Source organism: Desulforhopalus glucosivorans (assembly GCF_054397165.1).
Map to the genome: position 1 here is coordinate 3,202,672 of NZ_AP044854.1, position 57,671 is coordinate 3,260,342.

Annotated in this window: 46 protein-coding genes, 1 pseudogene and 1 riboswitch (1 of these 48 running past the window's edge); of the genes and pseudogenes, 24 read left to right on the forward strand and 23 right to left on the reverse strand. The window is 45.0% G+C overall.

The genetic code is table 11. The features are described from left to right. From ACX6CI_RS13875 to ACX6CI_RS13890, 4 genes are all read right to left on the reverse strand, one after another. Window positions 1–1,383, reverse strand: partial view of a 4Fe-4S binding protein gene (locus tag ACX6CI_RS13875; protein WP_458774239.1) — the 5' portion only. It extends 483 nt beyond the left edge of the window; 1,383 of the gene's 1,866 nt are visible here — the first part of the coding sequence; its start codon is at window positions 1,381–1,383; its stop codon lies off the left edge, out of view. A gap of 245 nt (window positions 1,384–1,628) precedes the next feature. After that, window positions 1,629–2,294 (reverse strand): response regulator transcription factor, encoded by a 666-nt coding sequence (locus ACX6CI_RS13880; RefSeq protein WP_458774240.1) that lies wholly within the window; start codon window positions 2,292–2,294, stop codon window positions 1,629–1,631. Beyond that, window positions 2,291–4,720, reverse strand: coding sequence for a cache domain-containing protein (locus ACX6CI_RS13885; protein WP_458774241.1), 2,430 nt, complete (start codon window positions 4,718–4,720; stop codon window positions 2,291–2,293). The genes ACX6CI_RS13880 and ACX6CI_RS13885 overlap by 4 nt, the downstream gene beginning before the upstream one ends. Window positions 4,721–4,738: 18 nt before the next feature. Next, window positions 4,739–5,887, reverse strand: coding sequence for an ABC transporter substrate-binding protein (locus tag ACX6CI_RS13890; protein WP_458774242.1), 1,149 nt, complete (start codon window positions 5,885–5,887; stop codon window positions 4,739–4,741). Between the two features lie 467 nt (window positions 5,888–6,354). Here ACX6CI_RS13890 and fdhD point away from each other — a divergent pair, with 467 nt between their 5' ends. Continuing rightward, window positions 6,355–7,140, forward strand: coding sequence for a formate dehydrogenase accessory sulfurtransferase FdhD (fdhD, locus tag ACX6CI_RS13895; protein ID WP_458774243.1), 786 nt, complete (start codon window positions 6,355–6,357; stop codon window positions 7,138–7,140). Between the two features lie 71 nt (window positions 7,141–7,211). Here fdhD and ACX6CI_RS13900 read toward each other — a convergent pair whose 3' ends face one another. Continuing rightward, window positions 7,212–8,159, reverse strand: coding sequence for a D-alanine--D-alanine ligase family protein (locus tag ACX6CI_RS13900; RefSeq protein WP_458774244.1), 948 nt, complete (start codon window positions 8,157–8,159; stop codon window positions 7,212–7,214). A 402-nt stretch (window positions 8,160–8,561) separates the two neighbouring features. Between ACX6CI_RS13900 and rpsU the strand changes: the two genes are divergently transcribed. The 13 genes from rpsU (at window position 8,562) to ACX6CI_RS13965 (ending at window position 22,745) form a co-directional block, all read left to right on the forward strand. Then, on the forward strand, window positions 8,562–8,753 hold the full coding sequence (gene rpsU, locus ACX6CI_RS13905) for a 30S ribosomal protein S21 (protein WP_458778469.1): 192 nt from the start codon (window positions 8,562–8,564) through the stop codon (window positions 8,751–8,753). Between the two features lie 142 nt (window positions 8,754–8,895). Next, window positions 8,896–9,768: a site-specific tyrosine recombinase XerD gene (xerD, locus tag ACX6CI_RS13910; RefSeq protein ID WP_458774245.1), complete on the forward strand. Its 873-nt coding sequence runs from the start codon at window positions 8,896–8,898 to the stop codon at window positions 9,766–9,768. A 256-nt stretch (window positions 9,769–10,024) separates the two neighbouring features. After that, window positions 10,025–10,810, forward strand: coding sequence for a transporter substrate-binding domain-containing protein (locus ACX6CI_RS13915; protein ID WP_458774246.1), 786 nt, complete (start codon window positions 10,025–10,027; stop codon window positions 10,808–10,810). Window positions 10,811–11,012: 202 nt separating this feature from the next. Beyond that, window positions 11,013–12,020: a hypothetical protein gene (locus tag ACX6CI_RS13920; RefSeq protein WP_458774247.1), complete on the forward strand. Its 1,008-nt coding sequence runs from the start codon at window positions 11,013–11,015 to the stop codon at window positions 12,018–12,020. A 71-nt stretch (window positions 12,021–12,091) separates the two neighbouring features. Next, window positions 12,092–13,486, forward strand: a complete 1,395-nt coding sequence (locus ACX6CI_RS13925; protein WP_458774248.1) for a DUF6844 domain-containing protein — start codon at window positions 12,092–12,094, stop codon at window positions 13,484–13,486. Window positions 13,487–13,813: 327 nt separating this feature from the next. Next, complete coding sequence (locus tag ACX6CI_RS13930; protein ID WP_458774249.1) at window positions 13,814–15,091, forward strand: CsgG/HfaB family protein; 1,278 nt, start codon at window positions 13,814–13,816, stop codon at window positions 15,089–15,091. 69 nt (window positions 15,092–15,160) lie between these two features. Next, window positions 15,161–16,765, forward strand: a complete 1,605-nt coding sequence (locus tag ACX6CI_RS13935) for a hypothetical protein (RefSeq protein ID WP_458774250.1) — start codon at window positions 15,161–15,163, stop codon at window positions 16,763–16,765. 59 nt (window positions 16,766–16,824) lie between these two features. Next, a complete protein-coding gene (locus ACX6CI_RS13940; protein ID WP_458774251.1) occupies window positions 16,825–17,316 on the forward strand; it encodes a DUF1425 domain-containing protein in 492 nt (163 codons plus the stop codon). Window positions 17,317–17,357: 41 nt separating this feature from the next. After that, a complete protein-coding gene (locus tag ACX6CI_RS13945; protein WP_458774252.1) occupies window positions 17,358–17,909 on the forward strand; it encodes a hypothetical protein in 552 nt (183 codons plus the stop codon). Between the two features lie 33 nt (window positions 17,910–17,942). After that, a complete protein-coding gene (locus tag ACX6CI_RS13950; RefSeq protein WP_458774253.1) occupies window positions 17,943–18,419 on the forward strand; it encodes a glycine zipper family protein in 477 nt (158 codons plus the stop codon). 29 nt (window positions 18,420–18,448) lie between these two features. Then, window positions 18,449–19,078 (forward strand): metal-dependent hydrolase, encoded by a 630-nt coding sequence (locus tag ACX6CI_RS13955; protein ID WP_458774254.1) that lies wholly within the window; start codon window positions 18,449–18,451, stop codon window positions 19,076–19,078. 173 nt (window positions 19,079–19,251) lie between these two features. Then, window positions 19,252–21,921, forward strand: coding sequence for a CBS domain-containing protein (locus ACX6CI_RS13960; RefSeq protein WP_458774255.1), 2,670 nt, complete (start codon window positions 19,252–19,254; stop codon window positions 21,919–21,921). Between the two features lie 191 nt (window positions 21,922–22,112). Continuing rightward, window positions 22,113–22,745 (forward strand): site-2 protease family protein, encoded by a 633-nt coding sequence (locus tag ACX6CI_RS13965; protein ID WP_458774256.1) that lies wholly within the window; start codon window positions 22,113–22,115, stop codon window positions 22,743–22,745. A 205-nt stretch (window positions 22,746–22,950) separates the two neighbouring features. Here ACX6CI_RS13965 and ACX6CI_RS13970 read toward each other — a convergent pair whose 3' ends face one another. Continuing rightward, window positions 22,951–24,009 carry an alpha/beta hydrolase fold domain-containing protein gene (locus ACX6CI_RS13970; RefSeq protein ID WP_458774257.1) on the reverse strand — a complete coding sequence of 353 codons (1,059 nt, stop codon included), beginning with the start codon at window positions 24,007–24,009 and terminating at the stop codon, window positions 22,951–22,953. A 387-nt stretch (window positions 24,010–24,396) separates the two neighbouring features. Between ACX6CI_RS13970 and ACX6CI_RS13975 the strand changes: the two genes are divergently transcribed. Further along, entirely contained in the window at window positions 24,397–24,951 is a 555-nt protein-coding gene (locus ACX6CI_RS13975) for a tetratricopeptide repeat protein (protein ID WP_458774258.1), read from the forward strand. 148 nt (window positions 24,952–25,099) lie between these two features. On the opposite strand, the gene ACX6CI_RS13980 is transcribed toward ACX6CI_RS13975, so the two are convergent. The 4 genes from ACX6CI_RS13980 to ACX6CI_RS13995 form a co-directional block, all read right to left on the reverse strand. Further along, a complete protein-coding gene (locus tag ACX6CI_RS13980; protein ID WP_458774259.1) occupies window positions 25,100–25,303 on the reverse strand; it encodes a hypothetical protein in 204 nt (67 codons plus the stop codon). Between the two features lie 436 nt (window positions 25,304–25,739). Further along, complete coding sequence (locus tag ACX6CI_RS13985) at window positions 25,740–26,843, reverse strand: NADH:flavin oxidoreductase (RefSeq protein ID WP_458774260.1); 1,104 nt, start codon at window positions 26,841–26,843, stop codon at window positions 25,740–25,742. 67 nt (window positions 26,844–26,910) lie between these two features. Beyond that, a complete protein-coding gene (locus tag ACX6CI_RS13990) occupies window positions 26,911–27,807 on the reverse strand; it encodes a radical SAM protein (protein WP_458774261.1) in 897 nt (298 codons plus the stop codon). 23 nt (window positions 27,808–27,830) lie between these two features. Continuing rightward, window positions 27,831–28,943 (reverse strand): alkene reductase, encoded by a 1,113-nt coding sequence (locus ACX6CI_RS13995; RefSeq protein WP_458774262.1) that lies wholly within the window; start codon window positions 28,941–28,943, stop codon window positions 27,831–27,833. 138 nt (window positions 28,944–29,081) lie between these two features. Between ACX6CI_RS13995 and ACX6CI_RS14000 the strand changes: the two genes are divergently transcribed. Further along, window positions 29,082–29,990 carry a LysR family transcriptional regulator gene (locus ACX6CI_RS14000; RefSeq protein WP_458774263.1) on the forward strand — a complete coding sequence of 303 codons (909 nt, stop codon included), beginning with the start codon at window positions 29,082–29,084 and terminating at the stop codon, window positions 29,988–29,990. A gap of 372 nt (window positions 29,991–30,362) precedes the next feature. Here the strand turns inward: ACX6CI_RS14000 and ACX6CI_RS14005 are convergent, their stop codons facing one another. Further along, complete coding sequence (locus tag ACX6CI_RS14005; RefSeq protein ID WP_458774264.1) at window positions 30,363–31,520, reverse strand: N(5)-(carboxyethyl)ornithine synthase; 1,158 nt, start codon at window positions 31,518–31,520, stop codon at window positions 30,363–30,365. 691 nt (window positions 31,521–32,211) lie between these two features. Beyond that, window positions 32,212–33,393, reverse strand: a complete 1,182-nt coding sequence (locus ACX6CI_RS14010; protein ID WP_458774265.1) for an NAD(P)-binding domain-containing protein — start codon at window positions 33,391–33,393, stop codon at window positions 32,212–32,214. A gap of 424 nt (window positions 33,394–33,817) precedes the next feature. On the opposite strand from ACX6CI_RS14010, the gene ACX6CI_RS14015 reads away from it, so the two are divergent. The 4 genes and pseudogenes from ACX6CI_RS14015 (at window position 33,818) to thiC (ending at window position 38,930) form a co-directional block, all read left to right on the forward strand. Then, entirely contained in the window at window positions 33,818–34,765 is a 948-nt protein-coding gene (locus ACX6CI_RS14015) for a diguanylate cyclase (RefSeq protein WP_458774266.1), read from the forward strand. 209 nt (window positions 34,766–34,974) lie between these two features. Next, window positions 34,975–35,879, forward strand: a pseudogene (locus tag ACX6CI_RS14020) (tyrosine-type recombinase/integrase). 2 nt (window positions 35,880–35,881) lie between these two features. Then, window positions 35,882–36,931, forward strand: coding sequence for an IS91 family transposase (locus ACX6CI_RS14025; protein ID WP_458774267.1), 1,050 nt, complete (start codon window positions 35,882–35,884; stop codon window positions 36,929–36,931). A gap of 542 nt (window positions 36,932–37,473) precedes the next feature. Continuing rightward, window positions 37,474–37,575, forward strand: a riboswitch (TPP riboswitch). Window positions 37,576–37,628: 53 nt separating this feature from the next. Continuing rightward, entirely contained in the window at window positions 37,629–38,930 is a 1,302-nt protein-coding gene (thiC, locus tag ACX6CI_RS14030; protein ID WP_458774268.1) for a phosphomethylpyrimidine synthase ThiC, read from the forward strand. A gap of 56 nt (window positions 38,931–38,986) precedes the next feature. Here thiC and rarD read toward each other — a convergent pair whose 3' ends face one another. Both rarD and ACX6CI_RS14040 read right to left on the reverse strand, forming a co-directional pair. After that, complete coding sequence (gene rarD / locus ACX6CI_RS14035) at window positions 38,987–39,889, reverse strand: EamA family transporter RarD (RefSeq protein ID WP_458774269.1); 903 nt, start codon at window positions 39,887–39,889, stop codon at window positions 38,987–38,989. Window positions 39,890–39,930: 41 nt separating this feature from the next. Continuing rightward, window positions 39,931–41,958, reverse strand: a complete 2,028-nt coding sequence (locus tag ACX6CI_RS14040) for a molybdopterin-containing oxidoreductase family protein (RefSeq protein ID WP_458774270.1) — start codon at window positions 41,956–41,958, stop codon at window positions 39,931–39,933. Window positions 41,959–42,164: 206 nt separating this feature from the next. On the opposite strand from ACX6CI_RS14040, the gene ACX6CI_RS14045 reads away from it, so the two are divergent. From ACX6CI_RS14045 to ACX6CI_RS14060, 4 genes are read left to right on the forward strand one after another with little or no spacing between them, the layout of a single operon-like run. Next, entirely contained in the window at window positions 42,165–42,587 is a 423-nt protein-coding gene (locus ACX6CI_RS14045; RefSeq protein WP_458774271.1) for a DUF3302 domain-containing protein, read from the forward strand. Beyond that, a complete protein-coding gene (locus tag ACX6CI_RS14050; RefSeq protein ID WP_458774272.1) occupies window positions 42,588–43,535 on the forward strand; it encodes an HlyD family secretion protein in 948 nt (315 codons plus the stop codon). A 27-nt stretch (window positions 43,536–43,562) separates the two neighbouring features. Beyond that, window positions 43,563–44,927, forward strand: a complete 1,365-nt coding sequence (locus ACX6CI_RS14055; protein ID WP_458774273.1) for a TolC family protein — start codon at window positions 43,563–43,565, stop codon at window positions 44,925–44,927. 58 nt (window positions 44,928–44,985) lie between these two features. Further along, window positions 44,986–46,170, forward strand: coding sequence for a cation:proton antiporter (locus tag ACX6CI_RS14060; protein WP_458774274.1), 1,185 nt, complete (start codon window positions 44,986–44,988; stop codon window positions 46,168–46,170). Window positions 46,171–46,397: 227 nt separating this feature from the next. On the opposite strand, the gene ACX6CI_RS14065 is transcribed toward ACX6CI_RS14060, so the two are convergent. From ACX6CI_RS14065 to ACX6CI_RS14105, 9 genes are all read right to left on the reverse strand, one after another. Then, window positions 46,398–46,526, reverse strand: coding sequence for an oligogalacturonate-specific porin KdgM family protein (locus ACX6CI_RS14065; protein WP_458774275.1), 129 nt, complete (start codon window positions 46,524–46,526; stop codon window positions 46,398–46,400). Next, on the reverse strand, window positions 46,480–46,743 hold the full coding sequence (locus ACX6CI_RS14070) for a hypothetical protein (RefSeq protein ID WP_458778513.1): 264 nt from the start codon (window positions 46,741–46,743) through the stop codon (window positions 46,480–46,482). Before ACX6CI_RS14070 ends, ACX6CI_RS14065 begins: the two co-directional genes overlap by 47 nt. 415 nt (window positions 46,744–47,158) lie before the next feature. Then, on the reverse strand, window positions 47,159–48,856 hold the full coding sequence (locus tag ACX6CI_RS14075) for an AMP-binding protein (RefSeq protein ID WP_458774276.1): 1,698 nt from the start codon (window positions 48,854–48,856) through the stop codon (window positions 47,159–47,161). 230 nt (window positions 48,857–49,086) lie between these two features. Beyond that, a complete protein-coding gene (locus ACX6CI_RS14080; RefSeq protein ID WP_458774277.1) occupies window positions 49,087–49,476 on the reverse strand; it encodes a response regulator in 390 nt (129 codons plus the stop codon). 70 nt (window positions 49,477–49,546) lie between these two features. After that, window positions 49,547–52,573, reverse strand: coding sequence for a DNA polymerase III subunit alpha (locus ACX6CI_RS14085; protein WP_458774278.1), 3,027 nt, complete (start codon window positions 52,571–52,573; stop codon window positions 49,547–49,549). A 114-nt stretch (window positions 52,574–52,687) separates the two neighbouring features. Next, window positions 52,688–53,866, reverse strand: a complete 1,179-nt coding sequence (locus ACX6CI_RS14090) for a DNA polymerase Y family protein (protein WP_458774279.1) — start codon at window positions 53,864–53,866, stop codon at window positions 52,688–52,690. Window positions 53,867–53,876: 10 nt separating this feature from the next. Then, window positions 53,877–54,764, reverse strand: coding sequence for a DUF72 domain-containing protein (locus tag ACX6CI_RS14095; RefSeq protein ID WP_458774280.1), 888 nt, complete (start codon window positions 54,762–54,764; stop codon window positions 53,877–53,879). Beyond that, a complete protein-coding gene (gene lexA / locus ACX6CI_RS14100) occupies window positions 54,748–55,389 on the reverse strand; it encodes a transcriptional repressor LexA (protein ID WP_458774281.1) in 642 nt (213 codons plus the stop codon). Before lexA ends, ACX6CI_RS14095 begins: the two co-directional genes overlap by 17 nt. 232 nt (window positions 55,390–55,621) lie before the next feature. Continuing rightward, window positions 55,622–57,565: a lytic transglycosylase domain-containing protein gene (locus tag ACX6CI_RS14105; RefSeq protein WP_458774282.1), complete on the reverse strand. Its 1,944-nt coding sequence runs from the start codon at window positions 57,563–57,565 to the stop codon at window positions 55,622–55,624. Window positions 57,566–57,671 lie beyond the last annotated feature (106 nt).

Sequence of the window (57,671 nt, forward strand, 5' to 3'; positions counted from 1 at the left end):
AAATGATTTTTCACTTACAGTGTGGCTAAAAAATGGCTCAGATTGCTTCTGTGCTTCCCCGGAAAACTCAGCCACACTACAGCTTACGATCGCATCAGTCACACCGTAGAGTTTTTCAGTAAGGAGTGTTGCAAACTGAAGCTGCTTCTTATACTGTCCGGCTCCTGCAACAGGCTCGATCTTATCAAGGACTATTATCCTGCGAACACCCTGACTCAAGAGGCGCAGAAAATGAAAAAGGGAAAGACTGCCAACATTGTCAAATTCGAGAAACAGTAGGTTCTCATAGACAGAACCCTGCTGGTGCCACCATAACTTGTGCAGTGATTCTTCGTCACCAAGCACTAGGGTTCCACCTGTCGGAAGATCCACCCCCGCAGTATATTCCACAAAGGCAGCATCACTAAAACGCTCATTCTGCAGGGCACCAGTAGGACAGGCAGCCACACAGGCCCCGCACTCTTCGCACTGCAAAGCATCAATCACAACACCTTGAGGGCCCTGGGACACAGCCCCATGAACGCAGCTTGAAACACAGAGATCACAACCATGACCAAGCTTTGCGCTGTACTGACATATACTTTTATTATTGGTGATAACTTCATCAATCTGGCAAGGGAAAAGGCGCGAAAAGTAGGCTGTGAGATCTTTCTCAAAAAAGACTGACTGGGTCTTTGCAGGTAGCTCTGTCTCAATGTTCCCGAGGAGCAGAACAGCCGGAAAATCGGCAACCTCGTTGATCGCCCCATGGATATCAATTGCGTCAGCAGCACAAACCTTTTCGCACTCCTTGCAAAAGGTGCACTGATCATAATGTACAAATAAATTTTCAGTGATACAGGATTCCGGACAGCTCATCCCGCAGGCCCCACAGTAGGTACACTTTTCAAAATCGACGGCAGAACGTACCTGATACTCCAACTGACAACCATCACTACGGCTATCAAACTCCAGGCTGGTTACTGTTGGGAAATCAGGGTCATACCCTTTGGTAAGCAGAGGGGTAATTTCCAGTAGACCACTGTAGGTATCAAGAAAATTTCGAAGAAGAGTAACGTCATCGCTCACAACACACAGTCTTGTATCGACATCAACCGTATAGCTGCGATAATTTACGCTGTTTTGTCTATGGAGCTCAGCTTCTGCTATGGTTTTAAGTTCTTGTGCAGTAGTGGTCGTAAGAGCGTGATTGATAAAAAGTGTTGGTGACAGAGGAAAACCGCTTTCAGGCGATATGGATGAAAAGCCCCCGGCAAGCAGCGTGGATTTTCCCTGATCTGGAGAAAAACCATTACCGGGGCGGAGATTGACTTCAGATATCAGGAGTTCGGGCGCATCCGAACCTTCCTGTACCAGCATACACGTGGAAAAAAGCTTATCCATAAATTTTAAACCTTTGTTGCACTTCGTTGCAGGTTTTGCCCCTGCCACCAACATTTCAAATGTATATTTTCAGGCACTTACAGTACCCACAGGGCAGAAATAATCCAACAGCAAGACAGCAAACTACAGATCACAGCTGTTAGTGAAGGTCATTATAGGAAAGTCTTGAGCCAAATTAAATCAGCACAGCACCTTTTGTTTTGTAGGGTGTTTTTTACTGGACCTGTAGGGGTTTTCCCTACAAGCTAGGGGGTGTTCGATTTGAAAAATTCTTTTTCCGTCCAGAGAACTGCACGGCGGGATAATTCAGCTGCGTTTTTAATTCCGAGCTTCTGTTTTACACGGTCTCTATAGGTCCCAATTGTCTTGAGACCAAGCTTCATCCTCTCAGCAATCTCCCTTGTGGAAAGTCCTGAACCTATAAGACGAAACACCTCAAGTTCTCTATCTGTCAGGAGATCAACCGTGGGCGCGGCTGGTGTATCAGGCTGCATCTGCAGACGGTCCAGAAACCTCTCCATGATGGTATGACTTACATGAATTTTACCGTTTCTAATATTTCTAAGTGCTGAGATGACATTCTCACTGGCCTCTTTTTTCATTATATAGCCACGGGCACCAGCACGAATTGCACGCTCGGCCCACACCTGCTCATCGTGCATGGAAAGCACCAGGACAAGTAAAGAACTTCGTTTTCGGGTGAGTTCCTTTACCAGATCAAGACCATTATCTCCTGCAAGTGTGATATCCACAATAGCAAGATCTGGTGCATCCTCATCGATTATCTTACGGGCACTGGCGATGTCTTCAGCAAGACCACATACAAAAAAATCATCCTCTTGATTCAACAACTCGCCCATACCCATTCGAAAAATAGGATGATCGTCAACTATAATAACCCGTGATTTCATTCTGAACCTTCACCGGTCACTGTAATCAGTGTACCGCCTTTTTTATCTGAACTAATAACCAGAACAGCACCAATAGCCTTTGCTCTGTACTTCATTGTGTGAAACCCCAAACCTGTCGCAGCAGGGATGGCACCCAACCCCTTACCATCGTCTACAATCTTAACGGAAAAACTACCTTCCTGCACCTGAACATAAACCCCGATATTAGCCGGTTTGCCATGCCGTGCTGCATTAAAGACCGCCTCCCGAATTATGTAGTGTAAATGGGTGGAAGTGTTTTTCCCAAGGAGTTCCCCCTTCCCCTCCCAGGAAAAATCAAAATTCACCTTAAAAATCGTTTCGACTTCAACCACAAGTTCTTCAATTGCAGCCTCCAGGCCATACTCAATAACATGCACCGGATAGAGTCCCTGGGAGAGTCTTCTGGTCTTTTCAACAGCATCCTTAATGAGCCCACGAATGGTCCCGAGCTGCTCAGATCGTTCAGGTGATTCTGCCGAAAGTTGCTGTTCCAGGGCCTTACTGAGCAATTCTACGCCGGCGAGATGTGAGCCGAGATCATCATGGAGGTTTCTACCTATATTAGAGCGTTCTTCTTCACTGACGGCAATAATCTGTCTTTCCAGCCGGGCAAGCTCTTCTTCTGAACACTGCCGCAGTACATGGAGCCACATCCCCTCAAGCACCATGGTCATCTGCCTGATATCAGAGTTATCATAGTCCTCACTGTTATTAATGACACCTGCCACAACAACAATCTTACCATCGTTATAGATGGGCACGTCCAGGTGTCGTCCAACCCTGTTCGTATATGGATAATAACTGTTGGGATCATTTGCAGGACTATTTACAATAACCGCGGTCTTTCTCATCACCGCCTTCCCTGGCAGTCCCCCCTCTTCAATAGCCCGGGGCAGAGTTAACTCCCCATCTCTTTTTGCGACATCATCCTCATTATGTACAATAAATGAGCAGATGGTAATATGGCTCTGGGTCGTGTTCACAAGGGCCAGATACCCTTCTTCACTCCGAGTTATCTGAACAATTCGTCTCAGGATAAAATCATATTTTTCCTGGAGGGAGTATTTCTCCATCATTCCAAGGCGTAGCAGAGTATCAAGACGCAGTTCATCCCGATGCAGTAAAAGCTCATTTTTAATCCTGTTCTCCACCATCCTGTTGGCAAGTAGGCTCAGATCTTCAAACTCCCTGAAAACCAGATCTCCCGCTGGAATTTTCTCTTTAGAATCGGTTGCCGCCCTAAAAAAGTTGGTAAAAAGACTTATCCCCTGTTTGATTTTAAGGGAATAAAAAAAAGTGCTTAAGAGAAGAAAAATTACAGCAACAGCAAAGAGAACAATAAAGGTGAAGACATTTTTAAAGGAAATTCTTCTATAGGTTTCGGTCTCATTGGCAATACTCTTTTCCATGGCATCCATAAACATGGCGGCCCCGATTCCCCAGCCCCAGTCCTCATAGACCTCAACATAAGAAAGCTTTTGACGACGACTCTCCTTGTCGATTTTTTGGACACTATAGTTTACATAACCATGCTGGGGATACTCTGTTGCGGCGAGGATGAGCTCCTTTCCATACTCTTTACCTTCTGCATCAATGAGTGTGGTAATGGAACGACCAACCAGACGTTCATTCTGATTAGTGAGTATGGTGCCATCTAAACGAAAGCAAAACACCTCACCATCTGTTCCAAACTGAATATTCTGAATTCTTGCCAGAACCTCCTGTTGCAGGGTTTCTTCAAGATCATCACTGTAAATTCCTGCTCCAATAAACCAGTCAAGGGGTGGAAAATATTTAACAAATGCAATTTTAGGAAAGCTTTTGTCCGGGAAGGCCGGCTTTTTCAAAACATATCGATAAAGGCCTGCTTCTTTTTCGCTGATCATAGCAATGATCTCACCTACCACATCTCTGCCCACTATCTCATTAAATTCCCAGTCACTCTTTCCTTCAAAAAAAGGTTCATCGGCAAAGAGTTCAATTTCAGCCTCCTCCACCAGCCCAGAAAAATAGTACCCCCTGCCATTATTCCAGCGCATGGGACGGAGCAGCTCAACCACCATGGAACGGATTTCATCTATACTGGCTTCATCTTTATAGAGTCTGTAACTATGGGAAGCTATGGTATATGCAGCCTGCACCCTTTCTCTTATGTCGAGTTCAACCCTCAAGTCACTCTGGTGTCTGCGATAATCGATGAGTTCAACAACCTTGCCAAGCTCCTCTTTCACCCGTACTTCATACTGGCTCTTATAGGTATTACGTATGTTTACAATACTCTCCTGATAGGCCTGGTACTCGTTTATGGCCCAAAAGATACCTATAAAAAACGCAAGTGAGGTGATGACCACAAGGGAGGCATAAAATGGTGCTGAAGACAGCGATATTTTTCTAAAGAACCGCATATTGATAGTTTACCGGGGTTAGTTCTCGTCTTTAATTTCTTCAACTTCCGGATAGATCCGAGTCAGATGTATGGTGTCCAGCCCTTGATGATCATCTTTGCCAAAATTTAAAACCAATCCGTTAAGGTTAAACTGCCCAACCTCCTCCATCACAGAAATAAATCTATCCCGCGTGAGTCCGTTTTTGACTGAAAGAGCAATCTGACTAAAAAGCTTTCCAACGATAAAGCCTTCATAGCTTGTAAAGCTAATGGGAGCATCATGTTGATATTTAGCCATTGCCCTGGAGTACTCACGGGTCAAACCAATTTCAGTATCTCTAGGGGATGGAATAACCTGGGAAACGATAACTCCCTCGCCATAGCTCCCAAGGACCTCCCGCAAACTCTCGGTTCCAACAAAAGAGATGTTGCAAAAGGTAACATCATCTTTAACCTTATTCTTGCTCAGTTTTATAAACTCAGCACACGCAGAATAAGCACCAACCAAAATAACAGCCTCGGGTTTTTCCTTATAAATATCTCGCATGGCCCCCATGACGGCCACGGTATTTCGTTCATAACTTCCCGTTGAGACAAGCTCCATGGCCCGTTTTTTCAGAGCCCTCTCTATACCTTCAAGCCCCGCAGTGCCATAACTGTCATTTTGATAAAAGCAGGCAATGCGAGTGAGTTTTTTTTCCTCAACCAGATAGGATGCAAGCTTTTCCATCTCCTGGAAATAACTTGCCCGCACATTGATCACATACTTACTAAATGGCTTACGCAGAAATTCCGCCCCGGTAAATGGGCCAAAAAACGGAATACGGGACTCATTGACAATGGGTTCAACGGCTTTGGCTGTCGGCGTACCAACGGCTCCAATCAAGGCAAAAACCTGATCATCATAAATAAATGATTTGGTATTTCTTGCAGCCTTATCCGGTTCGTAACCATCATCTCGACTGAGCAGGATTACTTCTCTTCCATGAATCCCTCCACGATCGTTTACATCGGCAAAGGCTGCAAGCAACCCTGCACGCATTTCAAGTCCAAGGTTTTGTGCAGGTCCGCTGAGTGCGCAGGATTGCCCAAGAATAAGTGGCCCCATAACATCACCTGAAACCGCAGACGCCTTAGATGCACATACAATAATAAAAACAACTATGGACCAGCAGTGTATTTTCATGAATATTCCTAACTTTATTCATCTGACCTCGATAAACGGGATAAGCACCATGGAAATGGTGCGATATCAGCAAGTTTTCCAACACTCAATTTCTCGGAGTCTACGCTACCTGTTTTTTATGGCAGCTTTTCCTGAGTAAGGTATTAAAAAGGTTGCTATCTCTGGATAGGTTCTACTACCAGACGGATACAACAGCAGCTCAGGATAGAAAATAATTGTTTCAAACGCAAGTATTGCCTTAGCTTGACAACAACCGACTGATACCCTATCTCTTTGCACTATACTACGACACAGTATCCCAATAGGGATAATAAATCTCTAATCCTTAAGGTATCTGCTACAGGTAGTCAAATGAGAGGAAAACTAAAAGTGATCAAAAAAGAGCCTTGAAATTGTAATACAGTCCATTTACGCTAGCCTTCTTCATTTATTTAAAAATCCACCCAAGTGATAAGAGATTGACTGACATGAGCAAAGCTAACCTTGTAAGCACCAGCCTTACCATGAGTTCAACAACAACTGTAATCACCCCCACCGGGGCCCGAGAACAGATAGAACAAGTTGCAATCGAAGCCCCCTACTCCATCGCTCTCAACGATGAGACCATTGGTTCATCTATGGTGCTTCCGGTTGCGCTTGAGGAGTTTGGTGCAGGCTTTCTTTTTGGTCAGGGCTACATTAAAGAACCAAAAGAGATACGTGAAGTTGTTGTTTGCCCCGAGGGTAGAATTGCTGTATTTGCAGACGTTGAAGTCACAGAACCAAAGGAAGTGATTATCACCTCCGGTTGCGGCGGCACAGGGAAAATTTCCAAAGAAATGCTGGAAGGTGCCTTCGACCCTCTTGCGGAATGTACTATCAGCTTTCCTGAAATCAGCAAGTTTATCAGACAAGCTCTGCAGTCATCCCCCTTAGGACCACAAACTCACTGTATACATGGTTGCGGCTTCTGGCAGGATGGGGAATTAAAGGCCTACTACGAAGATGTGGGAAGACATAATGCAGTGGACAAGATCCTAGGAGCAATCCTTCTTGGTAAATTCACTCCAAAGGGGGCCATTTATACCACAGGTAGACTCACCTCAGACATGGTCCTGAAATGTGCACGAATCGGGATTCCCATAATTATGTCCCGCACCTCACCATCATCACTAGGTCTTGCCATAGCACGACGAGCTGGTGCCACTCTGGCAGCATACGCCCGGCCTGATCGGGTGAACATTTTCAATGCACCGGAGAGGATTGTACATTAAATTAGCCCATATGATACACACCCCGGTTACTCCCTGTATACCGGGGTATGTGTTGTTGTGAAATGAGAAAGTTAAGACTGACGCCCTTCAAGGCCCAGCTCTATCAGCCTTTCTAAGAAGGCAGGGAAGTCAAGACCAAATTCAGCTGCCGCCTGAGGCATCAGACTTGTGGGGGTCATCCCTGGAATCGTATTAGTTTCAAGAAGATATAACTCATCACCCTCAGTTAAAATCATATCAGTACGACTATATCCCCGTAACCTCAGGACCTGATGGGCTAGAACCCCAAATTTTTGTACAAGGTCACGCTGTTTATCACTAATACGAGCGGGACAAATTTCTTCAGTTGCACCCGCCTTATACTTAGCGTCATAGTCAAAAAACGAAAACCCTTCCCCAGGTACTATTTCTATAACAGGCAGCGGGTCAATTTGGCTATTGCCGATCACGCCAACCGTCAGCTCTTTTCCACTGATGTACTTCTCAACCATTATCTGTGAATCGTGTTCAAGAGCCTTATGGATACCACCAACCAACTCTCCTACAGTTTTTGCAAGGGTCAGTCCAAGGCTTGACCCCTCCCTAACCGGCTTTATCACAACTGGCAGGCCAAACCGTTTAACAAGATCTGCACCATTGAGTTCGTCATCACTGGTGAGAACAAGCCAATCGGCAACAGGCAGGTCATTCATTCGATACAACTCTTTTGCCAGATGTTTATCCATGGCGATGGCACTTCCAAGAACACCTGATCCCTGATAGGGAACGCCAAGCAGATCAAGAAAACCCTGCATGGTGCCATCCTCACCATGTAAACCATGTAATAGAATAAAGGCAAAATCAATCTCTGGAGCGTCGGCTGCAATTTTCGCGAGATCGGTAGCCGGATCATATCGGCTGACTATAAATTTTTCAGAATCCAGATTACTCTCAACACCCAAGGCACCATTAAGAGACACCTGTCGCTCGCCGGAAACCCCACCTGCGATCAAAGCAATACGTAGCCTGTTATCTTCCATAGAGTCCACCCTTTTTCATCTCTGATTATAGTAGATTAGCAGTTGCATGTTAAACAAAAGAAACACCATTTAGTGGTAAGCGTTACCAATAATTATTGGAGTTTACCTTACCACAGCAGCTTCAATGCTGCACTGAAACCTTATGAATACGGTGACAGATTATTCTTGCGTATTACTCAGCCTAAAAAAAACCATAACACCAAACGGTTTCACAGCGTGCAAGATCCAAAATGATAAATAATGACCTCAAAAGGCTGTAAAATTTTATTGACAAAGCTACACTCTATTTATTATATAAGTCAGATTGTTGTTAAGAAACCACAGACACTTACTGAAAAGTCACGTAACACAGTGATCTTTTTACAAAATAATTGATTAATTCGTGAAACGGAGCCAGAAATGATAGAAGTTGAAGTTCGAGGAGATCTTGAGTACGCGATCCGCCAGCTAAAGAAAAAGCTGCAGATAGACGGCATTAAAAGAGAATTAAAGCGTCGTGAGTACTATGAGAAGCCGAGTGTGAAAAAGCGCCGGAAGCAGGCTGAAGCTCGCAGAAAACTCCGCAAGTTCAACAGAATGAGAAAATCGATGTAAAAATCGGTTTCGGCTGCCTTTTAGACAATAGCCTGATGATTTTCACCAGGCTATTGTCGCTTTCTGTTATACAACAGCAGTTGTTAACAATACATAGGTAGAAGCCATCGCACTTCCCCCAAGCTTTGCAGCACTCCATGAGTTGTACCTGCATCATCTCATCTCCGAAAGGAGACTTGCTGAGAACACCATAGAAGCATACTCTGCTGATATTATTCTCTTTCTTGAATATATCCTTTCCCAAAGCAAAAGAAGTCTCAATGCAGTTGATGTAGAATTAATTCATCAATTTCTTGAATATTGCAGATCCAGCAAAAAAGTTTCACACCGTACAAACGCCAGACGTATCTCTGTTTTGAAATCGTTTTTTGGCTTTCTCCTGCGAGAAGAGCAGATAAAACAGAACCCTTTCGCAGCCATTGACCTCCCCCGAAGTGGACGCAGTCTTCCAAAAGCACTCAGTCAGGCTGAAGTAGAAACTCTTCTTAATCAAGTACATAGTCCCTCTCCCATTGCAACAAGAGACAACACCATGCTCTTTTTGCTCTACTCCACAGGACTTCGAGTATCTGAACTGGTGAATTTACCTCTCTCCAGCTGCAATATGACGTCGGGGTTTATTCGTGTTCTTGGCAAGGGTAACAAAGAAAGACTCATCCCTTTTGGAGACCAGGCAAAAGACAAACTCGACAACTACTTTAAAACAGCACGACCACTCATCCTCAAAAAAAGACAGAGTAACTTTCTATTCGTCACCAATCGCGGCACCTGCATGACACGGCTTCGTTTTTGGCAGATCGTCCAGAAAACCACCCTAAGCGCCGGCATAGACAAAAAAGTCTCTCCCCACATGCTACGACACTCCTTTGCAACCCACCTCTTAAGCCATGGGGCTGATCTTCGGGCAGTACAAATGATGCTTGGTCATGCGGACATTGCCACCACTCAGATTTACACCCACATTGATCAGGACCGACTTAAAAACATTCATAAAAAGTTTCACCCACGGGGGTAAATAGAGCATATCAACGCTGCCCCGAAGTTGTCCTTTAAACATTTCTGCCACTCACCAGTTTCAATACTACCCTCTTCTCTAAAAGTCCAATTTTCAACTCCGAATCTCTCCCCCTTGCCTGCAGACCACACCTAACACTAAAACACAATAGACATAACAATCAAATTGACCCGTCGCCTCAATAGTGTTACAAATTACAGCTACTCAATCAACGCTCGTATTTACAATACTATAGACCATACCCAGGAGAGTAAATGTGACTATTTCTTATCTCTACCAAACATTAAAACCTCTCTCGACACACCTTGCAGTAATACTCCTACTCACCTTCTTTTCCTCACTCACATATGCCGCAGGCCCTGAAATCACGATAGCAATCGACACAACAAAACCTCCCATGCAATTCATAAATAAACAGGGTGAAATAGACGGTTTTGAAATTGATCTCATAAAATCTATGGCCGCTGAGTCTGGTTTTACTCCAGTATTTAAACAGATCGATTGGCAGCATATTTTCACAGGCCTCAACTCGGGGAAATATGACGTTATATGTGCCTCTGTCTCAATTACTGATGAAAGAAGAAATATGTTCACTTTCACTGCCCCCTATATCAACCTTGCTCAAGCTGTCGTTATCCGCAAAAAATCGTCAATTAATCGATTAGAAGACCTTGCTGGTCTAACAGTAGGTGTAAAACCAGGGACGACGAGTCTAACTTCCGCCAAACAGATTCCAGGCGTTCTTATACAGGAGTATTCAGTTATTAAAGAAGCGATGAATGCACTCAGCCATGGTGATATCGACGCGGTAGTCTGCGACGGTCCCGTTGCTGCACATTATATTTCGACCAGACAAACATTCCCCCACAAACTCCTGTCACTGCTACCCAATAATAACCAGGAACAATATGCCATGGTAGTCCGCAAGAATGACAAAAGTACTCTTTCCATTCTTAATAAGGGGATATCTAGCATCAGACGCCAGCTCATTGATATCGACCTTCAAAACAAATGGTTTGGTGCCCTGTTAGGGGCTCAGTAATCAAACCCCGATGAAAGGGATAAGTGCCTCGAAGGTCTCACTCCAGTCACTATCTGGCCATAAGACTAAAACTACGATTTCAGATTCAACCTCTGAGTTTCTCGGAGTCTACACTATCTTTTTTTTTGAGACAGGCGTTCAGGAGTAAGGCTCTAATTTATATTTATTGTTGTTTTTCAGCTGATTCAATCTCGGTGATATTATGTCCAAAATGTCAGTAATTTTTCGTCTAGTAGTTTCCCCACAAAAAACTGTAATGAATAACAAGATGGCTGACCGCCACTATGAAAATGATCAGTTAAAACCGCCAGTAAAATGCATATCCAGCTGTCCGGGATTGATCACTCTCGCCTCTTTACTATCACTTTTTCTGGTAATGGCCCCTATGGTCAATGCCCAGCCACTTGAAAAGCCCAGGGTAGCAATTCTAACACCTTCTATTTCAGAAAAAGTTACAAAGACCAACAAAACCAGACTCAACATCGAAAAACTTCAGTCTGAAATGGAGGCATCCTTTTTAGCTACCAGAAAATTTGATGTTGTTACCCGTAACAGTGACTCTCTTAAAGTTATCCGTGACGAACAGAAATTTGCCGACTCTGATTTTGCGGCAGGTAATGCTGCACAAACTGGGGCGCTTGATAACGCCAACTACCTTATTCGGTCACAGGTCAATGTTTTCAGCTTCTATTCAATAATCAAAAAAGTACCAAACCTCCAAAGTAAGTATTTCAGAACTGACCATGGACTTATGGAAATTAATGCCCAGGTCCTCGATACTACCACGGGACAAGTCACCGCAACATTTGATCTCAAAAGTTCTTTTGCCTCAGATAAATGGATGGTCAACTCTAAATACGGTTCACCTTCTCCTGAAAAATTCACTAAACTTGCAAAGGCTGTATCAGGACAGATGGCAGATCAATTTCTTGATCTGGTTTTCCCGGTAATGATCATAAAGGTAAGCGGAGATACGGTGTATCTCAACAGAGGAAAAGATGGAGGGTTTAAAAAGGGAATGGTACTGAACGTTTACCAGCCGGGGGAATCACTGATAGATCCATACACAGGGGATGACCTTGGAAGCGCTGAAGAATATATCGGCAAGATCAAAGTTGACAGAATTAACCCAAAACTCACCACAGCTAAAATTGTCACAGACAGCATTGAAGGCGAGATCAGTACCGGCTGTATTATACGAAAGCCATAACCCGCAACAAACGAGAACAGCAGCAACCATCAAAAGAAACGACCAACGCTACCTCGTAAGGAGAGACCGATATGACATACGTACTTCATACCTTAGCAATATTTACACTCTTAATGATAAGTAGTCCCGTACTAGCACAGGATAATTCAAGTGCCACCGCAGCACCTCCAGCAACAGATGAGCAAGAAGTCACACTTGTTGCAAAAGATGCAGAAGAACTCAATACAATATCCGATCCAAAATCAGTTCCACTGGCCTCGGATAGTATGGATGACTGGTTTGACACAGTCTTTCAGCGATTCAACATCCAGGAAGGTGAAAATAACGGGAAATTTATTCTTACTGCCTCCCAGAGCGTAATGCTGAAGCCAACTGATCCGCAATATGGCAATGCATACATGAACGCCTTCGACAAGGCCATGATAACGCTGCAAAACGAATATGTTAAAATACGTTTTGGTAGTACCGTGGTTGATAAAGTGCAGTCATTCTATGCTGACAATTCAACACTTAGAAAAGAGATAGAATTACCCTCTGTCAGCGATCCTAGTTATATCGAAAAGGTTCTCTTGATAATGCAAAAAGGGTTGGAAGTAACCGACAAACAGCTGGACAAACAGTTAATTGAGCTTGGTGTCTCCCCCAGTACACTATCCCAACTCACCCCAGTCAGAAAGAAAGACCTCTTTCGGGATAAATTTATCCAGAACACTATTACTAAGGCTTCTGGCTCCATTGCCGGACTCTTCCCCATCCAGACAAACGTTATAACGGACAGTAACGGTGATACAGTAGTTGGGGTCGTTGCTATTGCATCAGATAAAACCATACAAATAGCAAAAGACATCTCCCTGCAGCGAGAATCAATCATAACGGGAGCTGGCCGCGATATCCAATCACTATTACCCGAAACAGACGAAGAGTTTCTCGCCACACTTGGAGTCAGACTTGCCTACGATAAAGATGGAACTCCTGCTATTATCTCCTATGGAATTTCATCCTATATGCCCAACTCATCTGACAGTTATATTAACAACACACTGAAGGCCGAAGCAAAAAACGGTGCTGTAGCAAAAGGCAATGCCCAGATTGCTGAAATTGTAAATGGCCGAATGAACACGAATGAATCGATAAAAACAGGAGAGGAAATCCGGACCTACGTTGAAAGAGAAATGAAACCGGACTCGGACACCATTGAAAAAACCATTAAAAACGTCATTAACATCACCAACAGAAATATAAGAAGCTCAGCCAAGGTTAAATTACAGGGTATTTCAACTGTAAAAACCTGGAGACATACCTCAGAGGATGGACACCGATATTACGGCGCCGTGCGTGTCTGGAAATATAGCACTCTTGAGGCCGTTAACGCCTTTAACAACCCACGAAAGGCCGCAGCAAAATCCCAAAAATATGACCAGTCCCAACAGGAAAGTAAACCGGTCAATACAATGGATGATTTTTAGTACCATAGAAATTCATTTGCTGTTCAGTGAATTTCGTGATGGTACTTATCCCGCTCATCGGGGTTAGTACCATAGAAATTCATTTGCTGTTCAATGAATTTCGTGATGGGACTTATCCCGCTCATCGGGGTTAGTACCATAGAAATTCATTTGCTGTTCAATGAATTTTGTGATGGGACTTATCCCGCTCATCGGGGTTAGTACCATAGAAATTCATTTGCTGTTCAATGAATTTTGTGATGGTACTTATCCCGGCGATCTTTTCTCTTACCGGGGTTAGATCTGGTTATAACGACTTTCAACTGTTTATCAAACAACAGGTTCACGATGAAACGACTCTTACTTCTTGGTATATGTTTAATTCTTTTGCCAACGCTGCTCTTGGCTGAAAATGAAGTTCAGATCTTTGAAATCAACGGTACAGGTATAACCCGCAGTGAGGCAATACAAAATGGATTAATTGACGCCTTGCAACAGGCCAAAGGTGTGACCATTGATGCCCGAAAAACCTTTGCTAAAAGTATTCAACAGATAAACAGATCAGGCACAGAGACAAACGCGCAGCAGGTCATGGTAAGCTCAATGAGCAGTGGTCTCGTTAAAGAGGCAACAAGGGGCGTTATTCAAGAATACCGGGTACTGGAGGCCAGCCAGGATGACACTGGAGAATGGCTTGCTCTACTTGAAGTGACACTGCACAGATATAAAACTCCAGGTATCTCTCCCCACAGCAGAAGAAAAATTGCTGTTATACCATTTTATACAAGCCAGCAATCATATGCGTTTAATAAGCGCTGGATTCCTTCCTGGAAAATATCAAACCAGCTCAGCCAAAAGATTGTTACTGAGCTTACCCAAAGCAGAAAATTTAGCGTCCTGGACCGGGAATACACAACGGCATTTCTACAAGAGCGCAACTTTGTCCTGTCACCGAACAGTCCAACTGCTGAACATGCCAAGGCCGGTGAGGCCTTAGGTGTTGATTACCTTTTACTCGGTTCCGTGACAGATGCAAAACTTGTCAAGACCATAGAGAAAGTACCAGTCATTAATGAAATTGTATACGACTTTGAGGGAACGGTCATTGCTGACTATCGCATAATGGTCATGGCAACACGCCAGGTGAAATGGGCTGACACGGTGAGTGTGGTTCTTGATGGTAAAAAACTTGCCGCTCTTAGTAAGAGCGATTCCCCCGAAGTACTGCAACAGACCTTACTCAACTATGCCGCTGAAATGATTGTTCAGCGTGCAATGGAAAACATCTACCCCATACGAATTGCCAAGATCACCCCGGCAGGAGAGACCATCCTTAACCAGGGTGGGTCCTCGGTGAGTCCAGGTGAAATCCTTGATGTCTTCGTCTCTGGCGACACTGTCATCGATCAGTATACAGGGGAATCTCTTGGTCAGACGGAGTCATGGGTTGGTAAGCTGCAAATCGTCAGAGTCATCCCAAAGATGTCCTACGCAAATATTATTGAGGGCTCCCTTGAGAATATTAAGCAAGGCTTCATTTGCAGAAGAGCCGCACTTGCGCAGACATATACTCCTGACCAGACAACTCAAGGTCCTCCAAAGAAAAAACTGCAACCCAAATGGTAGGTTAACCAGTCTACAGGCGACTCAATGGTTTAGACATTACATTCACAGCTCAAACTTCTGGATAGTGCAATGCCAAATTTTTCTTTCTTTTATCAACTGCGTAACCTCAGCTTCCTCACCCTTCTGTTTGCAACTACTACAGCCTGTGTTCCACCCTCCAATATAGGAGAACTGGTCTCAGCCAAGCAGTTAAAAGCCATAGGTAACAGCTTCTCCACGACAGCTCCAGTCCCTTCTACGAGTTCCAAGCCTACTTGTGCTGCAACGACATACTACACAGGGTATTCTAAAAGTTTCCAACCCTATAAAGTCTGCCTTCTTTCAGGCAACCTTGACGATGTCTTACAACAAATGAGTATGGAGGAAGCTCCCTTAGTTAAACAAACAGACTCTGATGAAGAGTTTGCACAAAAGCTTGGTTTACTAGGATTACTGGAAAGAACATCCCTTGCACTGCAGGCGGGAGATATTGAACAATCGTTACGATACAGTAAACTCGCTGAGCTTATTTTTGAAGACCGGGAAAACGAGTCCTACTTCAGCGAAGGACTTGCAAGCGTCGGATCTATGTTTGCAAATGTTGCAGGAGCAGGTGAATACGGCAGATATAGTGCAGTTGGTTATGAGAAGGTCCTCCTCCTTAACTTAAAAGCCCTCGACTACCTGCTCATGGGTGATGTTCGTGCCTTTAACGTTGCACGACTTGGTATACAGTGGCAGGCAGAAGAAAAAGAAATTTTCTATAAGGAGCTTGAAAAAGTAACACAGGAAAATGTGACCCAAACAGATGAAACAGCGAAGGCTGAAAAGAACAAGACCTCTTCAAAATTAGACAAAACATCTGTGTTTTCTGCAATACAAAGCGAATACGCCAAATATGACAGTGAGGCTCTGAAGGTTTCCAGCGCCTTTGTTAATCCTTTTGGTGATTTTCTGGCCGGAACAGTCAATGAGTTTAAGAGTGTGAAAGACAAATCTCTTCTCAGTAATGCCCATATTTCTTATAAGCAGGCACTTGAACTCAGTCCAAACAGCAGGGTCCTTAAACTCGCTGTTAAAGATACAAAAAATAAACGATCAGCCGAAAACCTTATCCAGATAGTGGCCTTTGACGGCCTGGCCCCTGAAAAGCAGGTCCTTAAATTCGGTGTTATGGTCCCAAGTCTTTCGGCACCGCTCAACATAGAGCTCCCCGTATACACAGCCGTCCCCAGTAGAGTGAGGAAAATCCAAGTAACAACCACAGGAGGCAAGGTCCTATCCACCCTGTCACCCATTGCAAACATCACCGCTCTCGCTTTTCGCCACCAAAAAGATATGCTTCCTGCAACACAATCCCTTGTTGTTTCCTCAACCCTCAGGGACGCCCTTATCAAAGAGACAGGTAATCGTTTTTTGAGTGGCTTTGGAACACTGGTCGGCTCTGTCATAGACTCAACCATGGAGCCGAACACATCATCCTGGATGAGCCTACCCTCTCAGGTACTCGGAGGACGGTTTCACTCAAAAAAAGGAATGAAACATCTTAAGGTCATAAGCTACGGCGAGGGTGGAAAACAACTGGCCCAACAACAGATAACACTATCAGAGGGAGACAGGCATCTCCTGTTTATCAGAACGATTGATACAACCTTAGCGACCTACTCCAGTAAACCAATCTGGTCACAATTATAATATCATGTACAGATTTTTTATATTTAAAACAATGAGTTAAAATTAAAAGGAGTAACATAATGTCATACAAGAAGATAGCCTTGCACATCCTATCCATCTACCTGATTGGCCTGCTTGCCAGCTGCACCACAGTCAGTCAGCCAGAGCCAAATCTGTACACCGAATCTAATCAGGAAATAATACAGACAAGGGCCGTTGATACCAGCCATCCTCTACTCACAAGGGTGATTGCCTCGGATCACCTGATCGGCTATATCAGTGTAGTCAACCCCCGTATTGGTAAAACAGGTAATTTTACCAAGGCCCAGATAACCATACAAAACCTCACTCAAAACCGATACAGCGTGGAATATCAATACCAGTGGCAAGATGACCAGGGCTTTGCCGTTGGTTCACCGCGCCCATGGAAGCGATTTGTCCTTGCACCTAAGGAGGCAGAAAATATTCAGGAGATGGCTCTACGACCTGAAGCAGTCAAAGCAATCTTTACAGTGCGCCTCCCCGACGACGCCTTTATCGAACTGAACAAACAATTACAAAGCCGACAATAAAACTAACTCCTATAAACGGGAAAGCTACCACAGGTGTAACTATGAACAAAATACATATCATTGGATACTTACTATTAATTACTGCGGCCATGATTTTAACTGGTTGTGCACAACCGACCTCCATTGGTGGCCAGAGCAATGTCGGCATGGTGGAGGATGGTTCCAGGGTCCACCTTGATGACAGGTTGACAGGAGAAGACTTTGTAGATCTTTCAAGAAAGGTAACAGAGAAAATGATCGCCTCCCGTCCTGTACAAAAATGGGCTACAACAAATAAAAGACCACTCTTAGTTGTCGCTGTCCCCGACAACACAACCCATGACGCCAATATTCTTGCAGTGGATCTTCAGGATGAAATTATTTCTACCATCCTTGACGCAGATATCGCACGGGTCATTGATGAGAGTAGTCTTTCATCGAGTTATGATTATATTTTAAAAACCACAATAACAGACACTTCACAAAGAGGCGCTGGTGGCAGTAAACTGACCTACTATACAGTAAAGTTGCAGCTTTTTTCATTGATGGGTGAACGCATTGGCCAATGGCATGATAAGATTGGTCTTGCAAAGGCTGCTAAAAGTTTCTTTTAGTGTCGTTCTTTACCTCGTCACCTGGAGGTCTCCATGATTATTACACACCGTTCAAAGATTCTACTGATTACAATAGCAGCCACAACCATCTTAACTGGTTGTGCAACACAAAACGGAAGGTATGGGGCAAGCGTAGGCGCTCTTACCGGAGGAACAGCAGGAATTCTTCTCGATCCTCACAACCCCTGGCGTGGTGCTGCAATTGGTGGTTCTCTTGGTGGGCTTTTGGGTGGCGCATTAACCGACAGACCCTACTATTACGACAACTATCCGCCCCGGGGGTATTACCAGCAACCATATTATCCCAGATATTCATATCATCAATATAGACGCGAGGCTGCCTATAGAGGTGCTGCCTACGGAGGTGTAGCCGGAGCTGCCGCCGGAGCAATGCTGGACCATGGAAATAGGTGGCGCGGAAGCCTCATTGGAGGTACCTTAGGCTCAATTTTCGGCGGCGGTATTAACTTCATCAACTCATCGACCATGATTCCTGTACTGCAACCATAATTTATAACTACAGTACATAGGATTTTGGAATGGCCGGTTTTAACACCCATGTTGCAGGAGGCCTTGTTGTCGGGGCCATCAGCGCCGCAGTTGCTCTAGAAGTCTATCACTTTGATATAATACCAACCATCGCCGTGGGCATAATGGGTACCATAGGCGGACTCTTGCCCGATTTAGACAGCGACTCTGGTAAACCGCTCGCCCTCATTTTTGGCGCCATGTCAATACTTATACCCGCCTTACTCCTTGAAAAACTGCCCATTGCAAAACATTTTTCCCCTGAGTTTCTTGTGAGTTATTTTGTCATAAGTTTTTTATTTATCAACATCTTCATCTGCAATATCATCAAAAAATTGACCCGCCACAGGGGTATATTTCATAGCCTGCCTTTTGCCGTTCTTTCAGGTGAACTGGGATACCTGCTCTTCTTACCCTCAGGGCACAACCTTGCCATGCTCGTTGCTGTATCTCTTTTCTGCGGCTCTCTTATGCACCTCGTTCTGGACGAACTCAATTCTCTTTCATTTCGCTATTTCATCATTCCAAGCTTTAAAAGTTCTTTTGGAACCGCTATCAAACTTAAATCAGATAGTTTACTTGCAACCGCAACAATCTATGGACTGGTTGCCCTTACGGGTTATATGATACTGAATTCTTAACACTATTATTAAAAGAAACCAGAGCACTTCCACCACCCCTTTCTGCAAAGTGTGACTTTCACACTTTACAAAAGAGGGTCAAGAATCTATCCTGTTAATATCACATATATTTCGCTTACATCCTATGGTGTAACAAACCCACATCACTCTTGTTAAGGATTTTCCATCCCCCCATGCGCCTTATCACCACACACCTGAATGCTGACTTCGATGGATTGGCATCGATGATTGCAGCACAAAAACTCTACCCGGACGCAGAACTTGCTTTTCCGGGGTCACAAGAAAAAAATGTACGCGATTTTATCTCCCAAAACCTGGTCTATTCCTATAACTTTTTAAAATTAAAAGATATTAATCCAGCAGAAATCGACACCTTGGTTCTGGTGGACACCAGGGATTCGAAACGGATTGGAGCCTTTAGAAACTGCTTGCAAAACCCAGACCTCCAACTGCACATCTACGACCATCACCCTAAAAACGGTGGAGATATTGATGGTGATTTTGAAGTCATAGAAGACTACGGTTCCACCACCACACTTCTAGTGCAAGAACTTAAAAAGAGAAACATCGCCATTTCAGTCGAGGAAGCCACCCTCTTTGCCCTTGGGATATATGAAGATACAGGCTCTCTTACCCACCTTACGACTACCCCGGCAGACCTTGTTGCCGCAGCATGGCTGCTTGAACAGGGAGCACAGCTTGACCAGGTGGCGCAGTTCATCAGCCACGAACTCACCTCAAAGCAGATAACTATCCTGCACGAGCTGATGAAAAACGCAAAACAGTACACCATCCAGGATATTCCGGTGGTGGTGATCACCCACTCACTCAATGAATATGTGGACGAGTTCGCCCTCATTGTGCGCCGTTTTATGGCCATGGAAAACCTCAACGTTCTCTTCGCCCTTATCTCAATGGGAGGGCGGGTCTATCTTATCGCCAGGAGCAGAATAGCCGATGTCAATGTCGGCATTGTTGCCCGGGATTTTGGTGGAGGTGGTCATGCTACGGCAGCCTCTGCCACCCTAAAAGATATGACGTTGATTGAATCCCAGGAGAAATTAATTCGTACCCTGCACCGGCACATACATCCACAGGCCATCGCCTCAGAGATGCTGTCCACTCCTGTGATCACGATAACCCCTGACACCTCTATTGCTGAGACCAAAGAAATTCTCACACGGTACAATATTACAGCGGCCCCCATACAGGAGTTACCCACAAAGGAAGAACCGACACCTGCCATTGCGGGGATTATCACACTTCGAATTGTTGAAAAGGCAAGCCATCATAACCTCGGGCACAGACCGGTCAGTGACTATATGAGCAGTGACGTACGCACCCTGCCAATAGAGGCAACCTTAGCCGACATTCAAGAGCTCATCATTGAAAACAGGCAGCGTATCATCCCTATTCTCGATGAAGCAAGGCTGGCTGGAGTAATCACCCGAACAGATCTCCTTAATCGCCTGGTCAATGATCCTGCGCACTTGCCTAAAAATCTACTCTACGAGTCGGACAACCCATCCCTTGAACGTACAAGAAATCTCAACTCCCTCATAGTTGACACCCTTGACAGGGATATGATCCAGCTCCTGCAAACCATTGGTGAAGTTGCAAGTGTGAATAGATTCAATGCATACGCTGTTGGTGGCTTTGTACGGGATCTGCTGCTGAAAAAACCAAATTTTGATCTGGATATCGTCATCGAAGGCGATGGGATTGTCTTTGCCAAGGCTCTTTCAGACCATCTTGGAGGCCGCTACACAACCCACGAACGGTTTAAAACCGCCATGGTCGTAATGCCAACCGGTTTTAAAATTGATGTAGCCACTGCCCGGCTGGAATACTACGAATACCCGGCAGCAATGCCCACGGTTGAGTTGTCATCTATAAAGCTTGATCTCAGCCGGCGTGATTTTACCATCAACGCCATGGCAATCCAGCTCAATCCCAATCAGTTTGGCACCCTGATGGATTTTTTCAACAGCCAGAATGACCTTAAGCAGAAGGTGATAAAGGTACTCCACAACCTCAGCTTTGTTGAAGACCCCAGCCGAATCTTCAGGGCCATCAGGTTTGAGGCCCGAATGGGTTTTCAGATTTCCCCCCATACAAAGCGCCTTGTGACCAACGCGGTATCCATGGAGCTGTTTGGCAAGACAAACGACATACGTTTTCTCTCGGAACTAAAATACATCATGTCCGAGGATAACCCACTCCCAGCACTTCAGCGACTTGCGGACTTTGACCTGTTTCAATTCCTCTGGCCAGACCTGCGACCACACTACAAGATGGATAGGCGTCTAGCACACATCCTCAATCAGGCCCAGCTTGCACTATCCTGGTATGAACTTCTCTACCTTGATGAAGAGTGTCGTAACTGGATGGTCTACCTGCTGACAATCATGTCCAGATCCGGCCCTGCCCAACTCTCCGAATTCTGTAATCGATTTGAAGAGGCCCCCAAAGACACCGCATTTATGCTGGAACAGAAGGAACTCGTGGATGCAAAGATACATATTCTTGCGCGGAACGCTTCCATGCGAAATAGCCATATAGTGAATCACTTCAAAGACATGCAGATCGAGGGCTTACTCTATATGATGGCCATTGCCAGAAAGAACCACGTAAAAAAGGCGATATCACTCTACGTTACCACCCTTCGCCATATAGAACCAATATTAACAGGAAAAGAGCTCATCGAGATGGGGTACAAGCCAGGACCAAAGTTTAGAGAAATTCTCACCTTTTTAAAATATGCAAAGGTTGATGAGCGAACCAAAACATTAAAAGATGAGCAACAACTCCTGCAACAGCGTTATCCATTAAAACATAATTAACCCCGATAAACGGGATAAGTGCCTCGAATGTTTCACTACGTTCACTATCTGGTGATACGACTAAACGTACGATTTCAAATTCAATTCCTGAGTTTCTCGAAGTCTACGCTACCTGTTTTTATGACAGGCTTTCAGGAGTAAGGCACTAACAAACACCAATAAACCTTTTCGCTTCATAACGATACTAAACCATGGACAAATTTATATCCGAACTCATCATACTCGCGCCGCCACTTCTACTGGCCTTAACCCTACACGAAGTTGCCCATGGCTACATAGCCTACCGGCTTGGGGACCCCACCGCCAAGGCCCTTGGCAGATTGAGCCTTAATCCGCTCAAACACCTTGATCCCATAGGCACCATTGCCTTTTTCTTTATTAAATTTGGCTGGGCCAAACCTGTTCCGGTGAATCCCACCTATTTTCGTGATCCAAAGCGGGATATGCTTTGGGTAGCCCTGGCAGGCCCTGCAACAAATCTCATTCTTGCCATTGTCAGCGCCATCCTTGCCAAAAGCTTGTGGTTTATCGCATCCTCGCTCCCCTACTCCACCATGGCAGAAGCAATACTCGTCCCACTCAACGGTATGCTCATTGCCAGTGTCTGGATCAACCTTGTTCTTTGCATTTTCAATTTCTTACCCATCCCCCCCTTAGATGGCAGCAAGATACTCATGGGCCTCTTGCCAAACCATATGGCTGCCTCCTTTGGCAAGTTAGAACGCTACGGTTTTATTATTGTACTGATACTCGCGTTTAGTGGGGTACTTGGCAAGGTGATCATTCCTGTGATAAGTTTTGCAAACGGTTTGCTGCTCTCATAATCTGTAATTATGAAGATGTGATCAAACTCTCTCACTGACAGGGGCTGATTACATCTTGATTGACTCAGATTTGTTCAGGCAAATGAATTTCCGACAATAAAAAAGCCAGCAACTTTGACAGCTGCTGACTTTTATCTTTGCCATATTCGGAAATTTTGAATTTTCCATTACTGCAGGGTAACGCTACTAAATCAGAAGCAATTTCCTACAAATTCTCTTTGAGAAATTTAAGAAGTTTCGGAGCAACAAAATCATTGGGGGTTGCACCGGTACAGATGAGTTCCAACTTTTTATAATCAAAATGACAGTCAGAAGGCCAGTCACTCCGGCCGGTAATTTCACCAAGGTTGAACCAGTAGTGACCAACACCAGCAACAGGAACCGCCGTAACATCTGCGCCCGCTTCTTTTAAAGCCTCTACAAAAGGAACGCTCTGGCCTTCAGCCGGGACATCGGGATCTTCCATTCCCCAGGTAATGAACCACGGGACCGTTAGACCATCATTTGACAGCGATACTTCTCCCAACGATTTCGCACTCGACCGTACATAGTGTATAGGTGATGCTTCAAAATAGGCAGCAGGTACATCCATAGGGGTGCCGCCAAAGAAGTCCTCTGCAAATGTTGTCATTCCAAAAGGTGCCCAATCAAATTTGGGATTCTTAGTCCACAACCACCAGCTGGGCATATTAAACACTCCATAAGCAGACACCACAGCCTGGACCTTGGTGCTTTCATTTGCAAATGGATTGTTTGGGTAATATTTCGTGTAGGCAGGCCAGTCTTGGGTGAGAGCGAGCAGCGCCGCCAGTTGTCCTCCCGCGGAATCCCCGCCAACCGCAATTCTGTTCGGATCAACTTTGAATTCTGTTGCTTTGCCCCGCAGGAATTGGAGTGCCGCCTTGCAGTCCAGCAGACATCCAGGCCAAGTAGGATAAGTACCACCAGCTTTAGAGAGACGGTATTGGATCGAAAACACAACATAACCACGCTCAGCCAGGTACGGTGCCCAGTCGTCTGCGTAAAAGTTCTCATCACCAAGTTGCCAAGATCCCCCGTGCATGAGCATGATCGCAGGATGAGGTCCCTTGGTTGAGGGAACATACACATCTCCTTTAAGGAAAAGGTTTGAATCGGGGACATCAGTATGATTGGCGTAAATCACATCTTCAAACACGGAGTATTCAGCAAAACTATCGACCGGATACACAAGAAATGAAAACGAAATGATTGAAATGAAAAATACCGTTAATCTTTGAGTCACCTTACTTTCTCCTTTACTCAACATGTTTATTAATAACTGCAAGATGATGCCCATTAGCATGGGAGTTAGGATATAGGGTTAGAACTTGCTTTTTGTCAAGGTAAGTATGAAGAGCCACCACACTACCGATAAAAAGCGGTCTCATTGAAGTATTCAAATCAAACAAACAGCGGACATTTCAGATGGCTTTAACAGTCTTCATCAGAAAGCCGCGAGATAAGGAAAAGTTCTAATCACAGTTGCTACATTCTGGGATTTGGAAATTCGTAGGATCCAATACGGAACTACGGTGGCATTAACCGTCTCTCCTTGAGGCTCTTGAGATGATGGTTACCTTAATTTACAGGGAGAAAACGTCTCCCTGTTTTTCAACTCAAGAGGTATACCATGAATATTTCATCACATGAACTACGAGGGAAAAAATATTTTTTAGAAGGCAATCTTTCTGTTAGCATCATGGCCTTCAATGAAGCACTTAGCCAAGACCCTGGATCATTGAGAGCGAGGCTCGTTCGAGGAGCAGCCCATCTAAAGCTTGGTCAAATTGATGAAGCACTGGACGACTTGACCACTGTTTTAGAGGGAGGAGGAGATAGTGAAAAGGCCTTCTTCCTAAGAGGTATTGCCTATCTGAATAAAAGTGAATTTGCCAAAGCCCTGATAGATCTAAACAAGACACTCGAATACAATGAAAAACGCGGCGCTGCCATACTTGCTAGAGGGATGGTGCTAACCAATCTGGGGCGGCTCGAAGATGCACGAAAAGATATAGAGAACCCCCTTGTGAAGGCGAATGTTGTCATTGATGAGTTTATAGAAGAATATGCCATTTCAGAGACCTCCTTTAATCAGGTATTGGCTCTCCTACATGACGAAACCAGCTTGTGGAACCTCGTCCTTACCAAAGATGAAATGACCAGGCTTGAAACACCAACAGTATAGGTGGCAAAAAGTACGCTAAGTAGTCCACTCATGAGATGGGTGGAAGCATAAACCAGTGGGGAAGGCTCTCTTTCTTGCCGGTTGATATGATCAACCTGAATTTTTTTATAAAAAAGTTCAGGTTGAGCGTTTCAGGAATGTGGTTAATTTACGATTCTGTACCGTTTTGGACACTAGTCTGTTTCTTCGTTACGCTAGCATCGTGACCTTCGCCACAATCATTGCAATTAACGTTTACTTTATCCTTGCTTTCGCCATGTTTATCCCGGAATTCATCAGGCGTCATATTGTCTATAAGGCCACATCCGCATTCAGGGCATTCCGATTTGATCTGGTATCTTTCCTTTGCCATATTTTAGCTCCTTTGCGTTGTTTTATATTCTTCCCACCAATAAACAATTTTTGAGGCTTTGAAGCGTATTCTAATGTGATACGGCATAACAAACATCAAATAGCCTCATCTCGTATTTATCCGGCATATATGATCTCCATTCCTGAAGCTGAGAACGATATTCCAGGCATCTGGTTTTATCCGGTGAGATGATGAATCAATACTTTTTTAGAAAGCCCCAAATAAACGGCGTCCTGATCGAAAATGCTTGTTTAGGTGCAAGATTATCCTCAATAGGAAGATCTGGCAAGTTTTTCCTCATTCTCCAGCCTCCCTCACCATCACGAGGAATGCTTCATGTAAATTGAACTATTCACTGACAGATAATCAGAGGTGAACAGGAAGTATACGTAACTAAATATTTCAACTGTAGCTCCATTGAATTGGACAACGCTCGCTATGCCAAGGCCTTTTGGGATAGAATGCAACTGTTCGGTTCACTGAGCCAACATTTATTACAAGACACACACCTGGGCTTGTAATCAGATGTCTCTTTCCATTTACTAATCAGATCAGGTTCGCTGAGTAATGGGCGGGCAATTGAAAAATATTTGATATTAGTTGTGTCCAGTATGTCCTGCATAATTTCTGTGCTTCTGTTTCCTCCCATAAGTACCACGGGAGCGTCTACTTCTGCAGCGATCGCCGCTGTCGCCTCGCGAAAATACGACTCTTTATCTTTAGATGTAAGTTTTGTCCTAGCGGGTGCTAGCCCTTTCCCAGACGATTCGTTGGTTGCACTTACCTCCATGAGATCAATTCCCAACTCACTTAGCTTTATAAATATTTCTAGGGCATCTTCATAAACAAGCCCTTCCCCTTCATCCATGAAATCATCAAAGTTCAGCTTAATCATGACAGGATAGTCAGCCCCAACACGGCTACGTATCTCCTCATACACTTCATAAATAATACGAGCACGATTATGGATGTCGCCATTGTACTCATCAGTGCGCCTGTTGTAATATGGGGTCAGGAACATTGAGAGGAAATAACCATGGGCTGCATGTATCTGCACTCCGTCAAACCCAGCTTTTTGTGTCCTTTCTGCCGCGTCGCCAAACAAGGTGACAATACGCTTAATATCCTTTTTCGTTACCTCTTTCGGCATCAATCCTGTCACCCTGTTTTCAATCGCAGATGGTGCAAGAATGTTCATGGAACCTGCCTTTGGATGGTGCGACTGTGACCCTCCGAAAACTATCTGCATTGCAATTTTGGAACCGTGGGCGTGAACTCTGTTTGTCAGTTGACGGTATCCATCAACGAAAGAATCATCATAAATTCCTTTCATCAGAGCATTCGGCTGCTCTTCAGATGAAATATAGGTGTATCCTGTCAGGATCAGGCCAACTCCGCCTTTTGCAAGATTCTCATAGGAATCGAGGATAAAATTATTTATATGACCGTCACTCTCAGAACCTTTCAACCACATGGAGGAACGGATAAAACGGTTTTTTACGGTTATGCTGCCTATTTTTGTTTCTTCAAAAAGTTGCATGGGCTTGTTTCTCTTTTGTTTAAAGGTTTTTACTCGCATGTTATGGCCGCTTCAGTAACAATTATGCTCATTGAATCAGGTTCCCTTCACGCCCCTTTTTCAGGTTACGGGAATCGAGTAAGGGTATGGCCATTGTTTCAAGTCCGTTTTCCAGACGTTTCAGCATGGCCCCTTTGGCACGAGGTAGCATTCCCTGTATCGACACAATGTTTGATGTGTGCATTCCATAAAAAAAACATTTATCAAGCGTCAGATTTTTCAAAAATTCGATCTCTTCTTCAAGGGTTTGTCGCAGGGTATTTTCAGTAAATATGCCTCGTTGCATCTCTTCATACAATTCACTGCCTGGATCGACATGAAGATTGGCAATGAAAATAAGATTTGGCTTCGTTTCGTTGACCAGGGCGGCATTGGCTCTGGCATTTTCAATATTACGTTCCGTTCCAGCTCCACCAATAATGATATTTAGGCTAAAGTCGATCCCTGCTTTTGTTAACCTGCCCAACTGATTCTTAGCAGTAGCAAGATCATATCCTTTGTTAAAGCGTTCCATCATTCCGGGGAGACCTGATTCCACACCGATATTAAGATCATTGAACTTTAAAGCCCGCAACTCCAATAACTCCTCATCTGTTTTGTTCATCACATTGAGGATGGATGCGTACAAGGCGATAGTCTTTACTTCCGGTATAATCTCATTGATTTTCCTGCCGATTGCTTTCAACCTATCCGCGCTGAGGGCAAAGGGGTCGGCATTAACAAGAAATATGCGTTCAACATTTGGAATCGTCTCCCTTGCTTCAAGAAGGTCTTTCTCGATCTGTTCAAGACTTTCTATACTGAAGCCGACCTTGTGATACATTGTGCAGAAACTACATTTGTTGTGACTGCATCCTACTGTCACTTGTAATAGAAGAGAGTCTGCCTCAAAAGGTGGGCGGAAAACGGGTTCTGTATATTTCATTGTGTTTCCTTGGAATCTGATTTCTACGGTGCAAAAGGATAATCGGTATATCCCTTTTCGGTACCGCCAAAGAAAGTCGTAGAGTCTGCTTCATTTAATTGAAGCCCTTCTTTCAACCTCCTGGGAAGATCGGGGTTAGCAATTGTAGCGCGGCCAAAACCAATTAAATCTGCTTCACCGGAGACAATAGCCGCCTCAGCTTTTTCTCTATCGTAATATCCTGCATAGATAATGGCACCGCCGAAGGTGTCTCTTAGTTTATCTTTCCAGCCATCTGGTACACCGGGGGCATCTTCCCAATCGGCTTCCGCGATATGTATATACGCAACACCTATATGGTTTAGCAGTTTTGCTGCTTCAAGATAGGTGCTCTCAGGGGTGTCATCAACGGTTCCGTTCAATGAAGTAAATGGTGCAAGACGAACACCAATTTTTTCTGCGCCTATTTGTTTAGCGATTTCGGTAATTACCTCTTTTAAAAACCGCAGACGATTTTCAAGGGGCCCCCCGTACTCATCGGTACGTGTGTTGGCCTGCGAGTCTATAAATTGGTTAATCAGGTAGCCATTGGCGGCATGGACTTCTACACCGTCAAAACCAGCGTCCATTGCATTTTGCGCTGCAACACCATATTGTTCTACAATGCTTTTAATTTCCGGGATACTGAGTACACGTGGTTTGCTGTGTTGAATCATCTCACCAGCACCGCTTTCATGTCCCTTACCTTCGGGGTCAATAAAAACTTTTACCCCTTCCGCAACCAGTTCTGAAGAAGAGACCGGTGACTCTCCATTTGGTTGCAACTCTACATGAGAAATTCTGCCCACATGCCAAAGTTGTGCGAAGATTACACCATCTTTACCATGAACAGCTTTAGTCACTTTTTGCCATCCGATTACCTGTTCAGGGCTGTAAATCCCCGGTGTCCATGCATATCCTTGCCCCTGTGGCGAAATTTGTGTCCCTTCAGTGACAATCAACCCAGCACTAGCACGTTGTGCATAATACGTTGCCATTAATTCTGTGGGCACATCTCCTTTACCTGCACGAGATCGTGTCATGGGGGGCATGACGATACGGTTTTTAAGTTCTAGTTTTCCTAAGTTGTGTTTGCTGAATAGCTCTTCTGTGCTCATATATAGACCTCATGTTTTGTGTTTCGTTTACTTACCTTCACGGTTTGCCTGCTTGGTGTTGACATAATGCACCAGGCTGTGTAATTATTCAAATAAGACAAATTATACTTTCACATTATAATTCTAATAGATATAGCTATGCTCAATCTCGAATGGCTCAGAACTTTCAAAACAATTTATGAAAAAGGCAGTCTCACGGGGGCTGCAGAGGCGTTGTTCATTTCGCAACCCGGGGCAAGCCTCCACTTGAGTTCTTTGGAAAGTTATATTGGATTCAAGCTGTTTGAACGTCAGCCACGGAAACTCATCCCAACGGAAAGAGGGAAGCACTTGTACAATTCTGTTGTTGATCCTCTCAGGCAGTTGCATGAGGTGGAAACACATTTTCAGAAGTCGACACGTGAAGATATTCCAACTATTACAGCCGGAATGTGTTTTGAAACGTTTCAGATGAGCTTAGAAAAGCATCTACCAGAATTGAATTTCAATCTTATCGCAGAATTTGGTGAATATAGAGAACTTCTGGAAAAGCTCAGACAGGGGGTTATAGATATTGTTGTTACTCCCCATAAAGTTGAAAAGAATGGGTTGGTTTTCCATCCTTTTTCCCAGGAGCATATAATACTTATCGCTGGTCAAGGCACAGATTTCAGTGGCTTCAACCCTGCTCTGGAAACAGGTAATAAGCAAAAGGTTCTCGACTGGATGGCAACACAGACGTGGTATGGAATTGCTGGTGATAATGAGCATCTTCACCGTTTTTGGCAGACAAATTTCGTTGCCCACCCTGACTTTAGACCTAACTTTATCGTTCCCAATATTCATTCAATAGTTAGAAGTCTCTCTTCTTCTCCCGGGTTGGCAGTTATTCCCGACTTTCTTTGTGCAAAGGAGATTAAGGCAGGAAACATCACTTTGTTATGGAAGGGGTATAAACCGATCAGTAATATTTTGTATTTTGCGAGCCAAAAGCAGTCTATACATCCCGAGCAGATACAATCTATCAAGAAACTACTCAAAAAAGAAATGCCTGACCTCGATACATAACCTGATCGTCAAATATGCAAGTTATATTTATTCTTGGGCAATTGAATCATCGATAGAATAATAGAGATGTCGTAAAGGTTTTAGATTTAAGATTCGCATTGGCAATACCAAAAGGCAGTCCATTCATACTCAATGAAGGTGTTTCCTATCTAAAGAATCAGCTCACATCAATTCCTAACAACAAACATGAAATTTGAGATCTGATATTGTCCATGACTCCACGTAACAAAAGTTACCGATAGCACATTTACAATGTTAAGAGGAAAATGAGGCGATGGTTGCCTCATTTTTTGGACTTAGAACTTATTTTTTCCTCTCAGGAAGGTAACGTTGTTACCTTGCTCATTGGCAGTGTATCCAGTGCGCCATAATTTAGTTTTCCTCAATATTTCTAAGGGCGTGGGGGTAGGCGGCTTCCCGATTCTGAAATGAGATAATATCTGGTTTTTGAATTATACCTGCATCAATATTCACTGCTTGTCGAATGGTCTCACTTTTTTGCCAGCTCTCATACCCAGCTAATACGGTAGGCAAATGGACAATGAGGGCTGCAGATATTGACCGTGAAGCACTTTCCCAAAGATAACTCGGTGTATGATCGACGGCGTAATAATCTACCTTTCTAATTGTAAACATTGGATTTTTGAATGAAGTTGGTTTGGCAAAAAAGAATCCCATGCCCTCGTCGCAGCTGACGTCAATAATCAGGCTGCCAGGTTTTAGATACGATTTTTCCTCTTCTGTCACGAAAAGGATGGGATGATCCGGTTCTTGTAGGAGTCCATTCACAATAATCTCTGATTGGCTAATCAGCTCAGTCAACGGTTGTTCAGTTCCATCATGCTCTACCACCAGCATGCGCGCTTCACCTTCATTACCCTCCCGTATCCGGACATAATGACAATCAAGTACTTCTTCGCGCACTTCGTGGTCCGGACGTTGAATGCAAATTGTGATATCTCTAAATCCGTGTGCTTTTAAGGCGTATATTGCGCCACGACTGACCGCACCAAAACTAAAAATTACGACTTTACGCTGGTTACCGTAGTGCCCGTCGATTCCTTTTAGTTGCAGGGCATGTATTACCGCGCAATAGCCTGCCATTTCGTTGTTTTTGTAAAATGTATGGCGGCCAACCTGTCCTTTAGGTCCCCAAACAAACATATCCTCAAAGGCGATAAGAGTCTGCTTGCGATCTATCGCGGCCTGGGTGTGTGCCTTCTGCTGTACACAATGTGGATAGCCCCACAGAATTCCACCCTCGCGTAGTTCTTCTATATCTTCTAATAGGGGTTTGGCAAGGATGACATTCCCAATATCACTTAGCAGTTGGTGGCGGGTTGCAACGCCACCTGACTGCTCAGACAATTTTGAATCGCTAATACCAAAGGGATCTCCATAACCTTCCTCAAATATTAATTGACGACGAATGTGTTCGGGTAGGCGTATCAGGTGTTCCGGATGAATTGGAATACGTCGCTCATCCTCTTTTCTCGAAGTCCCAATGACTCCAAATTGTAATTGATGCATATTGTTTCCATTTCCTGCAAAAGATTGCCTTTGAATTTTCAAGGCTTTTTCAATTCAGCATATAACGATATGTAGCCACAGAATGTGGCTAACAAATGAGCGTGAAATTAGTATCGGATAATTCCTCATTGCAGCTTTTTGGAACACCCAAATGATTTCGGAGAAACACTCGTTCCTTGTGGATGTCAGCCGGTGATATGCCGGCGCGGGAAACATCGCTGAAAGTTCCTGATAAGAACTCTACTGTATCTGAAAGATTGGCAACTACATTTTGCACACTCATTCAATCGTGGCCAATTAAGTTCAGAAGATGCTTCAAGAAAAGCTAGGGGATGGGGAATCTGCGGCAAGTAAGTGGTTCGAAAAATGGCTATCAATTCCTCGTACGCTGCCTGGAACTGCTACAATGTGCAAGCAGTACAGATAAGTAACAGGAATTGAATACCCACTTCACTATTCTTGAGTAGACAGAGTACTGCAGTGCTGTTTCTAAGTCAAAGTATTTCCGTTGTTATTTTTTTCGTAGTGTCGAGTAAGTGCTAAGTCGTCCAGTATGTCCCTAGGAAAGTGCTTGTAAGTGGAGAGAGCATGTACGAATCATCTCATCAGAAGATGCCCTACGCTGTCATGGGCCGGTTAGATTGTATAGGTCAGAATACTAGATTTATGAATATGGGGGGATAATTATACTTCAAGTTACCAACTTCTTTTTGAAAGCCGCTGTGATTTTACTGCTCGAATGTCTTGCCCCCACGATATTTCTTGCCACTGGCCCAATTTGCAGTTCAGAGAGTGGCCCAGTAACAAAAATCCTATCATGCCACTGCAGAGATGGCGTTATTACCGGAAATCCACAGGCAGCTGTTTTCAGGTTGAATTCGTTAATTGCCTGGTTAACGAAGCCGCCATTGGGGCATTTTTCCATAAATCCCGTGGCAAGAATAACTCTTTGACATTGATAACGACCTCGCCGTCCAATGAGCAAGGTGTCTCCGTTTTGACATTGCGTTTCGGTTATATCGTCAGATATGATGGTGAGTTTATTCAGTGATACTGCTTTGTCCAACTCAAGTTTCATGTCTTTTGGAACACTGCCTTTGGCTCTAGCCTCAACTATTTGTTGACGTCTTTGTTCAATCGGTGAGCGGTAGAACCCTTCTGTATACCTTGGACCTATCCAGCCTGGAGCAAAATCGAAATTACTGATGGAAATCTTCTTTCGGGAAATCAATAATACATCAGCGTTCAATTGTTCAGTCATTCTAAGAGCAATATGCCCCCCACTGATACCGCCACCGATAACCACAACCGGACCGTCATTTTGATAACCATCGAGGCAAAAATTGGGATCAAATACATGGCTTACCGACACGCCCTTTTCTCTGAGACGGACTGCCCAATCCGGCCACTGGGGTTGTTCACTCATTCCGATCGCTAGCAGTACATATCGAGCGTTGATCGTCTCATCTGCGGTCACAATGCTTACATATTGAGCTTTATGTTGAAGTTCTAAAACGCGGCCTTGTATATGCAAAGAATCCAGTTGATGATCATCAATCACCATCCGGCAATGTGCATCGAATAATTCCACTGACGGCCTGTTTTTAGGGGAGATAAAATTGGTGATTTTTCTGTTTTCTGGTAGTGCGGCGTACCTACGTAGTGAGAATGGATGGGTATCGATATGGTGAACTGAGGAGGAACGCAAATACTTCATCCCGCAATTTCGTGTGCAGCGTCGCCATTCATGGAGCAGTTCATCGTGAGGATCCAAAATTCGAATATCATCGTGCGTCATTTGGGTCTGTTGCAGTAAACAATGTGCCAGATGAACGCCGTGTATACCGCCGCCAATGATGAGCATTTCAAGCATTAGATGATCTCCTCCGTTTCACTGCATAAGCTTTCCCGTGACTAGTCCAGATAGATGATGTCTAATGCCTCATATATTGGCCCACTGAGTCAACAAAGGTTTCCTGCTAACATTATTGATCCAGACGTCAGAATGTCAATCAGGCTTGAAAATTGCCACCTCACTGCGTCTAATCTATTGAAGACCCATTCTCTAAACACTCGTGAAGAAATAAAAAATAGGAAGTGGTCGTGACCGGTCTTGTCCTAATTCTTTTGCCTCCAAATCGTAGAGTTTTAGAAACGTACAGTGCTGTTTTGGCATTCAATTAGTTTATTTTTGCTGGAAAAGAGACGGCAACTCACATAAGCTGGAAACAATCAATAAATTAAATTCGTTTTTTATATCACTCTGTAATCTGTTCAAATAGGATTAGGAACACTATATGGAAATTGGTAAAGAGCAAAATGAATCGACCATTTTGATAGTTGATGACAACCCGGTTATCGTCAGGCTTTTAGAGGCTCTTTTGACGGGGGCGTCCTATGTGGTTGAGACTGTTTTCAGTGGTGAGGAAGCTTTAAAAGTAATGAATAGAGTGAATCCCGACCTTGTGCTTCTTGATGTTGAGATGCCGGGGGGATCTGGACTTACTACCTGTCAGGCAATTAAGGCTAATTCACTTACCAGAGATATTCCGGTAATTTTTGTTACATCCCGTGGTGAGCGTAGGAATATAATTGAAGGTTTTGAGGCAGGTGGACAGGATTACATAGTCAAGCCGTTTACGCCGGCAGAACTGTTGATACGTGTCAAGACACATTTGACCCTTCGTCAAGTACAAGAAAAATTGCAGGAAAGCGTTGTTCGTTACCGCAATTTATCCATACTCGATGACCTCACAGGCTTTTACAATACACGTTATTTATATCAGTCTTTACACGAACAGTTAGAAAAACACCCAGACACACCACTCTCAGCAATCTTTATTGATATTGATAGTTTCAAAAAAGTGGTTGACACACACGGTCATCTTAACGGAAGTAATACTATAGCAGAACTGGCCGAGATCATCATGCCATTATTACCAGAGGACTGTTATGGTGTCAGTTATGGTGGTGATGAATTTGTTTTGATTTTGCCTGATCATGATCGGACTGATGGAAGGCAGTTAATGGAACGAATACGCAGGGTAATAGAAGAAACACGTTTTCTCTCGTTTTGTGACCTGAATATTAATATTACAGTCAGTAGTGGTATTGCTACTTTCCCATATGATGGAAAAACCCTCGAGGAGCTGCTTGGTAATGCTGATCATGCATTGTTTGAAGCAAAGCGTCTCGGGAAAAATATGGTGGTGAGCTTTTTGGAGTTGTCCAAGGAACCCACTTGAGAAAATGGTGTGAAGCGCTCCTCGTTTAGTAGATACTTCTGACTCTGTCTTCAGAAAGAGATTTTTCCTGAATCTCTTCGTCTGGTAAATCGTGGAGTTTGGTTGTTTGGATGTTGGACGAAGCCGCTCCGCGGCGGAACAACATTACCATGTAGTATACTTCTATAAGTACTTAATTCTGAGTACTTATAACCTTATAGGAGTATGCCATGAAAGCAAAAGAAAAGAAACGGTTTAACGAACTTTACGAGCGTCATTTAAATCTCCTGAAACTGCAAGGCATGGCTGAGAAAACAATCGAGGCCTATGCCCGTGGTGTTCGCCGGGCAATGATGTATTTTGATTGTGTTCCTGACAAAATTACAACTGAACAGCTTGAAGATTACTTTGTTGAACTCGTCAACAAGTACTCATGGAGCACTGTCCGGTGCGATCGGCTTGGCTTGATGTTTTTCTGGAAATACGTGCTTAAGCGCGACTGGCAATGGTTTACCATTATCAAACCACCGAAGGTGAAAACAATACCGGATGTTCTTACCACAGCTGAAGTTGAACAACTCGTCATCAATGCCCGAGAGCTGCGTTATCGTGTTTTTATCTTGACTACCTATTCAATGGGTCTTCGTCTTACCGAAGCGCTATCACTGCAAGTTGGTGATATTGATTCTGGGTACAAACGAGTCCATGTTCGTCGTGGTAAGGGCCATAAAGACCGCCTGGTTCCCTTACCTGACCGAACGTTGCATGCATTGCGTCTACTCTGGAAAGAACATCGTCACCCCAAGTGGATTTTTCCAAATTACCCGGATTCATTGGGGGTACTGCACCAATCCGATCTCCATCTGGGTAAAGTTGGAGCACAAAGTGCCATGAAGGCAATTGTAAAGAGTTGCAAGATTAAAAAAAAGTCTCCATCCATACTCTTCGCCATAGTTACGCTACCCACCTTCTTGAACGCGGCTTAAGCCTGCGCCATATCCAAGCACTTCTGGGACATTCCAGTCCGGCAACAACTGCACGATATACGAAATTAACAAAGGCTGTCGAAAGAGACAGTGCTGCAACCGTAAACGAGTTGATAAACAGCCTCCAATTCAAATCGGGAGGAAGTTGATTATGGAACTCGCAGCTATTGCAACACAATACTATGAGGCCTTTATTGCCAAGTACGGTGATTCCCTTTTACTTAGCCAACGTAAGGCATTGCATGCTATTTGCCGTTGCCGAACACCAGCATCAGGTGAGGTGTATGTCCAATGCTCTGAATGTAATCATACAGAATGGCGACCGTTATCATGTGGTAACAGGAACTGTCCAAAATGTCAGAATCATCAAGCAAGCCAGTGGATCGACAAACAACAGGAAAAGCTCTTACCGGTACCGTATTTTATGGCAACATTCACGTTGCCTTGCGAGCTTAGAAAGTTGGCATGGAGGAATCAAAAAACAGTCTATTCACTGTTCTTCAAGTGTGTTGCATCCACCCTGAAAGACTTCGGGCTTAATCAGAAAAATCTGGGGGCTGAAATTGGCATGACGATGGTCATGCACACAAACAACAGGAAACTCGACTACCATCCGCATATTCATGCGGTGATCCCAGGAGGAGGAATAGACAAACGCCATCGCTTCTGGAAAAAGGCCAAGGGAGAATACCTGTTCAATTCATTCTCTCTGGCCAAGGTCTTTCGTGCCCGCTGCATCGCAGAACTGGAAGAGACCGGCTTTTCTCTCCCTCCTATCAAACCAAAAAAATGGTTTGTGGACTGCCGACATGTCGGTAAGGGAGCGACTATATTGAAATACTTATCCCGGTATCTATATCGTGGTGTTCTCGGTGAAAAGAACATTGTTGCCAATAAAAACGGGAACGTCACTTTTAAGTACGTTGAAAGTAAATCTGGAGATACCTGCTTCAGAACCTTGCGAGGTGAGGACTTCCTCAAACTCTTGTTACAACATGTACTCCCAAAAGGGTTCAGGCGAGTGCGGGATTATGGATTTCTTCATGGCAATGCGAAGAAGTGGCGCGGATTAATCCAGCTTATCTTGTATGTCAAAATCGCATTCCCTAAACCACGAGTAAGGCCGACTTTCAAATGTTCAAGTTGTCGGTCCCCAATGTTCGTTGTTGGGTTTAGGTCACATTTTGAGGGCCCGGGATAAACAACCCTTGAGGCACCGGCCACCATCCTTTTACAGGGAGGTTGAAGTCTTTATGAGATAAACGCTTTTTCAAACCCTCAAGGGTAACAGGTAAGTTGCGTCCTTAGAAAAGTGAAGACAATCCAAATTCACTCCTACCACCTCTCGTTCCAGAATATATTTCCTTATTACTATACCGGGCTTGTCCAACAACGGATAAGATAGTGGTTCGTTCCTCACACTATCTATCCTTAATCGTTAGGCAGGCTGCAAGAAATCACGGCGGTATACGTAACAAAAGCCTCTCTGCTAAAGTAAACATATTTTCACCACAACCTAACTAACAAAAACACTCCCTGACTAAACGACAAACCCTATAATTCATCCCACATGATTGACTAAACTTTAATCCTGAGTTCCTTGTTTTTATGACAAAAACCCAAATTACATCACCAATGCCTCAGCAACGCCCGTCCTCCCTTTTATGATCATTGTAGAAAATATTTAGTTATTCACCTTTTGTTTGACCTTTTCACCTCCCTTATGTAGTTTAGGCTTCGATTTATGAAGCCTGGGGGAGTCCACGGACTGAGAGCTCAATCACGAGCGACCCTTTGAACCTGATCCGGTTGATACCGGCGTAGGGAAAGGATTAATTGGGTCTGCTGTACACTTCTCAAGATTCCGATCCCTATCTACACCCACAAGGAGATCGATTTTGATGAAGACTCAAATGGAATTTGCCCGCGAAGGAATAATAACCGATAAAATGCAACAGGCAGCCGATGATGCCTGCATACCTGCCTCGGAATTGCGTGATAAGATAGCGAAGGGAACTGCAATAGTCTGTCATAACAACCGTCACAAAGGCGGTACACCACTGGCTGTAGGCGAGGGAATTAAAACCCGTGTAAATGCCAACATTGGCACCAGTAAGGATGACACCAGTATCGACAACGAGCTTGCCAAGGCAAAGGTAGCTGTTGCTGCCGGTGCCGACGCCTTGATGGACCTCTCCACCGGTGGCCCCATCGACGAGATACGTGCTGCAATCATTAAAGAGACAAGTATTTGTATCGGCTCTGTACCTTTGTACCAGGCTGCCTGCGATACCGTTATCAAAAAAGGTAAGGCCATTGTCGATATGACCGTGGACGAAATTTTTGATGGGGTTAAAAAGCACCTCGACGATGGTGTTGATTTTATAACAGTTCACTGTGGTGTAACCCGCAGGACTCTAGAGATAATGGATCAGGAAGGCCGACTGATGGAGGTTGTTTCAAGGGGCGGGAGTTTTACCTGTGCCTGGATGGAGCATAACAATGCCGAAAATCCACTCTATGAATATTATGACAGGTTACTGGACCTGGTAAAGCCTTATGATGCAACACTCTCCCTTGGTGATGGATTTCGCCCAGGCGCCATAGCCGATGCCACAGACCGTGCTCAGATTCACGAATTGTCAACCCTTGGAGAATTGACCCAGCGGGCATGGGCCAAGGGAATACAGGTGATGATTGAAGGCCCGGGCCATGTTCCCCTTGACCAGATCCAGACCAACATGCAGCTGCAAAAAAGCTTATGTCACGGGGCACCGTTTTACGTCCTGGGGCCGTTGGTCACCGACATTGCCCCGGGTTACGACCACATTACCAGCGCCATTGGGGGTGCTATTGCCGCAAGCTCTGGGGCAGACTTTCTCTGCTATGTTACGCCAAGTGAACACCTCTGTTTACCCAATGCCCAGGATGTACATGAGGGTGTAATGGCCACCAGAATTGCAGCACATGCAGCCGACATCGTCAAAAAAATCCCCGGTGCAGCGGAGAGGGATTTCGCCATATCAAAGGCGCGTAAAGATCTCGACTGGGAAAAACAGTATGAGCTCGCCCTTGATCCTGCCCTTGCCCGAAAACGAAGAGGTGCAACAGAAGAAGCGGCCGATGTTCATGGAGCCTGCACCATGTGCGGAGAGCTTTGTGCCTATAAGGTTATGAACCAAAGAAAAGAAGCGGCGTAGGATACTAACGACATGGGCTACCTATTACAGGGAGCCCATGTCGTATGGCGAATTACTTATACCGCCGTTGCAAGCACCCGTCTTTTTTCCCTATAGCGCCTCAAAAGGTTCTCAATCACAAAGAGTATTAAGCCTCCCCAGACCATGGAAAAACCGATAAATCGTGCCTGGGGAAACTCCTCACCATAGATAAAAACCCCAAGGATTAGATTTATACTTGGTGCAAGGTACTGCATGAGGCCAACGGTTGAAAGGGGTATCCTTTTAGCGGCATAGCCAAATAAGAGAAGTGGCACGGTGGTGACCACGCCCGCTCCTATAAGCAGTAAAGATTCTGAGACCTGGACATGACCAAAGGCACCCTCCCCATGAAAGGCAAGCCACCCCAGTACCAGTGCTGCAGGAATAAAGAGTATCCCGGTTTCAAGGCAAAGAGCATCAAGTGCCCCCAGCTTACTTTTCTTATGGAGCAGCCCATAGGTTGCAAAACTAAAGGCGAGCACCAATGCAATCCATGGGAACTTCCCATAGTATATAGTGAGATAGAGTACCCCCAGAAAAGCGAATAACAGGGCAAGCCACTGCAGAGGCCGCATCCGTTCGCCAAAAAAGATCATTCCAAAGAGCACATTTAAAAGGGGATTAATAAAATAACCAAGACTCGCTTCCACAATGAAACCGGCATTAACCGCCCAAATATACAGGAGCCAGTTCACACCTAACAAAAGACCCGTGATGGTGTAGGTAATACAATTTTTTCGGTCTCGCAGACCTTCACGGAAGACCTTCATACCACCTGTTACCATGACAAGTCCCAAGGTCACCAACAGTGACCAGAACATACGGTGACAGAGGATTTCATAGGCTGGGACATTTTCCAGCGCCTTCCAATAGGCGGGTAATACTCCCCAAAGTACAAAAGCACCCGCAGCTGCGACAATTCCATTCACATTATTCATTTAATTTTCAAAGATTTTCGCCTGCTTTGCTCATATTAAGTTCAGGGTACTATCAAGGTCACTCTACTTTCATGGAAGGTAGCGCCCCCACCCATATCGGTTACTTTCTGGGAGGTGAGATCATTAATCCCACCTGCGCGGGCACCTGATTCATCGTCCTCTCCCCAGAATAGTCCTTCAGCCACAACAACACCTTTTTGGGTATCGTCGGTTACCCTTGCCTTTCTTCTGGAACGTCCCCGGTTATTAACGATAACAACAATAGTACCATCAGTCACATTAAAGCGCTTAGCATCAAAGGGGTGCACCAGAACTGTTCCCAGTTCTCCACTATACCGCTCTCCAAAGGTACTGTTGAGTAGATCCGGGTGGGGCGGTGTTATGAGGTGTAGGGGAAAACGAGCAAGCAGGTCAGGATCCACGGACTCGCCCGCTGGAAGTACACAGGCTGTAACTGGATCACTACTTCCATCAATTACCGAAAAGGGAATTTTCTCTGACTCGCCTTTTAACACATCACCACTGGCTGAACTTCTGGTGGAATGAACCAGTGCTCCACCCATAATCTCATCCACAGAAATACCTTCTGGAATACCTGACATTGATCCAACATACTTTCTCACTCTCTCTTCACAGGATTCTTTAAATACAGGATCATCAAAACCGCACTTTGCAGCCAGGGCCTGAAAGAAATCGAAGTTACTCCTGGCCTCACCCATTGGCGGGATAACCGGCCGCACAACCCCCATGTAAAAATGACCGTAGCCAGTGTAAACATCCATGTTTTCAAGAAAGGTAGTGGCCGGCAGCACAAGATCTGCGTAGCGGGCGGTGGGCGTCATTACCTGCTCATGTACCACGGTAAAAAGGTCTTCTCTTGCCAGGCCAAAACGGACAGTGCTACTGTCGGGATTTACCGTTGCCGGATTACTATTGTAAACAATAAGGGCCTTAACGGGGTCTTCCAAACCGGTCAGAGCATAGCCCAGATGAATCATATTAATGGTCCGGCCAGGCTCATTTCTGATTGAATCCTTTGTCAAAATATCCCTATCACCGCTAAACGCCCTGGAGCTGAGAAGAACACCTCGTCCGGTGCCTCCCATAAAAAGTCCAAGGGCTGCACTCAGAGAGGTTATGGAGCGTATACTCATCGCCCCCCTGCTGTTTCTTGATATTCCAATACCAATACGCACAAAGGTCTCTTTACAACCGGCCATCTGTCTTGCAAGGGACGTAATTGTAGCTTCATCAACACCGCTATCGTCAGCAAAGTCAGATAATTGCACATCCTGAACATAGGATTTAATGTCTTCAAAACCTGTGGTCTTTCGCGCTATAAAGCTGTGGTCGATGGAGTCGTCTTCTATGATGACCTTCAACATCCCCAGGGCAAGTGCACTATCCCCGCCAACCCTTACCTGAATATAGCTATCAGCAGACTGAGCAGTCTGATTGCGGTACGGATCAATAACAATGACCTTGGCCCCATTTTTTTTAGCTGTCGCTACGTACTGCCAAAAATGAACGTTGGTCACCTTGACATTAATACCCCAGATAATGATCAATTGAGCATCGGCTGCATTTTCAGGGGGACAACCTGGCAGACCTGCGCACTGTTTAGCCCAGCCTGCTCCAGAAGCTGCCGAACAGATGGTTTCACCAAGTTCTGAAGTGCCCAGTTTGCTAAAGAGAGGGTAGCCTGCAAAGCGGCTCACAGCGCCCATATTTCCTGCATAGGCATAGGGGAGAATTGCCTGACCTCCAAAATCTTTTTTCACCTGTAGAAGACGGGCTGCACAAATATCCAGGGCCTCATCCCAGCCTATTCTTTTAAACTTTCCCTCACCCTTTTTTCCCACCCGTGCCAAAGGATAAAGAATGCGCTTTTCAGAATTAACCCGCTCCGGGTATTTCTTCATTTTTCCACAGATAAACCCGTTGGTATAGGGGTGATCCTTGTCTCCTGAAAGAGATACTACCTTTCCATCATCTATTGTTACTCGTATCCCGCAGGCATCAGGGCAGTCCAATGGACAGATTGATTTTGCTATATGTGATTGTTCCATTTTATTCTCTACGATTGGGAAGGATAAACAGGTCGGCAGAACTGGAAGATCTTTTTTTTACAGATAATTTTCCAACTCCTGTCTTGTCAGGGCCATTATTTGAATATATAAATAAACAATTGGTATAAAAAATACACATTATTCTACAAACAGTTCTTTTTTTAACCGCTAAAACACTGAACCCTCTTCACAAACAGGAGACCTGAATGGGTGACCGGACTCTCGATTATGTTGCACTCTGCGTACTCATCTTTGTTGTACTCACTATCATATATGGCATTATCTACATCCATGACATTCCCTACGAGATTGCCAAAAAGAGAAAACACCCCCACCAGGACGCAATCCATACCGCAGGCTGGGTGAGTCTATTTCTCATGCACACGATCTGGCCCTTCCTGTGGATCTGGGCAACCCTCTACAAGCATGAGCGTGGCTGGGGGCTTGCTGGAGAGAAACCGAAAACTGAAAATCCGATACAAGACCAGCTGCAGCTCCTTGAAAACCGTATTAGTGAACTTGAGGCACAGCGGAAAAAAGAAGAGTCCAACTACGTAACTCACCTCAAACAACTCAACCAGGAACTGCAGCAACTACGCAAATCACCACGTAAAGGAGAGGATGCATAAATGGAAGCTCTACTTATTCTCACCTATGCCTCAGTCTGTTGGGTAATATTCAAAATATTCAAAATTCCTGTCAATAAATGGTCACTCACCACTGTGGTCCTTGGTGGGATTGTCATGATGGGAGTCATTCTTGCGGGTATGGCATACTATCACCCCGCCTCAATCACAGCCAGGTCCTACTTTATAACAACACCAATTGTGTCCAACGTTCGTGGTAAGGTTATCGAAGTTAATGTGAAACCTAACGAGCAGTTACAAAAGGGCGACGTACTTTGCAAAATTGACCCCACCCCTTTCCAGGCCCAGGTGGATAACGTTAAGGCACAACTGGATTTTTCAAGAACAAGACTGGAGGAATCAAAGACTCTGGCAGCAGCCTCAGCAGGCAGTGTATATGATGTGGAGAATTTTGAAAAGGAGGTCAAACGCCTTGAAGCTGAACTGATCTCTGCCCAGTTTAATCTCGATTCCACTGTAATAAAAGCTCCAACTGACGGCTTTGTAACCCACCTTCGCCTTCGTCCAGGAATGATGGCTGTGCCCCTGCCCCTGGCTCCAATCATGACCTTTGTTAATACCGATGAACCCACTTTCATCGCAGGCTTTAGTCAGCAGCCCATGCAGAACATAAAAGAGGGTAATCATGCAGAAGTGATCTTTCCTGGCATACCAGGAAGAATTTTCCAGGGCCGGGTAGAACATATCCTGGGCGCCCTTGCTGAGGGTCAACTCGCACCTTCTCTTCACATGGTCACTGTTAATGCCTACATGCCCGAGGGACTCATCCCTGTTTTTATTGAGTTCGAAGATGACATGTCAGAGTTTTTTCTACCAATGGGCAGTATTGGAACTGTAGCCGTGTACAGCGAAAAATGGCATCACGTTACCATCATTCGCAAGATGCTCATGCGCATGAAGAGCTGGCAGAATTTTGCAAAATTTCATTAATTTCAGATTCAACTTCAGGAATATTCGATGATAAAACATATAAGATCCACGGCTCTTTTTATTGGGATGTCAATAGCTTTAGCTGGGTGTAGTGGACCCATCGCAAGCCATGAGGAAGCGGTAACAGCCATTAAAGCTGACGTTGAAAAGAGTGCACTAGTAACAGAAAACTGGTCAGCTGCAGAATCTGGAGGCCTTGTCGATGATGGCTGGATTCGCAGCTTTAATGATCCTCAGCTCCTCACCCTGGTTGAGGAGGCACAGAACAATAATTTTGGTCTCAAGATCTCAGGCGCCAAGCTACAACAGGCTGAAGCCCTGGCAAGACAAGCTGGAGCAGCACTTAAACCCAGTGTAGGGCTTTCTGGCGGCTATGCAGATAGAAACAATGACACCCTGGATGAGCTGTACGGTGCGGGTCTCAAAGTTTCCTGGGAGGCCGATGTTTGGGGACGTATAGGCTCAGCCGAGGCTGGTGCCAAGGAAACCGCAGAAGCTTCCCGTGCCGATTATGAATTTGCCAGGCAGTCCCTGGCAGCGGCCACCGCTAACGGCTGGTTTCTTGCCAACAGCAGCAAGATCCTTAACGACTATGCCGAGGAAGTGGTAAAAATCCTTACGCAGACTCTGAAAATAGCAGAAACCAAAAATCAGGTGGGACAGGGAACCATGCAGGCGGTTCACCTTGCGAAAGCGGATCTTGCCTCCGCCCAGGAAGCCGCACGAAAAGCACTATCCGCCCAGGAGAATGCAAAAAGAAGTTTAGAACTGCTCCTTGGTCGCTACCCTTCTGCTGATCTGGCAACAGATGACACACTGACAGCGGTTCCCCCACCCGTAGCAACGGGTATCCCATCAGAGGTACTCGAGAGAAGACCCGATCTCATTGCCGCAGAAAACCGTGTGGCCGCAGCTTTTTATAAACAGAGGGAAGCAGAACTACTTCATCTACCAAGGTTTAATTTTTCCATAGGCTTATCTATTAATAACCTCAGTGATGCCATCAGCAATCTTGCTGCAGGAATCTTCGCCCCACTCTACACTGGCGGTGCCATTGAAGCGGAAGTAGAACAGGCAACCGCAGTCCAGCAGGAAACAATTGCCGCCTACGGGCAGACTGCACTCACCGCCTTTAAAGAGGTAGAAACAGCCCTTGCGGGAGAAGACCACCTGTTAAAACGTGAGGAATATCTACAAACAGTGGTTGAGGAAAACTACAAGGCGTATACCCTTGTCAAAACTCAATACGATGTTGGCAAGATTGATATGCTCGACCTACTCACCGTTCAGAATAAATGGGTCCAGGCACGGATAGCCCTTGTGGATGTAGAAACCCAGAGACTCCTTAACAGAACGGGTTTGCATCTGGCTCTTGGTGGCAGTTTCGAGTAGTAGTGTAAAAAAGAATAACCACCCGTAATCAAAAAACGCATAGTAAAAAGGAGTTGTAGTGATTTATCAGAATCTTGCTATTCTCGCTTTCCTCGCCTTTTTTTATAGCGTAATAAGTGGTTGGCTTGAAAAAACCCCCATAAATGGCGCTTTTGTCTACACAGCCTTTGGTCTGTTACTTGGTAATACTGGGCTTGGATTACTCGGATTTGAAATTAATGAAGAGGGACTGCGTGTAATTGCCGAGATCACTCTGGCTGTGGTGTTGTTTTCAGATGCCGCTAATTCAGACTTTTCTGTACTCAAAAAAAATCTTGGTTATCCCAAACGGTTGTTATTAATAGGCCTGCCATTGACAATCCTTTTGGGTTTTATTGCCGGGGCCATACTATTTAGTGACCTGTCCTGGATCGCGCTTGCAGTACTCGCAACCATGTTAGCACCCACCGATGCGGCACTTGGTAAAGCTGTTGTCTCAGATGAGGCGGTGCCAGCGCCAATCAGACAAAGTCTGAATATGGAGAGTGGTCTTAATGATGGCATTTGCGTTCCGGTATTGTTCGCCTTTCTTGCAATTGCCTCAGGTGATGAAAATGGGAACGGGCTGTTGATGCATTTGATGATAGAAGAAATTGGCATCGGAATGCTGTGCGGTCTCGCATTCACATCTGTCGGTTGCTTTCTATTGAATGTAGCGTATCGTTATGGCTGGCTGAACGAATCCTGGCGGCAATTGCCGGTTGTAACCCTTGCTGTACTGTGCTTTACCTCCGCACAACTTGCAGGGGGAAGTGGTTTTATCGCGGCGTTCGCAGGAGGCATGCTCTTTGGATGGCTCGCCAGACGCCACAAAGAAGAATTGCTGGTTTCAGCAGAGGCAACGGGTGACACTTTAGCCATGGTAACCTGGGTAATATTCGGGGCTGCTGTTGTCGGCCCCTCGCTTTCCTCTTTTACTCCGGTAGTATTAGTATATTCCCTTGTAAGCCTTACACTGGTGAGAATGCTTCCGGTATTTATATGCTTACATGGAACCCAACTAAGCGCTGCAGATAAATTATTCATAGGATGGTTTGGGCCAAGGGGACTGGCGAGCATTGTATTCGGTGTAATTGTCCTGGGCGAACATCTTCCTGGCGGAGATACCATTTCAACGACCATGATATGCACCGTACTTTTGAGTGTCATCCTTCATGGGGTAAGTGCTAATCCGCTTGTAAAGGCCCTCGCCCGACGACCATAACCAACGCACTGTAACAAATTCTGTTCCAAACAGGGCACACTGTTTCTCATTTGACAGTCACACGCTTGGCTGCTGAATGCAATCTTGGCTACAAACCGCCTGGCCACATACTGGAATGAATTTTGAGTGGAGTGCCGTTCGCATCGCTACCTGTTTCCCCCGGACTCTAATTTTTCGATTCCTCAGCAAAGTAACCAGCGTTTTATATAGATCAGTTTTAAATACGCTTAAAATCTGTATTTAATACCCGCACGATATTTCATTTGTCTACGATCAGTGGATGCATCACTACCTTTAATGTTCCAAACCTCAATATATGGGAGCCACTTCCCCATCAATGAAATTTGCAATTTCATAACGGTAACGTAAAGCTGTAGTCAAACCAAGATCAGTCTTATAAACTATACGCATTTGTGGTTTTAGGGTGGTCTTTGATGATGTAACAGCAATCGACATTTTTGGTTTGAACTTCCACTTGCCGGTTGTATAAGCTAAACCCGGGTCTAATTCGGTTTCGTCGAGACCTACATCTTTAAAAGCCTTTGTTTCGTCTGTGCGGCCTTTAAATTTCATTTCAATACTTGCATCGGCTTTTAAATTTTGAATATCTTCTGAAGATATAAAGCTTTCACTTAGTTTTTCACGACTTGTATGTTTATTACCTTCATCTCCATTTTACTGTATTTCATGGCGAAAATCCAAAGTTGCTGCTGTAGCTGTACCTGATAATACCGTTGCTGCTACAGCAACAATTACTTTGTTACTCAGTTTTATTGTTAGTGGATGTAAATGTAACTTGTAGAAGAGTGAAACTCATACTTGAGTATCATCATGAGGGTGGCTGGATTAATCGGAATGCCCAAAGGTTTCTTTTTGATTCTCTGCCGTTAGCAGTTTTCTTGAAAACCAATATAAGCAGTAGCTTACAACAACTATTCAAAAAAAAGCACCTGCGCCATTTGTCTTTGGCACAGGCACCAATCTTGGACTATCCCAACATGGCATGACCACTGTAAAGATAACGCTTAATTTTATGGGTAGCTGTTTTTATAAACGGTTCCCGACGCTCAAAGACTTTGGCTAAGCGCGAGGACTTAGGCAACTGGTCATTGAGTTCTTTCCTGACATTTTCAAGTAGATTTTCCATATACTGGCGTCTTTCGGTTCTTGAGATGCCTGCAGTCTCTTCGTCAATAACCTCATAATCGGGATAGACCCAGGCCTCAATTTTACCATTATTGTCAACGACCAGGCTTTCAACCACCCAGCCGTAGGTATTGATTTTATGCTCTATTGCCTCCGGATACACATTTTCTCCGTTCGGCAGCACAACTACATTTTTCGATCTGCCGCATACGTGGAGGTTACCCTTTTTATCCATCCGTCCAAGATCACCGGTGCGCAACCAACCATCACTACTCAGTACTTCATCAGTACTCTCCTGATCTTCGTAATACCCACGCATCACGTTCGGCCCACAGATCGAAATTTCTCCAATACCTGAGTCAGGATCTGGATTAATAATTTTAATCTCAACCCCAGAGATTGGCTTTCCTGTGGAACCAATGGTGATTGTTTTATCTCCTGACGGTCCACCAGCGATAAGTGGGGCCGATTCGGTCATCCCATAACCGATAAGGTACGGAAAACCAGCCTCATTGAGAAACTTTTCAACATCCGGGTTAAGAGCAGCACCACCAACCCCCATCAGTTTGAGATTTCCCCCAAAAAAGTTAAGCAGCTTGCGACCAATTTTTCTATAGATCAACTTACGACTCATCCCCACCTTACACATCATTCTCAGAACAGTGCTTTTCTCAATCTGGGGGAGAACCCTCTTTTTGTATATTTTCTCCAGCACCAGGGGAACTGCAAATATGGCAAAGGGTTTTTCGTGGGCACAGAGTTTTTGCAAGATGGCCGGAGTCGGTGATTTCCCGGCGTATGCAATACGGCCACCGCAGAGCAACGGTAGCATAAAACCACAGGTAAACTCATAGGTGTGGGACATTGGCAGGATTGAGAGCCAAACTGACCCGGGAGGTATATCCATTAAATCTGCAGCGGCGTAGGCATTAGCAGTCAGATTTTTATGGGTGAGCATAACCGCTTTTGAGTAACCGGATGTCCCAGAGGTGTATAGGATTGAAGCAAGGTCATCTTCCCCAACCACTGGAAAATATGGGTCCTCAGGATTATCATCAAAAGCTGTAATGGCTTCCACCAGAAAGGTGGCAAAGGTAATAACTGGAACAATACTTATTTCAGCCGTATAATCATCAAGGGTAATGACCAAACCTTTCAATTCATTGCGCAATTCATAAATTTTATCAATCTGTTTTTGCGTAGTAAAGAGAGCTTTGACTTGCATTTCGTTAAGAATATGATGCACATCACTCTCAGGCAAATCAGGAAGAATGGGTACCGCAATGGCACCAGTGCGAACTATGGCAAGATAGGCAATCCCCCAGTTATGTGAGTTTTCACTGAGAATTGCAACATGGTCACCCTTTCGAATTCCCTCGTTTTGTAACTTTACAGCCAGAGCCAGGATTCGCTTATGGAAGGTTCCGTAGGTAAGGGGTTCTTCCATTGCCATACCGATGGCAGGAAGATCCTTATATTTTGTACAACTTGAATCAACGACGTAATTTAACGTCATACCAACTTCTACAACTGCGTTCATATATCACCTCAAGTTTCACACTATTACGTGTGAGGCTCAAATTTCTGATCAGTCTATGGTCCAGAGTGGATAAATGTACACAAAAGTAGCGATGGGGTCAATCTTCAGAGGCAAAACCGAGGCTTAAACAAGTAAGATCAGGGGCTTTCGCAGAAAGAAATTCTATAGGACAGAAATAATTTGACCGTAACTACAAGTAACAATGGCGAGGTGAAAAGGAGTTAGCGCGATTATTCATCGTCCTCATCTTCAAGGAGTCCATTTACAGCAGCCAGAAGAACATCCACAGTGAAGGGCTTGCCTACAGTCACAACCCTGTCAAGATATCCAGCCACAGCAAGATATCTCTCCTTTGAGATATTACCGCCACCGGAAATTGCCACAATTGGAAGATCGGGAACATCAACGCGCAGGTCAAGAATAGTCTGCAAACCATCTTTTACAGGCATAACCATATCAGTCACGACAAGATCGCAGGGATCTTTTCTGAACAATTCCACACCTTCCTGCCCATTTTCGGCAACGAGAACCTCATACCCTCCGTGCAGAAGGATTTTTCGTATCACATCAAGTGCAGTCGGTTCATCGTCTATAACAAGAATACGCTTTTTTTCGGTCATGTTTCCCAGTTGGTATGTTTTAGTTGTCCTTTAAAGAGTATACACCTGAAATATTTTTTTCAACTTAAAATTACGAACTACGTATCAATTCCAACGCCTCCACAGTAAAAGTAAGAGTACCAAAGTCCTCTTCAATCACCCCCAGGAGTCTATACCCCCTACCACTTTGCAGTACATGAGCGTATGTTCTGTAAATGTTAGGGAAAAAAGTTGTTTCAACAATTGATGTTTCATCTTCAAATGTTAAAAACTCCATAACTTCTCCTGTTTTAGTCGAGATCAGCTTTCCCGTGAGCAACCATCCGGCTATAGTTACCCTTTGCCCTACCCGTGAAGGAAGATCTTTAATTTTCACCAGCTGCTTTGCATAAGTCTGTCTACCAGTTGTTTGAGTCTGTAAAAACTCAAGCGGGTGGTGATTACAGAGAAAACCCAGGACCTTATACTCATGGCGCATCTGAGTTATCTTGTCTGGCGGTGGAAGTTGAGGGGCCTTAGGCAAAGGGGTCTCAAACAAGGTTCCACAGCCCCTACTCTTTTTCAGATGCTGGAAACTCGCCCACTGCCACAACAATACTGTTCGGTTAGGGTTCGTTGCAATTGAGTCAAGACCACCTCCATGAATCAGGGCGCGTGCTTCATTGTCTGAAGGTCTTGTTCTGGTGAAAAAATCATATTCTGATATAAACTCTCTTTTTTTCCTCTGAGTGACAATTCTATGAAGAAACTTTTCAGACAAACCGTGGACGGTCATTAATCCAACCCGAATCTCTTCTTCCCTCCCAGTCCAGGAAATCTCACTCTTGTTCACATCTGGTGGCAATACCGTAAGTCCCATACGTCTTGCTTCAGACGCATAAGCAAACGTTGAATAGTAACCGCCTCCATTTGATATTACAGCAGCCATAAACTGGGCGGGATGGTGACACTTCAGATACGCCGCCTGGAATGAAACCCTGGCATAGGAGGCAGAGTGGGGTTTGCAAAATGAATACCCATCAAAACTCATCATCATCTCCCACATACGAATAATTTCCTCCGGGTCGACATTATTTCCAACGCACCCTGAAAAAAATTTATCCTTATACTCACGCAGGCGGACAAACTTATCTTTTTTGGACAATATTTTCCGCAGACCATCCGCCTCACCATGACTAAATCCGGCAAGGGCTACCGCAACCTTTGAGACATCTTCCTGATATACCATCAGGCCAAAGGTCTCATCTAGAATATCACCAATCTCCTCACAAAGGGGTTGCCAGGCACCGCCATGAAGACGCCTGACATATTCCCGGACAAATTCATTTGCGGCTGGCCGAATGATAGATGACTGGATCACCAGTTGTTCAAAATCCCCTGTTCCTGCTTTTTGTTCTAAAAGTCGCATTGCAGGGCTCTCAATATAAAAGCACCCCATGGTTTTGCCGGCAGCTACAGCACATTTTGTAGGCACATCATCCTCAGGATGCCAATTCAGTTCGTCTAAAAATTTACCCTCCTTTTGTACGGCATCAACAGCATCACGAATGACACCAAGACTTCTATTTCCTAAAAGATCAATTTTAACAAGGCCTGCTTCTTCGGTCGAATCCTTCTCCCACTGAATAATCGGAACCCCTTTTGGAGCCATTTGTACCGGCACATATGTAGCGATAGGCTTTGGTGTAATAACAACCCCACCAGGATGGATGGACAAATATCTGGGGAGACCAATTAACTGTTCGGCAAGGCGCAGCACCTGGGGCCAGGGCTCTGAGAGGTCCTGATCCCTTAGAGCCGGTAAAGTTGTCAGCTTATCCGTTAAACTCTCACTTTCTCCACTACTATACATATATGGGATTTTTCCGGTCAGACGTGATATCTCATATCCCGGTAAACCAAAGACCTTCGCCGTTTCGCGGATTGCCATGCGAGGCTGGAAGAATACATGGTTACATACCATAGCCGAATAGCCCTTAAAGTCATCAAGAACATCGCGTATAACCGCATCCCGCTCATCCCAGGAAAAATCTATATCGATATCTGGCGGATCTTTTCTTTCCGGGTTAAGAAAACGCTCAAAATAGAGGTTATATTTCACCGGACAGACGTTGGTGATCATCAGGCAATAGGCAACAAGGGATGCAGCCCCAGAACCGCGACCGCAGATTCTTCGCTGCACCCTCGTGCCATCCTTCTGCTTTCTATGGACAATGTCCCGCACTACAAGAAAATATGAAGAGAAGCCCATCTGGTCAATAATTCTCAGTTCATGTTCAAGTCGTTCAACAACCTCCTCTCCCAGATCCCTCCCGTATCGTTTAGCCGCCCCCTGATACGCCTTTTCTCTCAAATCGGCTTTAGCATCACTTGACCCTTCACCCCGCCATGGTGGCATAACAATACCAAATTCAGGCCCTCTGAAAGTGCATAAGGATGCTGTTTTTGTCGTATTCTCAAGCACCTCAGGCCAGATTGAAAAACTCTTTTGATAATCTGTAGGTGAGCGCAAAAAGTTTACGCCGTCTAAAGGTTTGTCATAGGTGTGCAGGTCAAGACAACGGCCCTGACCTATGGCCTGAACCAATTTATATAGAGGAGCATCCTCACTGTTGGCCAGGTCACTATCAGCGGTTGCAACACAAGGAATCCCATTCTTTTGTGCTTGCTGTCGGAGGGTACGACTGTGACTCCCAGGGGCACTACCAAGATCCCCCACAACATTGAGCCGGGCTCTGTGGTAGCGCTCTAGAAGCGTTATATCAGTGGCGAGAATAACAAGCCCTGCTCCAAGGTCCAGAACATCTGTTTCAAGACTAAAATCTTCTTTTGTATGTCGCAAACTTATGAGCCGACATAGATTACTGTAGCCCTCACTATTTTTCACAAGACAAGTAATAAGACGATTTGAGGCAGGTTCTGATATCTCTGCGCCGACAATAGCCTGCAGGCCGTATGTGGTGCAGCTTTTTAGAAAACTCCACAGACCATACAAGTTATCCCTGTCTGTAATTGCAAGCCCTTTAAAACCAAGAGTCTTAGCCCTGCGACAAAGCTCGTCCGGGGAGGAAACCCCTTGTCTGAGTGAATAATAGGAACGAACACGAAGAGCAAACATATGGTTATAATTGATATGGTTATAATTGATATGGCCGTAATTGAAGAAGTTGTAATACATCGCAAGGATTGCAATTGTATTAAGTTATTCCATGGGAATAAAATGTTGGCGAGATTACGAAGAGAGATATTTTCTCCCAACACCAATACTATCACTACCAAAACGTGTACGGATGCTATCCATGGCACTCGTTACCTTTTCCTCCTTGGCTCTTCCACTCTTTACTGCTGCAAAAAGAGACAGCTGGGGTGATTCACGCTGTAGCCTGTCACAGACCAGCCGACAGGATCTGATTCGGGTTCTCCTTTGCCAACAACGCTTAAGCGCCAGCAAGGCAAGGCTCTGCAGTAAGAATTCAGATGATGTTCCGCTCTTATGACTTGCCTGCCGTACCATTTCTCCACCATCACTATAACGCAGCCAGAGCCCAACACGCCTCGTCACCTTTTTCTGTCCACGCAACACATGGCCCACCCGCCCCACAAGAGCTGCCATAACTGCTTCAATCTCCCGTCGATCACTGGTATCGTCTGCAAAGTTATACTCTTCTGCCACGATATCATCCGCTAAGGATGGTTTATCAATTATGGTGTCATCAACACCCTGACTTAAGGCGTGCAACACCTGACACCTGCGGCCAAAAGGAACCATCAACTGGTCAGGCCCCAGTTGTGCAAGGGCACCAATGGTGGTTAAACGAAATTCCCGCATTTTTTCCAATTCTTTGGCCCTTAGCCCAGGAAGAATATCGATTGGTAAGGGGGCCAAAAAGGACGCTTCATCTCCTGGAGTAACAATATATTCTCCCACCGGTTTAACCAACCGTGAGGCAACCTTTGAAACCAGACGATTCGAGCCTAGGGCCCATATCGGATTAATACCCAACTGTTTTCGGACATCCCGCCGCACCCGCCAGCCCACATCAGGCGCAGGACCATACAATCTATGTGTTCCAGTTACATCCACAAAGAAATGGCCATCTGTCTGCCCCGATTCTATAAGAGGAGAATAGCCCTGTAACTCTTTAAAAAAAGCACCCATAGCCCTTTGATACAGATCCGGTCGTGGAGTGAGGAGAACAGCACTTTTGCATCGGCGCATTGCCTGCTGTATGGGCATGCCCTTGCGTACTCCATCATGGTACGCCTCTTCACTCATATCGTGCACCAGCCCACGGCTGGCACCCATCGGTGCTATGACAATCGGTTTCTCCCGTAGACAAGGATCTTGAATTCGCTCCACCGCTACAGCGAAATCAGCCACATTAAAATGGAGAATTGATCTCTCCCGCATAGTGAAACAGTTAGACACAACAGACCTCAGAGACTTCTCCCTGCTGCTCAAGCAACTGTAGAAGACGTCTGCCATTTTCAGGGGCCCTGGCACGGACATGGTTATTGAAAAATATCACGCCTCGAGTTGCAGATGCAGCCATGCGCATGAGATGTGTATTACGAACCTCACTGAGTTCTGCTCCCGAGTAGTCATAGTCGAACTTCTTCTGCATATTTCCAGAACGCCAGCCGGAGCGGTTACGACCATGAAAGCGGACATAGAAAAGCTCAGGATTTGTGACCACGTCAAGAAGTGGAAAAAGGCCTGGCAACTCAGGTTCATCGACTGCCACAAGGCTTATTTCTCTTCGTTCAAGTTCTTTAAACACTGAATCCACCGCCCAGGAACCATGTCGAAACTCCACAGCCACAGGCAATCCTTCCAAACCACCAAGCAGCCCTGCCAAATAGTTACGATGAGCAATGGTTCTATCAAAGTCGGGAGGAAGCTGTATAAGTACAGCCAAAAGTTTATCTTTTAAGGGGGCGATTCCCTTTCTATAGGCGGCTAGTTGTTCCCGCCACTCCACCACAGGATCGTGGGTCATTGTCCGGGTGAGTTTTGCTGCAAAAAGCAGATGCGATGGGGCCTTTTCAAGCATTCTGGCAATGGCCTCGGCCCGTGCCATCTGATACCAGGTATAGTTCAGCTCCACCACAGAGAAACAACGACTGTACAGCGCAAGCATATCCGAAGTTCTGGTACCCTTGGGGTAAAAGCCGTAATCCACCCACTCTGTATAAGAGTAACCGCAGGTACCAACAAAGGTCTTACAGAGCTGCTCTCCGCCACCCACAACAGGTCCGGACACCAGATCTACAACCCCGGGAGAGAATATGTTACTGTCCGTTACCATCAAATTCTCCATGTTTGCCGCGGATTACCCCAACGACCTTACCCTGTACTAAAAACTCATTAAAAGGATAGCACATCACCGGATAGGCATCGTTTTCCGGGCGCAGTTCTATATGATCCGTAAAGAGAAAAAAACGTTTAACAGTTGCCTCTTCACCCTTAATCAAGACCGCTACAATTTCACCATTCTCCGCATACTGCCGAGGTTCACAAACAACCAGATCCCCATCAAAGATTCCGGCGTTTTTCATGGATTGACCTTTGATACGGAGGCAGAACAGGTTATCTCCGGGAAAAACAGATTCATCCACAACAACGGTCCCCTCCCATTCCTGCTGTGCATACATGGGAAGACCTGCTGTAATCTGACCAATCACCGGTAATTCCTTTCCTGTTCTGAAGCGCAGCCCTTCACCAGGAGGCCCAAGCAGACGAATAGTCCTGCCGTAGCGCCCTTTTCTTTCAAGAACATTTTTTTTCTCCAGCTGGTTCATCATCTGCGCCACAGCAGTATGACTAACGCCCAACTCCACTGCCGCCTGACGCAAACTGGGAATACGCCCTTCCTCATCCATCCGTTCCTGCAGATATTCAAAAAACTGCTGTTGTTTATCCGTGAGTTCCATATTTTTGTATCGTTTAAGGTTGCAGGTCTCAACACCTTTCGCGTATATGTACATTTACTTTACATCTATATTGTACATATACATTTACATTTGTCAATACACTTTAAAGTGTGACGCAACTCTACATCGCCTACAGGAGTTATACGGGAAAGGATTGTAAAAAATACTACCTCATAACTACATAGACCTTTTGAGTTTTCAAGATCATACGAAATCGGGAAAAGTCATGAGATTAGCCACCGATAAGGCACCGACGTATATTCTCCCACTTCTTATTCATGGACCATTTGAGTTTCTCGGCAAAAAGCTGATCGCTTTTATAGTGCTTGCCTGTCTTTTCTCTTTTCAGGAACTTTTTATACTGGCCCGGACCACCGTTATACATGGAGTAGAGAAGACGGGCAAGCAGTCGTGGTCTATCTCCTTTCACCCAGGAGGCGTCACGCAGCACATAACGGTTAAGATAAAGTGCCAGGATCTCAGCTCCCGCAACAGCATTGTAATCAATATCCCAACGCAGACGCTCACGATCATAGAGACCACGCCAGATTCGCTCATTGATCTGCATAACACCAACAGAACTACCATTGTAGGATAACAGATAGGTGAACTTTTTCTTTTTCACCACAAACTGACGAAAACAGCTCTCCTGCCAGGCAAAGGCTGGGATCATTTTGGAAAAAGTACCCTGCAGCGACGCAGGAATTTGATCGTCTTCCACGACCTGATTGGCCGCACGGTCAAGAACTTCACGAACCCTTGCTACATACTCGGGATACGGCTCTGACGGGACTTTCCATTTAAGGATCTCAGCAAATGCCGGGATTGTACCTTTCTCAGCCCCATAGGCAGGAGAGACCATAAAGTTAAAAAAGAAGGAAAGTGGATCCTCATCAACCTCATCCGGCAAATCAACCTCATCCGGCAAATCAACCTCATCCGGCAAATCAATTTCATCCGGCAAATCAATCTCCTTCAAACCTTTTGCAGGAGTTTCTCTCGGTTGCTGGGGGGTAAGATCAAACAAATCCCGTAAGCTATTATCAACATCAAGCAGATAGGGAAGTGTTGTCGACTCCCCGGATAACATTTCTACAAGATACAACAAGCCCTCCTGGCTAAGCTCAATACCAAATGTTGGCCCCATGGCATCAAAAAGTGTCAGAGCATCTCCCGCTGTAAAAAAAGCAAGAAAACCAAGGCTATTGCCTGCAGGTTCTTTAGCAAGCTGCTGTCGAAAGAGCGGTGCGAGATGTTCCCAGGCCTGTAAAAATTGTACACGAACAAGATCCCCCTCGAGCTCAGGCTCTTTCAGAGCTTCCGAAAAGGCATAGCGGGACTCCAGCAAACTATCCATAAGCAGTTGTCGCTCGTCAGCCTCCAGAGGCCCATGGGCCATCATACCGAGCATATAGACAAGAAACGAATCCCACCGTTCCCACAGCTCAATAATCTCTGCACGCTCCTCCGGAGTAAGCGGAGTGACCACCTCTTTGGGCTGATACACCTCTTCAACGTCGGCCACCAGCTCTACAATCAGGTTTTCATCCGTCACATAGGTTCTGCCCCTGTGAAGAGAATCAAGCATACCAGCCATGGTCCCCTGTAATTCCTTTTTAAACATTGGCCCGAGAAAGGACTTCAAATGTGAAACAGGTGGGGCCAGATCAACTCGTACCTGTTCAAGATGAGCGTAGACACTTGTTTTCACCATATCCCAGACAAAACCGGCAATGGATGCAGGCTCTCGCGTACTATTTAACAGCTGGGAATCCCTTATTTTAAATGAGAGGGAAAACTCATTATCTGGGAAAACCGGGTTCTGCCAAAGCACAAGATACCCCTGCCACTGCATGGGAAAAAGACATTTCCCACCTATCTCAGTTCCCCCGTTAATTGTCAGCGCCATCTCAAGCTTGAGCAGATTCTTCTCAATATGGTAGACCGGATCTTCAAGTTTGACGTAAATACAATCGCCTTTCTGCCCAACAACATCTGCACTGCGGCCTGGCCCTGTAAAAGCAGATTCCGTAAGAAGTGATGTCAGCAGTTTTTCATCCAGGGTAAGTGGCAGAGTGACCACCTGAGCCGTAGCTGGGCTTACAAAGAAAAACAGGAAGACAATAAAAAAAAGACATGGACGAAAACAGTGTGTTTTTAAGAACAGCGAAGACATCACAACTCCGTATTATTGAATGGGGATAATTGAGTGAAGGTACTTATACCCCACAAGGGGGCACTGAACTGAGTCCCGACTTATTATCCATCTATCGGGGTTAGGG

What these genes read in the sequence shown, in the direction of transcription:
- ACX6CI_RS13880 (WP_458774240.1), bottom strand. Translation starts at nt 2,294, where the DNA reads ATGAAATCACGGGTTATTATAGTTGACGATCATCCTATTTTTCGAATG.
- ACX6CI_RS13885 (WP_458774241.1), bottom strand. Translation starts at nt 4,720, where the DNA reads ATGCGGTTCTTTAGAAAAATATCGCTGTCTTCAGCACCATTTTATGCC.
- ACX6CI_RS13890 (WP_458774242.1), bottom strand. Translation starts at nt 5,887, where the DNA reads ATGAAAATACACTGCTGGTCCATAGTTGTTTTTATTATTGTATGTGCA.
- fdhD (WP_458774243.1), top strand. Translation starts at nt 6,355, where the DNA reads ATGAGCAAAGCTAACCTTGTAAGCACCAGCCTTACCATGAGTTCAACA.
- ACX6CI_RS13900 (WP_458774244.1), bottom strand. Translation starts at nt 8,159, where the DNA reads ATGGAAGATAACAGGCTACGTATTGCTTTGATCGCAGGTGGGGTTTCC.
- ACX6CI_RS13920 (WP_458774247.1), top strand. Translation starts at nt 11,013, where the DNA reads ATGTCCAAAATGTCAGTAATTTTTCGTCTAGTAGTTTCCCCACAAAAA.
- ACX6CI_RS13925 (WP_458774248.1), top strand. Translation starts at nt 12,092, where the DNA reads ATGACATACGTACTTCATACCTTAGCAATATTTACACTCTTAATGATA.
- ACX6CI_RS13930 (WP_458774249.1), top strand. Translation starts at nt 13,814, where the DNA reads ATGAAACGACTCTTACTTCTTGGTATATGTTTAATTCTTTTGCCAACG.
- ACX6CI_RS13935 (WP_458774250.1), top strand. Translation starts at nt 15,161, where the DNA reads ATGCCAAATTTTTCTTTCTTTTATCAACTGCGTAACCTCAGCTTCCTC.
- ACX6CI_RS13940 (WP_458774251.1), top strand. Translation starts at nt 16,825, where the DNA reads ATGTCATACAAGAAGATAGCCTTGCACATCCTATCCATCTACCTGATT.
- ACX6CI_RS13945 (WP_458774252.1), top strand. Translation starts at nt 17,358, where the DNA reads ATGAACAAAATACATATCATTGGATACTTACTATTAATTACTGCGGCC.
- ACX6CI_RS13950 (WP_458774253.1), top strand. Translation starts at nt 17,943, where the DNA reads ATGATTATTACACACCGTTCAAAGATTCTACTGATTACAATAGCAGCC.
- ACX6CI_RS13955 (WP_458774254.1), top strand. Translation starts at nt 18,449, where the DNA reads ATGGCCGGTTTTAACACCCATGTTGCAGGAGGCCTTGTTGTCGGGGCC.
- ACX6CI_RS13960 (WP_458774255.1), top strand. Translation starts at nt 19,252, where the DNA reads ATGCGCCTTATCACCACACACCTGAATGCTGACTTCGATGGATTGGCA.
- ACX6CI_RS13965 (WP_458774256.1), top strand. Translation starts at nt 22,113, where the DNA reads ATGGACAAATTTATATCCGAACTCATCATACTCGCGCCGCCACTTCTA.
- ACX6CI_RS13975 (WP_458774258.1), top strand. Translation starts at nt 24,397, where the DNA reads ATGAATATTTCATCACATGAACTACGAGGGAAAAAATATTTTTTAGAA.
- ACX6CI_RS13980 (WP_458774259.1), bottom strand. Translation starts at nt 25,303, where the DNA reads ATGGCAAAGGAAAGATACCAGATCAAATCGGAATGCCCTGAATGCGGA.
- ACX6CI_RS13985 (WP_458774260.1), bottom strand. Translation starts at nt 26,843, where the DNA reads ATGCAACTTTTTGAAGAAACAAAAATAGGCAGCATAACCGTAAAAAAC.
- ACX6CI_RS13990 (WP_458774261.1), bottom strand. Translation starts at nt 27,807, where the DNA reads ATGAAATATACAGAACCCGTTTTCCGCCCACCTTTTGAGGCAGACTCT.
- ACX6CI_RS13995 (WP_458774262.1), bottom strand. Translation starts at nt 28,943, where the DNA reads ATGAGCACAGAAGAGCTATTCAGCAAACACAACTTAGGAAAACTAGAA.
- ACX6CI_RS14000 (WP_458774263.1), top strand. Translation starts at nt 29,082, where the DNA reads ATGCTCAATCTCGAATGGCTCAGAACTTTCAAAACAATTTATGAAAAA.
- ACX6CI_RS14005 (WP_458774264.1), bottom strand. Translation starts at nt 31,520, where the DNA reads ATGCATCAATTACAATTTGGAGTCATTGGGACTTCGAGAAAAGAGGAT.
- ACX6CI_RS14010 (WP_458774265.1), bottom strand. Translation starts at nt 33,393, where the DNA reads ATGCTTGAAATGCTCATCATTGGCGGCGGTATACACGGCGTTCATCTG.
- ACX6CI_RS14015 (WP_458774266.1), top strand. Translation starts at nt 33,818, where the DNA reads ATGGAAATTGGTAAAGAGCAAAATGAATCGACCATTTTGATAGTTGAT.
- ACX6CI_RS14025 (WP_458774267.1), top strand. Translation starts at nt 35,882, where the DNA reads ATGGAACTCGCAGCTATTGCAACACAATACTATGAGGCCTTTATTGCC.
- rarD (WP_458774269.1), bottom strand. Translation starts at nt 39,889, where the DNA reads ATGAATAATGTGAATGGAATTGTCGCAGCTGCGGGTGCTTTTGTACTT.
- ACX6CI_RS14040 (WP_458774270.1), bottom strand. Translation starts at nt 41,958, where the DNA reads ATGGAACAATCACATATAGCAAAATCAATCTGTCCATTGGACTGCCCT.
- ACX6CI_RS14045 (WP_458774271.1), top strand. Translation starts at nt 42,165, where the DNA reads ATGGGTGACCGGACTCTCGATTATGTTGCACTCTGCGTACTCATCTTT.
- ACX6CI_RS14050 (WP_458774272.1), top strand. Translation starts at nt 42,588, where the DNA reads ATGGAAGCTCTACTTATTCTCACCTATGCCTCAGTCTGTTGGGTAATA.
- ACX6CI_RS14055 (WP_458774273.1), top strand. Translation starts at nt 43,563, where the DNA reads ATGATAAAACATATAAGATCCACGGCTCTTTTTATTGGGATGTCAATA.
- ACX6CI_RS14065 (WP_458774275.1), bottom strand. Translation starts at nt 46,526, where the DNA reads ATGAAATTGCAAATTTCATTGATGGGGAAGTGGCTCCCATATATTGAG.
- ACX6CI_RS14070 (WP_458778513.1), bottom strand. Translation starts at nt 46,743, where the DNA reads ATGAAATTTAAAGGCCGCACAGACGAAACAAAGGCTTTTAAAGATGTA.
- ACX6CI_RS14075 (WP_458774276.1), bottom strand. Translation starts at nt 48,856, where the DNA reads ATGAACGCAGTTGTAGAAGTTGGTATGACGTTAAATTACGTCGTTGAT.
- ACX6CI_RS14080 (WP_458774277.1), bottom strand. Translation starts at nt 49,476, where the DNA reads ATGACCGAAAAAAAGCGTATTCTTGTTATAGACGATGAACCGACTGCA.
- ACX6CI_RS14085 (WP_458774278.1), bottom strand. Translation starts at nt 52,573, where the DNA reads ATGTTTGCTCTTCGTGTTCGTTCCTATTATTCACTCAGACAAGGGGTT.
- ACX6CI_RS14090 (WP_458774279.1), bottom strand. Translation starts at nt 53,866, where the DNA reads ATGCGGGAGAGATCAATTCTCCATTTTAATGTGGCTGATTTCGCTGTA.
- ACX6CI_RS14095 (WP_458774280.1), bottom strand. Translation starts at nt 54,764, where the DNA reads ATGGTAACGGACAGTAACATATTCTCTCCCGGGGTTGTAGATCTGGTG.
- lexA (WP_458774281.1), bottom strand. Translation starts at nt 55,389, where the DNA reads ATGGAACTCACGGATAAACAACAGCAGTTTTTTGAATATCTGCAGGAA.
- ACX6CI_RS14105 (WP_458774282.1), bottom strand. Translation starts at nt 57,565, where the DNA reads ATGTCTTCGCTGTTCTTAAAAACACACTGTTTTCGTCCATGTCTTTTT.